Raw genomic sequence first — 57,671 nt, 5'->3', positions numbered from 1 at the left:
TTGCCGGTCTGCGCCAGCGTTTCGCCAACCCCGCCCTTCGTCATCGCGCCGCCCAGATCGCCTCTGACGCTTCACAGAAAGTGCCGCAGCGCATTCTCGCGCCGCTTGCGGAGCTACGTGCCGCAGGCGCGCCGAATACGGCCGCTCTTTTTGCTGTTGCCATGTGGATACGGTCCTGCGCAGCGCTGAACGAGCGGGGAGAGGCAATTGTCATGGCCGATCCGGCATTTTCCGAATGGAGTGCACCCACCGGCAACGGCGAAGAGCAGGACGCGGTCATCGACCGGTTTTTAACATTCCGTCGCGTCTTCGGGCCTGAATGGCAGGCGGATGAGGCATTCGTAACGGCGCTTCGGGCGGTCTATCGCGACATCGTCCAATACGGCGCACTCGGCGCCATCGAACGGCATTTTTCGGAGGAGTAGAATATGAAGGAAACCTGGCGCTGGTTCGGTGAATCGGACCCCATCACCTTGCAGCATGTGCGGCAGACCGGCGCCAGCGGCGTTGTAACGGCGCTGCACCAGATCCCCGACGGCACGGCGTGGCCGGCCGAAGAGATCGCCAAACGCAAGGCGATGATCGAGGCGGCCGGTCTGGAATGGAGTGTCTGCGAATCCATTCCGATGGAACAGTCCATCAAGCGCGGCGATGCCGATGCGCCGAAGGCGATTGCGCGCTGGAAAGATACACTCTCCCGTCTCGGTCGCGCGGGTGTTCCCGTCGTCTGCTACAATTTCATGCCGGTGGTGGACTGGACACGCACGAACCTGCGCTGGCAGGCACGCAATACCGGATTGGCGCTGCGCTTCGAAATGGCGGATTTCGTCGCCTATGACGTCTTCATCCTGAAGCGTATTCGTGCTGCTGAAAATTACGATCCTGCGCTCGTGGCGCGAGCCGAAAAGCGTTTTGCGCAAATGAGCGAAGATGACCAGTCGCTTCTCGAGCGTAACATCATCGCCGGCCTGCCGGGCGGCGCCCTGGTGCAGACGCGCGAATCCATCGCCGCTCTGATTGCTTCGTTCGATGGCGTCGACAGCGCGACCATGCAGGGCAATCTTCTGGCCTTTCTGAGAGAGGTCGTGCCGGTGGCGGAAGAGGTGGGCGTGCATCTCGGCATCCACCCTGATGATCCACCGTTCTCCCTGTTCGGCCTGCCGCGCGTTGTGTCGACACCTGCAGATATTCGCGCCATTCTCTCGGCCGTTGAAAGCCCGAACAATGGCATCACCCTTTGTACCGGCTCCTACGGCGCCCGCAGCGACAATGATCTTGTGGCGATGGCACGGGAGTTCGCGTCTCGCATCAATTTCGCCCATCTTCGGAATGTGACCGTTGAGCCGGATGGTTCCTTCTTTGAGGACGATCATCTGGATGGCGGAACGGACATGATTGGAGTCATCGAGGCATTGTTGCGCGAGGAGCGGGCCGCCGCCAAGGCTGGCCGCCGCACCAATATTCCAATGCGGCCTGACCACGGCCATCTGCTGGGTGATGACATCACCAAAAAGACCAATCCCGGATATTCCTACATTGGCCGCATGAAGGGGCTCGGCGAACTCCGCGGCGTCATCCGCACCATTGAGCGCCAGCTTCGCCGCGAGGAGGGTGCCGCATGAAAACCCGCAAACTTGGTCGCACGGCGCTGTCGCTGAGCGAACTTTCCTTCGGCGCGGCCGGTATCGGTAATCTCTATCGCAGCGTCAGCCGCGAAGATGCGATGGAGACGCTGCAAGCCGCCTGGGACGCCGGCATCCGCTATTTCGATACCGCACCCTATTACGGGCAGGGCCTTTCCGAACGCCGCCTCGGGGATTTTCTTCAGGGGAAACCACGCGACGAATTCGTGCTGTCCACCAAGGTCGGGCGGATTCTGAAACCGGCTGAAGCGGGCGTGACACCGGATTACGGTTTTGTCGATGCACTGCCTTTCGTGGTGGAATACGACTACAGCTATGATGGCATCATGCGCTCGCATGAGCAAAGCCTCGCCCGGCTTGGTCTCGGTTCAGTGGATATTCTCTATGTCCACGATCTGGAGGAGACCACGCTTGGGGAAGAGGCCTATCGCCATCATTTCAGGATATTCACCGAAAGCGGCATCGAGGCCCTGCACGAGTTGAAGGCGACAGGCCGGATCGGCGCGTTCGGTCTTGGCGTGAATGAGGTTCCGGCTTGTCTGAACCTCATGGAGATAGACGAGATCGACTGCATTCTTCTGGCGGGTCGTTACACGCTGCTCGACCGGTCGGCTGCAGCAAAGCTGCTGGGGCGTTGTGCGGAAACCGGCACCTCGCTCGTCATCGGCGGCGTCTTCAACTCTGGCATTCTTGCGACGGGTGCAAGGCCGGGTGCGACTTTCAACTATAGTGAAGCAGCAGCAGATGTCATGGAGCGGGTGCGCGCCATGGAGCTCCACGCTGCCGGGCACGGGGTTGCACTTGCGGCCGCTGCCCTGCATTTTCCGCTGCAAAATGCCGATGTCGCAAGTGTCCTGATCGGCACCGCAAAACCGGACAGCCTTTTGCGCAACCTGTCTATTTTCGAAACGGCCGTGCCGGACGCCGCCTGGGCGGGTTTCGACGCGCTCGCCCTCGAAAATTGACCGCAACGACAGGGAGGAGGACGCCATGGATCTGATCGATACTCACCAGCATCTGATCTTGCGAGGCAAGCTCGGTTATGCCTGGACACGAGGGGAGCCCAGCCTTGCGGGAAGCTTCACCCAGGCTGATTACGCAGCGCTTGTCGAGGGATGTGGCGTAGTGGGTACGATCTTCATGGAAAGCGGGGTGGATGACGGCGACTATCAGGCTGAGGCTCGCCTCATCGCCAGCATGATCGGCGAGGGTGGCTTGCCGATGTTCGGCCAGATCGCCAGTTGCCGACCGGAAACGGATAATGGTTTCGAAGCCTGGCTGGAGGAGTGCCGCCACCTCAACGTGGTCGGTTTCCGGCGCATTCTCCACGTTATGCCCGACGACCTCAGCCGCGAGGAAAATTACCGACGAAACGTGCGCACGATTGGAAAGGCCGGATGGCCGGTCGATCTGTGTTTTCATTCCCGCCAGCTTGCCATTGCCGCCGAACTTGTCGGGGCCTGCCCCGATGTGCGCTTCATGCTCGACCATTGCGGCACGCCGGACATTGCCGGAAACGATTTTCGGGAGTGGAGCGGGCGTATGGCCGACTTGGCGACGCTGCCCAATCTCTTCGTCAAACTCTCCGGCATCACCGCCTATTGTGCACCGGGATGCGCGACGCTGGAAAGCGTGACACCCTATTTGGAAAACGTGATCAACCTGTTCGGACCTGAGAGAATGGTCTGGGGCGGCGACTGGCCGGTGGTCGATCTCGGCTCGGGTCTACCGGAATGGATCGGTATGACGAGTGAGCTTCTTTCAACGCTCTCGCCCGACGAGCAGGCATCGATCGGCCACCGCAATGCCAGACTGTTTTATTTGGCGACATAGCTTGCAGCTTTTCATGCCGATTGTGCATTGCGTCGGCCGGATATGCCAAGAAGCGCGCCGGCGCGCGCTTCATACGCCTGTGCTTTACTCGGCTGGCTGCGCTGCGGTTGTCGTCGCAGAGCGGTTGGTCTCTCCAGAAAGGCTGCGCTGACCGAGGCTGATAATGGTGACTGTCGACAGGGTGGCGGCAATCGATACCCAGAAGCCGTTGCTCGGGCCGAAATTATCGATCACCCAGCCGGAAATGAAGGCGCCGAGCGCCATGCCGATACCGATGCCGGTCATCACCAAGGTCACGCCTTCCGTCAGCATCGATTCCGGGACGCGGCGCTCGATCAGGCCAAATGCCGTGATGAAGATGGGAGAGATTGCAACGCCGCTGAGGAATACGGCGAAGGCAAGCAGGGAAACTGTCGTGCTTGCAAAGAGGAGCGGCAGCGCGGTGAGCGCAAGGACGCTGACGGCGATCAGCAATTGCCGTTGCAGCGGCATTTTGGGGTTGATCGCGCCCAGAAGCAGGCCGACGACAAACGAACCGATGGCATAGACGCCGATGACGAGGCTGGCAGCTTCCGGTTGACCGAGTTCTTTGGTGATGGCAACGGCACTTACCTCGGCTGTGGCGAAAGTGGACCCTACGAAGATCAGGGCGACCGTGATGATCTGGACCGAACGCAGCCGGATAGCCGAATGTTGCCTGCTGCCACTTTCAAAACTGCGTACCTTGGGTTCGGTCGATCGTTGCAGCAGAAAGGCAAAGGTACCGAGTGCCAGCGAGGCGGTGCTGATCATCATACCTGCTTCCGGAAAGAGTGAGACCGCGAGACCGACGGAGAGCGAGGCGCCGGCGATGTAGACAAGTTCGTCGGCGGCGGATTCAAATGCAAAAGCAGTGTTCAGCTCAGGCCGGTCACGGAAGATTTCCGTCCAGCGGGCGCGCATCATCGCGGGAATACTCGGCATGGCCGCGGCGAGGAAGGCTGAAAGAAAGAGCGTCCAGGCAGGCCATCTCTGGTTGGTCGCGATAATCAGGATAGCAAAGGCGATGACCGATATGATGGTGGCCGGGACAAGGACGCTGCTCTGGCCCTTGCGGTCCACCAATCGGGAAATCTGCGGCGCAACCGCGGCATTGGTCAGCGCGAAGGTTGCCGAGACCGCACCGGCAAGCCAATATTCACCATAGGTCTGGGAAAGCATGGCGACGATGCCGATCGGTGCCATCGCAATCGGAAGACGGGCAAAGAAGCCTGCGGCGGAAAAGCCTTTGGCGCCCGGAGCCCGGAAAATTTCTCTATATGGATTAGACATCGGGATGCACCTTGTTTAGGGAGTACCCACCACAAACATACGTGGCGTATGCAAATGAAATAATTGCATACGTCGCGTATGTCAACTAGTATACGCGACGTATGTAGAATTCGGAGAAAAAATGCGCAAACCTCGCAGTGAAATGATTGCCGAGACGCGGGCGAAGCTTCTGGTCGCTGGCCGCAAGGCATTTGGCAGCATCGGCTATGCCGACGCTTCGATGGACGACTTCACTGCCGAAGCAGGGCTGACCCGCGGCGCGCTTTATCATCATTTTGGCGACAAGAAAGGCCTGCTGCTGGCGGTTGTGGGTGAGATCGACGCCGAGATGACGAAAAGGCTCTGTGACATTTCGTCTAGGGCCGCGACGCGTTGGGAGGGTTTCGTTGAGGAAAATGTCGGTTACATTCTCATGGCTCTGGAGCCGGAAATCCAGCGGATCATGTTCCGTGATGGGCCAGCCGTTCTCGGCGACCCTTCACGTTGGCCAAATGCCAATGGTTGTATCTCGGCCGTTGCGCGAAGTCTCGATGCGCTGAAGCAGGAAGGGACGATCGTCGACATTGATCCGGAGGCCTGTGCGCGTTTCATCAATGCGGCGAGCAGCAGTGCAGCCCAGTGGATCGCGAATTCCGACGACCCCGAAACGACCTCGAAACGCGCCGTCGACAGTTTCCGCACCTTTCTGGAAGGGCTGAGGATCACACGCTGATCCGCTTGTCGCCGGTTCTGCGTACACATCAGTGTCAATCTCGTTCCGGCTGAGTGGGTAACCCTGAGCCGGCGATATTCCCCGAAGCGCGCTGAGCGAATCGTGCTGTCTCTCTCCCCCGTAGACTCGTTGGCGCGCCAGGGATGATAAGAAATTGCGGGCTCATCGATACAGTTTTTCCTCCTTGAAGAAAAACCGGCCGATCCGGCTGATTTCTGTTTACTTTTGTCGAAATTGCATCGCATCACGCTGTTTGAATTCGCTCTAAGGCCTTTCGCAAACTACGGAGGATGAGATGAAAGCACTGGTGCTGGAAGAAAAAGGAAAGCTCTCGCTCAGGGAGTTCGACATTCCCGGCAAGCTCGGACCCAAGGATGTGCGCATCCGTACCCATACCGTCGGGATTTGCGGCTCGGACGTCCATTATTATACCCATGGCAAGATCGGCCATTTCGTTGTGCATGCGCCGATGGTGCTGGGCCATGAAGCTTCCGGAACGGTAATCGAGACCGGTGCCGAGGTTGCGCATCTGAAGCCGGGTGATCGCGTCTGCATGGAGCCGGGCATTCCCGATCCGACCTCGCGCGCCTCCAAACTTGGCATTTACAATGTTGATCCGGCGGTCAGCTTCTGGGCAACGCCACCCGTTCACGGTTGCCTGACACCGGAAGTCATTCATCCCGCCGCCTTTACATACAAGTTGCCCGACAACGTTTCCTTTGCCGAAGGCGCCATGGTGGAACCCTTCGCCATCGGGATGCAGGCAGCGCTCAGGGCGCGTATTCAGCCCGGCGATGTTGCCATCGTGACGGGCGCCGGTCCGATCGGCATGATGGTTGCGCTGGCGGCGCTAGCCGGCGGTTGCGCAAAGGTTATCGTTGCCGATCTTGCCCAGCCGAAGCTGGATATCATCGCAGCCTATGACGGCATCGAGACCGTCAACATCCGCGAACGTGACCTGTCGCAGGCCGTGGCTGATGCGACGGATGGCTGGGGTTGCGATGTCGTTTTCGAATGCTCTGGCGCTGCACCCGCCGTGCTCGGTATGGCGAAACTCGCACGTCCCGGCGGCGCCATCGTCCTCGTCGGTATGCCGGTCGATCCGGTGCCGGTCGATATCGTCGGCTTGCAGGCAAAAGAGCTGCGGGTGGAGACGGTTTTCCGCTACGCCAATGTGTATGACCGTGCGGTCGCTCTCATCGCGTCCGGCAAGGTCGATCTGAAGCCGCTGATCTCCGCGACCATTCCCTTCGAAGACAGCATTGCCGGTTTTGATCGTGCGGTGGAGGCAAGGGAAACGGACGTGAAGCTGCAAATTCTGATGCCGCAATAATCCCTTCCGGCAAGCCGCCTGCCGATGCAGGGGCGTCAAAAACCCTTCGGAAAAGTATAAGCTCGACCTGCTGGTGATCGGCGGGTCGAGCTTTAAAAAATCATCACATCGATCTTTAAGATGCGCATTTTCTGGGCGTATGGCGTGCAACTGCGCGAAAAAATGGGCGCAACCGCTGGCTTAGTTGTCGGCGGATGCACGGCACTCTTCAATTTCTGACAAAAAACAGTCAAAAAAGTATCGGTAATTTCCCCGGTATGATGTGGAAGTAAATGTGCCGCAGGCCATATGCTCCCCATCAACGCCTGGGACGAGCCATAAAGAGGAATGGCTTTGCTCCGCGAATACGGCGGACGTGACCGATGGGAGGAAACATCGATGCAGCCCGATCTGGAACTGGTACATATCCGCAAGGGCGAATCCTTCGCCGCCTGGCGGCATGGCTATCCGTTCCGCACCGTGCGCTGGCATTACCATCCCGAATATGAAATTCATCTGGTCGTGGCGACGTCAGGCACGTTCTACATTGGCGATTTCGTCGGTCGCTTCGGCCCGGGCCAGCTAATCATGACTGGCCCAAATCTCCCTCAAAACTGGATCAGCGAGATCGAGCCGGACGAGATCGTTCCCACGCGCTCTCTCGTCATCCAGTTTCCGGAAGCTTTTATCGAGGATGCCTGCGCTTCCATGTCCGAGATGGAGGTAGTTCGCGCCCTTCTGGACCGCAGCCGCCGCGGCATTCTGTTCGACGATGAGACCAGCGATCGCGTTCGCCCGCTGATACTGCGTTTGATCGAGGCGCAGGGGTTGAAGCGTCTTGCGATTTTTTGGGAAATTCTCGATCTGCTGGTCAATGCGCCGGCGCCCGAGGTGCTGGCGAGCCTGAGCTACGAGCTGGACCTGACGGGCATCGGCGATAGCGGCATCAACCGCGCCTTGTCGCATCTGCGCCAGCACCTGACCGAACAGGTCGAGGAAATCGATCTGGCCGACATGGTTGGCCAGAGCCAGAGTGCCTTTTCCCGTGCCTTCAAGCGACATACGGGAACGACTTTGGTGCGCTATCGCAATCAGCTGCGCATCGATCTGGCCTGCCAGATGCTTCTGGTGGATCAGGACGTGAAGGTGGCGGAAGTCTGCTACGACGTGGGCTTTTCAAACCTTTCGAATTTCAACAGGCATTTCCTGAAGCTGAAGGGAATGTCGCCATCGAGGTTTCGTACGGTATTCGCGGCCCAGAAGGCAGCGGTCATGGCGGATTAAACCAAGATACATCGCGGATTTTTCACCAATTCGGGCAGAGGACTGTCCGGAAACGGGCTCTTATTGCCCAGATTTTCCAAACGGGAGGAAGTTACTATGAGAATGAAATCCAAGTTCCTGATGGCATCGGCCGCACTTGCAATGATGGCCGCTCCGGCATTGGCACAGGACAAGCTGAAAATCGGCATGACGTTCCAGGAACTGAACAACCCCTATTTCGTGTCCATGCAGGAAGCGCTGAAGGAAGCCGCGGCAAGCATCGGCGCTGATGTTGTCGTCACCGACGCCGGCCACGATGTGGCAAAGCAGATTTCCGACGTGGAAGACATGCTGCAGCAGAAGATCGACATCCTGCTTCTGAACCCGACCGACAGCGCCGGCATCGAAGCCGCCGTGCACGCTGCCAAAGCTGCCGGCGTGATTGTCGTTGCTGTCGACGCCAACGCAAACGGCCCGGTCGACACCTTCGTCGGCTCGAAGAACCGTGACGCAGGCTACAAGTCTTGCAAGCATCTCGGTGATGCGCTCGGCGGCAAGGGTGAAGTTGCAATCCTCGACGGTATCCCGGTCGTGCCGATCCTGCAGCGCGTCGAAGGCTGCAAGGCAGCGCTTGCAGAATTTGCCGATATCAAGCTTGTCGACACGCAGAATGGTCGTCAGGACCGCTCCGTTGCGCTCGGCGTCGTTGAAAACATGATCCAGTCCCGTCCGAACCTCGCCGGTATCTTCTCGGTGAATGATGGCGGCGCAATGGGTGCACTCGCTGCGATCCAGGGCTCCGGCAAGGACATCAAGCTGACCTCGGTTGATGGTGCTCCCGAAGCTGTGAAGGCAATTGCCGACGGCGGCCCTTTCATCGAAACGACCGCGCAGTTCCCGCGTGACCAGGTGCGCGTTGGCCTTGCCATGGCGCTTGCCCAGAAGTGGGGCGCCCGCGTCGTTCCGAAGGAAGTACCGATCGACGTCATGGTCGTTGACAGCAAGAACGCCGGCGACTTCAGCTGGTAAGAATTCCTCCCCAGGTCCCGTCCCCGCCTCGTGTGGGGGCGGGACATGTCCCGACCATCGAGGAGGGTAAAATGCTGGAACTGAATGGAATAAGAAAAAGCTTCGGCAAGATCGAGGTCCTGCGCGGCGTTGACCTGCAGGCGCGCGCCGGCGAGGTGCATGCGCTTCTGGGAGAGAACGGCGCTGGCAAGTCGACATTGATGAAAATCCTGTGCGGCATTTTGCAGCCCTCGGAGGGCACGATCCGCATTGACGGAAAGGACCGCCGCTTCGCCAATTACGATGAGGCGATTGCCGCCGGTATCGGCATCGTGTTTCAGGAATTCAGCCTGATCCCCTATCTCGATGCGGTTGAAAACATGTTTCTGGCACGCGAAATCCGCGGACCGCTGCGCCTGCTGAACAAGCGCGCGATGCGTAAACGTGCCGCCGAAATCATGAGCCGTCTGGCCGTGGACGTTCCGCTCGATGTGCCGGTGCACCGCCTCTCCGTTGCCCAGCAGCAATTCGTGGAAATTGCCAAGGCGCTTTCGCTCGATGCGCGTATTCTGGTTCTCGATGAGCCGACTGCGACGCTTACCCCGTCCGAGACCGAGCATCTCTTCAAGGTCATGCGCGAGCTGCGGCGTCAGGGTGTCGCTATCATCTTCATTTCCCATCATCTCGAGGAAATATTCGAGATCTGCGACCGCATCACCGTCCTGCGTGATGGCGAACTCATCGGCTCCTGCCTCACCTCTGACGTCGATAATGACCGTCTGGTGGAGATGATGGTCGGCCGGCGCATCGAGGCCAATTTTCCGCCCAAACCGAAGATCGATACAGCTGCGCGCAACGTGATCGAGGTCGAAGAGCTTCAACTGAAAAAAGGCGGGCCGGTCTCGCGCTTTACCCTACGGCAGGGTGAGATACTCGGTTTTGCCGGGCTTGTCGGTTCCGGGCGTACGGAAACGGTGCTGGCCATGCTTGGCGCGCATTCCGCTTCGCGCCGCAAGATCAAGGTCGATGGCGTCGAGACCCGCTTTTCCGGCCCGGATGAGGCACTGATGCGCGGCATTGGCCTGCTGCCGGAAAGCCGCAAGGAAGAGGGTCTGATCACCAGTTTCTCCATCCTGCAGAACATCTCCCTCAACAACTATCGCAAGTACCAGAAGGCTCACTGGTTTATCGACCTGAAAAAAGAGCTGGAGCACACGAAAAAGGCGATGGCGCAGGTTCAGGTCAAGGCACAGGGACCCTATGCCCGCGTGGACACGCTGTCCGGTGGAAACCAGCAGAAGATCGTTATCGCCCGCTGGCTGAACCATGACATGCGCGTCCTGATCTTCGACGAACCGACGCGCGGCATCGATGTCGGCGCGAAGGCGGAAATCTATGCGCTGATGCGCGAATTCGCAGCCAAGGGCTATTCTATCATCATGATCTCTTCGGAGCTGCCGGAAGTGATCGGCATGTCGGACCGCGTCTGCGTGTTCCGCTCCGGGGGCATCGTCGCCACCGTCGAGGGCGCAGACATCAATTCAGAAACAATAATGACAAACGCCACCACCGGGAGGGTTGAACATGTCGCTTGATGCAAATACCGGCATTGCCGAAAAGACGAGCGGTTTCGGCCTTGGCAGCATGCTGCGCTCGCCACTCGCCCTGCCTCTGGCGGGCCTGATCGTCGTATCGATCCTGATGGGTCTTGCGAGCGACAATTTCTTCAGCGTGAACAACATCATGAACGTGCTGCGACAGGTTTCAGTCGTCGGCATTCTGGCCGTGGGCATGACATTCGTCATCCTCACGGGCGGCATCGACCTGTCGGTCGGCGCGGTCATGGCGCTGGTCGGCACGTTGTCTGCCGGCCTGATGGTGAATACCGGCCTGCCTGCGTCGCTCGCCTTGCCGGCCGGGCTGTTCATCGGACTTGGCATCGGTATCTTCAACGGAGCACTTGTCGCCTGGGGCAAGATGCCGGCCATCATCGTCACGCTTGCGACGATGGGAATGGCGCGCGGTCTCGGCCTCATCTATTCCGGCGGTTATCCCGTCAGCGGCATTCCGAGCTGGATTTCCTGGTTTGGCGTCGGTCGCGTTGGCGTCGTGCCGGTGCCTGTTATCATCATGGCGGTGATTTACGCCGTGGCCTGGGTGCTTTTGCAGCGTACGGCTTTCGGTCGTCACGTCTATGCACTTGGCGGCAACGAGTTGGCCGCGCGCCTCTCCGGCGTCAAGACCCGGCGCGTCAAGCTTGCCGTCTATGGTATCTCAGGCGTGACGGCAGCGCTTGCAGCTCTCATTCTGACCGGCCGGCTTATGAGCGGACAGCCCAATGCGGGTGTCGGTTTCGAGCTGGATGCCATTGCGGCCGTGGTTCTCGGCGGCACGGCGATTGCCGGCGGACGCGGGCTCATTCTTGGTACCCTCATCGGCGCGGTGCTGCTCGGCATCCTGAATAACGGCCTCAATCTCATGGGTATCAACCCTTATCTGCAGGATGTCATCAAGGGCGCGATCATTCTGCTCGCCATTTATATCGGGCGCGACTGGCGTTGAGCCCACACGTCATATCTTCAAAGAAGCAGGAGAATTAAATGTCTGAATTGCTGCAAGGCAAGATCGCGGTCATCACCGGCGCCGCGTCCGGTATTGGCCTCGCCACCACCGAGGCGCTACTGGAAAACGGTGCAACCGTCGTCATGGTCGACTGGAACGAGAAAGCCCTGAATGAACTTGTCGGTAAACTCGGCAAGCGCGCCATCGCGCAGGTCACGAACCTTCTGGATGCAGACAGCTGCAATGCCATGATCCCGGAAATCCTTGAGAAGGTCGATCACATCGACATTCTCTACTGCAACGCAGGCACTTATATCGGTGGCGATCTCACCGAAACCACGCCGGAAGCCATCGACAAGATGTTGAACCTCAACGTCAATGCCGTGATGAAGAATGTACAGGCCGTCGTGCCGCACATGTCGGAGCGCAAGACCGGCGACATCATCGTCACCTGCTCGATCGCCGGACATTTCCCGACCTATTGGGAACCGGTCTATTCTGGTTCGAAATGGGCGATCACCAGCTTCGTGCAGGGCATGCGTCGCCAGATGATCCCGCATGGTGTGCGCGTCGCGCAGGTCTCTCCCGGCCCGGTCGTCTCGGCCCTTCTGGCAGACTGGCCGGAAGAAAATCTTCGCAAGGCCAAGGAATCGGGTAGCCTCATCGACGCGAGTGAAGTGGCCGATGCGGTGGTTTACATGCTGACCCGCAAGCGCACCGTCACCATCCGCGACATGCTGGTGCTGCCCACCAACTTCGACCGCGTTTAAACTACACTCCCAAGGAGTATCGCAAATGGCTTCCTACCTGATTGGCGTCGATGTCGGTACCGGCTCTGCGCGTGCCGGTGTCTTTGATGTGGCGGGCAGGCTTCTGGCCACCGCCAAGCGCCCGATCACGATGCATCGCGAAGACGGCGGCATAGCCGAACAATCGAGCGGTGAGGTTTGGAAAGCCGTTTGCGACAGCGTGCGGGAAAGTGTCTCGCGCGCCGGCATAGATCCCGCAGCCGTGGTTGGCATCGGTTTCGATGCCACCTGCTCGCTCGTGGTGCGCGGGCCTGAGGATGAGACCCTTCCGGTCGGCGCGCCGGATCATCCAGAGCGCGATATCATCGTCTGGATGGATCACCGCGCCGTCGAACAGGCGGAGCGGATCAATGCGGGCGAACATGCCGTTCTGAAATATGTCGGCGGTCGGATTTCCCCGGAAATGCAGACGCCCAAGCTGCTCTGGCTTCGCGAAAACAGGCCGGATATCTATGCGCGCGCCGAGCACTTCTTCGACCTGACGGACTTCCTGACCTGGAAAGCCTCAGGCGCGCTCGATCGTTCCGCCTGCACGGTTACCTGCAAATGGACTTATCTCGCCCATGAGGAACGTTGGGATGCGGAATATTTCACCCGCATCGGGCTTGGCGATCTGGCGGAGCAGGGATTCCGCCGTATCGGTGAAAGCGTCGTTCATCCAGGCACGGCGCTGGGTAATGGTTTGACCGATGAGGCCGCAACAGCCATGGGGCTGGTTGCTGGAACCGCCGTTGCCGCCGGTCTGATCGATGCGCATGCCGGGGGTGTCGGCACGGTGGCTGCGGGCGGCGATGCTTCGCGGTGCCTCGGTTACGTCTTTGGTACCTCTTCCTGTACCATGACAACCACCTCGGAGCCGGCTTTCGTGCCGGGTGTTTGGGGTCCCTATTATTCCGCCATGGTTCCCGGCGCGTGGCTCAATGAAGGCGGCCAATCCGCCGCCGGTGCGGCCATTGATTATCTGGTGCAATTGCACCCGGCATTTTCAGAGGCAAAGGCGCTTTCCGAAAAAGAAGGCAAGTCATTACCTGCATGGCTTGCCGACCGTGCATTGGCTTTGGCCACGTCTGCTTCCGCTGCCGTAAAGATTGCCGAGAATTTTCACGTGGTGCCGGAGTTCCTCGGCAACCGCGCGCCTTTCGCCGATCCTCATGCCCGTGCCGTCATTGCCGGTTACGGCACCGAGACGGGGGTGGATTCGCTTGTCGCGCTTTACGTGGCGGGGCTTCTCGGCCTCGGTTACGGGCTTCGCCAGATCATCGAGACGCAGGCGCGTCATGGCGCTCCCGTGGAAACGATCAGTGTCAGCGGCGGCGCGGGCGCGCATCCGCTTGCCAGACAATTGCTGGCGGATGCGACGGGGCTCCCGGTTGAACTCACCGAATGCGAGGAGCCGGTGCTTCTGGGATCGGCAATGCTCGGTGCGGTTGCTGCCAAGGCCTATCCCGACCTGATTTCCGCAATGCCCGCCATGTCGCGTATTGCCAAATATTCGGCACCGGACGCTGCATTCAGCCAAGTGCACCAGTCACGCTACGACGCGTTTCTGGCACTGCAAAATGCGGCGCGCGCCATTCGTTCCGCAAACCATTCCTGAAGCGCCCCACGCTTCCATCGTCCGGCCGTCTTGGCCGCAAAATAAAGAGGATTCCATGCAGTTTTCCGGAAAATCCGTCATCATCACCGGCGCAGGCAAGGGCATCGGCCGTGCCTGCGCTATCCTGATGGCCGCGCGCGGTGCTGAGGTCGTGGCAATCAGCCGGACCCAGTCCGATCTCGACAGCCTGAAAAGCGAAATCGGCGGACGCTCGATCCGTGTCGATCTTGCCGATGTGGCTGCAACGCGGTCCGCAATGGCCGAAGCGGGTCCTTGTGATTTTCTCATCAACAGCGCCGGCATCAACGTGCTCGAAAGCGTGCTTGATATGAGCGACGAAGGTTATGAGGCTGTGCTCGGCATCAATCTGCGTGCCGCGCTCGTCACCTGCCAGGAATTCGCCCGTGCCCGCGTCGCAAAGGGTGGCGGCGGCGCAATCGTCAACATCACGTCAATTGCCGGTCATCGCGGTTTTCAGGATCATCTCTGCTACGCGGCCTCGAAAGCGGGGCTTGAAGGCGCGACCCGCGTTCTTGCCAAGGAGCTCGGGCCGCACGGCATCCGTGTCAACGCCGTGGCGCCGACCATCACGCTGACTGAACTGGCTGCCGAAGCATGGAACGATCCGGCCAAGAGCGCACCAATGATGGTTCGCCATCCGCTGCAGCGCTTTGCCGAGGCCGAAGACGTGGCACAGAGCATCGCACTGCTTCTGTCAGATGATAGCAGCATGATTTCCGGCGCGGTGTTGCCCATCGATGGCGGGTTCCTCGCCGTCTGACGTTTAAGGGATGCGCGGGGTGCAAATGCATCGCCGCGCATCCTATTCCAGGACTGGATATCCGCTCAGGTCAGATCCGGATGTCTGCCAACCAGCTGGTTGCGTTTTGCCTGAAGAATTTCCTTCTGTTCTTCAAGTTTGAGCAATTCGTCGTCTATCTCATCGACGCTTTTCTCGATGTGCAGATATTGCTCTGCAAGAAGCGACTTCGCTTCCTTTCGGCTAGATGCATTCGGCGTGTCGCCATAAAGCGGCCGGTTGGCGGTTTCCTTGAGGAAAAATGTCGTCACAATGCCGAAGATGGCCGCGACCATGAGATAGTAGGCCGGCATATAGATATTTTCCGTTACCTCCACCAACCATGCGGTGAGTGTCGGCGTGAGCCCGGCAACGATGATCGAGATATTAAACGCGATAGCCAGCGCGCTGTAGCGGATGCGGGCCGGGAAAAGGGCCGGGAGGGTGGATGCCATGATCCCGATCAGGCAGTTGAGTGCGACCGCCAGGATGAGCAGGCCGAAGAAAATCTGAACAACCTGTCCGCTGGCGATGAGATGAAATGCCGGCAGTGAAAGAAACAGGATCGCCGTGCTGCCAACCGCCAGAAACGGCCTGCGTCCGATCCGGTCGCTCAAAAGCCCGATGGCGGGCTGGACGAACAGCATGCCAACCATAACCGCGATGATGATGAGGACGCCATGGTCCTCGCTGTAATTCAGCGTCTTCGACAGATATGTCGGCATGTAGGTGAGCAGCATGTAATAGGTAACGTTGGTCACGAGGACCATGCCTATGCATATTGCCAGCGAGCGGGAATGTTGGCTCACGATCTCGGCGATGGGAACCATGGGGCGCTCTTTCAGCGACTGCCGGTCTTCTTCTTCGGAGCGCTGCAGGCGTTCGGTGAAGGCTGGTGTTTCTTCTGCCGCGTGGCGCAGATAAAGCCCGATCAGCCCGAGGGGTGCCGCCAGAAAGAACGGAATGCGCCAGCCCCAGTCGAGGAACTTGGCTTCACCCATCGCGGTGCTGAGCAGCACCACGAGCCCCGCGCCAAGCACAAAGCCGGCGATGGAGCCGAAGTCGAGCCAGCTTCCAAGGTAACCGCGCTTCCGGTCAGGCGCGTATTCCGCCACGAAAATGGCAGCACCGGTATATTCGCCGCCAACGGAAAACCCCTGGGCAAGCTTGCATAACAGCAACAGAATGGGTGCCCATATGCCGATGGTGGCATAACCGGGGATGAGGCCGATACAGAAGGTGCTCGCGGCCATGATGATGATTGTCAGGGAGAGGACTTTTTGACGCCCGAATTTGTCGCCCATGGCGCCAAAAAATACGCCCCCCAATGGGCGGATGAGGAAGGGGACGGAGAAGGTTGCGAGCGCCGCCACCGTTTGAACGGCGGGTGACGCGTCAGGGAAGAAGACCTTGCCGACGGCATAGGCGACGAAGCCGTATACGCCGAAGTCGAACCACTCCATCGCGTTACCGAGAGCGGCTGCCGTAACTGCTTTTTTGACCTTCTCGTCATCGATGACGGTGACGTCGTCGATGCTCAGCGGAGTGGCCTGCATCTGGTTGTTCAATCGCTGTCCCCCTGAACTGCATTGCGCCCGAATTTTTTGAGCGCCATGAAAATGCTCGATACGCTTAAGCGTTCCATCGGTCGGCAGAACAATCGGGCCTTAGCTCATCTTATGGGGAGTATGGGCGGGGTCGCCCGACAGGAGAAAAAAGAACGCCCGCCTGGTAGCCGGGCGTTCTTTAAAGATTAGTGGTGGTGCTCAGGCATTTCCTTGAGCTGATCCTTGGTCCACGAGGTAATCGCGTGGACATCGCCGTCTTCATCGCGCATGAAATCGAGATCGCTGAGCGGTACTGCGACGGGCTTTGCGCCGATGCCGAGAAAGCCGCCGACGTCGATGATCGCGGTGCTTGCCGCGCCGACGCCATGGACGTGATCGACCTTGCCGACCTTGTGGTCATCTGCGCCATAAACTGTTGCACCTTCCAGAACCGACGGTGTCAGTTCGGTTTCAACGAGGCGTACGTGATTGGCGTGATCCATTTTTCTTCCTCCTGCTTGGGTTGCGATATGGAAACTCCCGCAGTGCAAAACCGTTCCATCGCGTCTGGGGGATTTTGGGCTAAACCGGTTGTCTGAACGCTTAGGGGACTGGTATGAACTCCAGCGGACCGCCCGCCGCAAAATCACGCTTGAAAAGATTGAACACGTGTGCAATATGAACGCGTGTTCAATCTTTTGAGAGATGGTTATTTCGCATGGACCTGATGCCTTATCCGGATACGTTGGCAGCCCGTGCCGAACTGTGCCGCAGCGTTATTCTTTCCGCCGGGGAACTGGTGCTGAAAGGCTTTCAGGGCGAGGCGACACGCAGCTTCTCAATGAAGGGCCCGCAGGACTTTCTGACGGTGACGGATGCAGCCTCCGAAGCGCATATTCGCGGCGCGATCTCGGCCTGCTTTCCTAAGGACAGTTTTTTCGGCGAGGAGGGCGGCGGTGTGATCGGTGATCGCGTCTGGGTCGTTGATCCCGTGGACGGCACCGCAAATTTCGCCCGCGGCATTCCGCACTTCTGCATCTCCATCGCCTATGTCGAAAACGGGCAAACCGAAATCGGCGCTATCTATAATCCGGCTCTGAATGAACTTTATTTCGCCCGACGTGGTGAGGGGGCGACGCGTAACGGGCAGCCGATCCAGGTTGCGCAGACGGAACGTTTCGATGCGGCCTCAATCGAAATGGGCTGGTCGACCCGTATCGCGAATGCCACCTATCTTGATGTCGTCAAGAACCTGCTCGATATGGGCACCAATGTGCGCCGCGCCGGTTCCGGTGCGCTTGCGCTTGCCTATGTGGCCGATGGCCGCTCCGATGCCTATCTCGAATTGCACATGAATTCATGGGATTGTCTTGCGGGACTGCTACTCGTCAGCGAAGCTGGCGGCGACGTCTGCCCTTTCCTGGAGATCGGTAGTCTTGAAAATGGCGGGCCGGTGCTGGCCGCAGCCAGCGGTGTTGCAAGCGGCGTCAGCCGGGCATCGAAGATACCTTTGGCAGAGCGGCAGCCTTCGGATCGGCAGCGGGCCGTATCGGCCTGAGTTTAGACGAGCGCCCGTCCGTGAAGGGTGCTTGGTGCATGTGGAGGAATGAGATGGATGGACCCGTTTATGCCCGGCCTGCGATCAGCCTGATTGCGGAAGGGCTCGGCCCGCGTAACGTTGCGCTCTATATCGGCGGCAGCGATGGTGCGAGCGACCTTGGGCTCCTTCACCGGCACGGCATTACCACCGTCGTCAACTGCGCCGTCAATCTGGATATCAATCTCGTGCAGGCGTTGGCGGAAGATGGCGACAGGTGCGCGGTGGGGTATGGCGACATCCGTTATTATAAGCTCGGTCTTATCGACGGCGAAGGCAGTCCGGACACGATGATGCTGGGGGCCTATTATATTCTCGACGGCGCATTGCGGCAGACCATGCCGAAGCGCGAAACCTATCCGTTCCCCGATGGCGGCAATGTGCTCGTCAATTGCCGCAGCGGCCGCAGCCGCTCGGTATCGCTGGTCGCGCTTTTCCTGCACAAGCAGCAGCCGCATCTTTACCCTAACCTCGACGATGCACTGGCTGTGATCCGCACGAAGCGGGAATTGCGGCCGGACGAATGGTTCGAGACACCGAAACCGATGCTTTATGCTGCTGCCCGCCGCGCTTCCGACTGGATCGATATGGTCGAAGGCAGAAAGACTGTCCAACCATGCTGAAACGCACGCTTCCTTCCGTCGCCGTCATTGCCGACGCCCATTTCCATGACACGGCGGCCGATTTCGGTTTTCCCGGCATAGAGGTCGATGGAGAACGCATCACCATGCGTAGCTGGTCGGATACACGCGAATCCACCCGTGTTTTCAACGAAAGCGCCGATGCGCTGCATGCTGCACTCGAAGAAGTGCGGCAGCGGGGCATTCGCCATGTGGTGCTGCTTGGCGACTATACCGACGACGGCCAGCGCGCGACATCCGAAACGCTGAAGGGTATTCTGGAGCGTCATCGTGATACCCATGGCACTGCCTTTTATGCGCTGCCCGGCAACCACGATATTTTCGGTCCGCGTGGCCGACATCATACCAAGGAGTTTCTGACGGAGAACGGCAAATGCCTTTCCGTTTCAAGCGATGCGCGGCGGGCCGGTGATCGGGTGGTGATCAGCGACCGGATGTATTGCGAAGGCTACCCCGTTGGCCTTGGCCCGATGGCGGCTTTCGGATATTTCCGCCAGCCGAACTATCTGCATTGGGAAACACCGTTCGGGCTTTCCGATGCGACGGAAGATCGTCTCTACGAGGTGCTTTCCCCCGATGGCACCAATATCTACCGGCTGATGGACGCATCTTATCTGGTTGAGCCGGAGCCGGGCCTCTGGCTGCTCATGATCGACGCCAATATTTTCGAACCGCTTGACGGCACTTTCGAGACGGGTGAGGAAGCGGCTTTCACCGACAGTACCTCTGGCGGCTGGAATGCGCTTTTGCGCTGCAAGCCCTTCATCATCGACTGGATTGCCGATGTGCGCGAAAGAGCGCAGGCGCTCGGCAAGACTTTGCTCGGCTTTTCGCACTATCCGGCGCTCGATCCCTTCGATGGCGCAAGCGGTGCCGAAAGTGCGCTGTTCGGCGAAACCAACGTGGTGCGTCGCACGCCGCGCAAGGCGGTTGAGGATGCGCTGGTTGAGGCGGGGCTCCAAGTCCATTTCAGCGGACATCTGCATGTGGAAGGCGTAACCCGGCGTGGGGAAGGGGAAACCTCGCTCACCAATATCGCTGTGCCGTCTCTGGTTGCCTTTCCACCCGCCTTCAAGGTCGTTCATCCCCAGCAGCACGAGATTTCCGTCGAGACGGTGGAAATGGCCGCGCTGCCGATAAACCGCCGCATTTGCCGGGGGTATGCGCAGGAAATGGCACTTGCGGGCGAGGATGAGGACCGCGCATTTGCGGCCGGCAATTATGGTGATTTCCTGCTTGGCCACAAACGCGCGCTTATCAGGCATCGTTATTTCACCAAGGAGTGGCCAGCCGGGATCGTGTCGGCGATTGCGGATAAAACCACATCCGAGGTTATCGGCCTGCTTGGTGAAAAAAGCCTTGCCTTGCATGATGTCGGGCTTTCCTCCGATCTGCCGATGTTCGAGCTTATTGCTGACTGGTATTGCCTGCGTCAGGGCGCGGGTCTGGCGCTTGTCCATATCGCGCCTCAACGGCTTTCCCTTTACCGGATGCTGGCGGAGCGGTTCGGCCGTGAGCCCGATCACCACGACGGTTCGGTTAAGAGTTTTATCGAAATCTTCTTCGGTGCCCTTGGGCTGTTTCTCGACCGTGCCGAAGGCGGTTTGCGGAATCTGGAGCTCCGTCTCACACCGCAACTCCAATCCGTTGCGGTGTGATCCGTAGGTTTTTTCGACGCAATCCGCGATGTGAACGGGGTAGATCAACGCCCCCTCGGGAAAGAGTGGCGGCAAGCAGGACAGGCGAGGTGATCTATTGGAATCGGTCGTTGTCAGCATCAATCTGTTCGGCGCGGTGGCGCTGCTGCTTTTCGGCCTTGGGCAGATCAAGGACGGAATGTCGCGTGCCTTCGGTGCCAAGCTTCGCATCGGGCTTGCCGCCGGTACACGGGGTGGGTTTCGCTCCTTCATCGCCGGTCTCGTGGCGACGATCGCCCTGCAGAGTTCGACAGCCACGGCGCTGATGGTTGCCTCCTTCGTTGAAAAAGACTTGATCGCACCGGCGATGGCGCAAATCGTGCTGCTCGGCGCGAATGTGGGTACTGCGACGACCGCGTGGATTGTCGCACTCGGTCTGGGCTGGATGTCGCCGATGCTGATCCTTGCCGGTGTCATCCTGTTGCGTGGAAAGTCGGTGCAGCGGCAGGGTGCGGGTGCTGCCCTTGCCGGTGTCGGCCTGATGCTGCTTTCCCTGCATCTTCTTTCTGCGGCGACGGATCCGATCCGGCAGTCGCCGGCGCTTAACCTCTTCATTTCCATGCTCGGCAATGCCTGGCCGGTCGCGTTGATCTTTTCCGCGGTGCTGGCCGTGCTGGCATCATCGAGCCTTGCCATCGTCGTCCTCATCCTGTCACTTGCGGCAAGCGGCGGCATTGAAACAAGCCTCGCTATCGTGCTGGTACTCGGCGCCAATCTCGGCGGCGCGGTTCCTCCGGTGCTGGCGACGTTGAAGGCGCCGGTCGCGGCGCGCCGGGTGGCGCTTGGCAACCTCATCGTCCGGACCACCGGCTGTGTCGCAGCCCTGCCTCTTGCCGGGTACGGCGCGGCACTGCTCGACATGTCGCCTTTCTCGCACGCCAATCTAGCGGTAGATGCGCATCTCCTTTTCAATCTTGCTGTTGCTGCGATCGCATGGCCGCTATCGCCTTTGTTGCTGCGGATGACGACCGCGCTGCTGCCGGAAAAAGAGGGAGTCGAAAGCCGCCGCAGCTATCTCGACAGTCATGATCTGGGTCAACCGGTTGCGGCGCTTGCCGGTGCAAGCCGCGAGGTCATGCTGGTTGGTGACCTGATCGAGCGCATGCTGCGTCAGGCGAATGACGCCATGCGCGACAGCGATCTTTCCAAGCTCAATGATATCAGTACGCTGGAAGGCCGGGTCGATAGTATCCAGCATGCCATCAAGGTCTATGTCTCGAAGGTGGGCCAGGACGGTTTGTGCCAGAAGGATCAGCGACGTGCGATGGATATCGTTGAATATGCCATCAATCTCGAACATATCGGCGATATCATCGAGAAGGGCATCCGCCCGGAAATCGCAAAGAAGATCAATCTTGGCCTCAGGTTTTCCGATGATGGCAAAAGCGAGCTGGAACGTCTATTCTCCATCACGCTCGACAATATCCGCATGGCGCAATCCGTTTTCGCCACCCGCAATGCCGACCTTGCCCGTCGGCTGGTGGAGGTGAAGGAAGATGTGCGACGGCTGGAAAAACAGTCATCGGAGCGACATCTCCAGCGCCTGCGCGACGGCCTGACCGACAGCATCCAGACAAGCTCAGTGCATCTCGACATGCTGCGCGATCTAAAGCGCATCAACGCCCATATCGCCGCCGTCGCACATCCGATCCTCGATGAAAGCGGTCTCCTGATCGAAAGCCGGATCAAGCAGGCGGTTTGAAGCCATGCCAGTAAAACGGCGCTGTGGTTTTTGCCCGGGAGTGCTCTTCTAGCGCGCGGTGATCCTTTCGACCATCTCAACGGGCACGACCTGAAGCCGGGTCTCGGGCTCGTCGCTGTCGAGGGCGGTCAAGACCTTCTCGGTCAGCGCGTCAAAGGATTGGGCAACGGTCGTCAGCTGATAGCTTTTCCAGCCCGCCTGCGGAATATCGTCGAAACCGACAATCGACAGGTCTTCAGGAATTCGGCGGCCCATCTCTAGCCTTGCTGCATCCATGAAGCCGAGTGCCAGCAGATCGGTCACGCAGAAGGCGCCGTCTATTGTCTTGTCCGTCAGCAACTCGCAGCCTGCCTGATAGCCGCTGTCATAACTCGTCGGACCGCCCGACCATGGAACGACCTCGATACCCTCGATGCTCATGCGCTGGGTGAAAGCGCCGGCGCGGCGCAGCTGTGCCGGTGTCTGGCTGCCGCTGGAAACGACCGCGACCTTCCGGCATTTAGCCGCCACAAGCCGCATGGCGGCGAGATCGGCGCCGTGGGAATCGTCGCTCAGCACCATGTTCGTATCGGTCCGGTCGAGGCGCTGGTTGATGAGGATGAGGCGCACGCCATTGGCAATGCATTCGTCTACGATAGAGGCTGGCGGCTCGCCGGAGAGTACGACGATGGCCTGCGCGCGAAACTCGAAAAGCAGTTCGATCAGCGGCGCGATATCCTTGCGTGCATCGGCCGCATTCAGCAGCAGACATTGCAAGCCGCGACGCAGAAGGCCGATGCTGAGGAGGTCGAGCTGTTTTGAAATAAACGGCGAGCTGAGATTGGCACCGACCACCCCAATGAGATTGGATCGGTCATTATTGAGGCCCTGGGCCAGACGGTTGACGCGGTAGCCAAGCTCATGCGCGGCTTTCAACACCTTGCGCCGGACGGCCTTCGATACGCTGCCGCCGGGGGTGAATGTGCGCGAGACGGCGGAGCGCGAGACACCAGCCTTTTTCGCCACCTCTTCGGCCGTCACGAACCCTCTCGCCATTCAACTTCCCCGTTGCAAAACCTCATGTCTGATATCACAGGCCATAAGGGCCGACTATTCCAATCGAAATATTTCAGGTGCGAAGCGCTCTTGCTGATGGAAGGCGGTTCTCGCTTTCGCCGGCAAATATATCGTCCTTTCCATTTTCATTCTGCGGGAAAAATTGACTGCTTGTGCGTCGATAAGAAAATTTGCAAAACACGTTCAATAAAACCGTTTAAAAACAATGGCATATATCAATGATCACGTGTGCATTTTTTCGTTGACAAAAGGCCGTTTAGGATGGATCATGCATTCCAAGGTTAAGCGCTATATGGAATATTTATTCCACGTTTCGCTTGCCGGCGATGTTTCCGGGAGGAGCTGGATCATCGTTGCTCGCGGGCCTGATGTGCCCGCTGCTGAAGCATTGACGCATTGCTCATGTTCGACGCACGCGCCGCCTGCTCCGCAGGTTGCGCGCAGGCAGATGCTTGCCGGCGTGTCGGAGCAATGTTGCGGCCATATGGGGAGGAATAATGGCTCTTTTAAGCGAATCAACGAAGGCGGAGGCACTGGGGCGTCCCACAGCGACCGCGCCTTCGGCATGGCAGGCCTGGCGATATCGCCTCAAGGTCGCGCTCAGGGAGCCGACGACGCTCATCGGCGTGCTGACGGCGTTACTTTTCACCTATCTGATCGTCGTTCCGATCATCTCTATCGTTCTGGATGCCGTCCGTGTCCAGTTCGGCCACGAACGGCGTCTTGGCAAGGATGTCGGTGACCTCACGCTCTATTATCTCGACAGGGCGTTCTTCTCGCCCGTCGCAACGGATCTTTTCTGGCATCCGCTCTTCAACACGCTCACCGTCGCTTTGGGGGCGATTGCGCTTTCGCTTGTTATCGGCACGGTGCTTGCCTGGCTTATCAGCCGCACGGACATGTTCGGTCGCCGCTGGTTCGCTACCGCGCTGATCGTGCCCTACATGCTGCCCGCATGGACCTTCGCTCTCGCCTGGACGACGCTGTTCAAGAACCGCACCGTTGGCGGCCAACCCGGCTGGTTCGAGGCGATGGGCCTTACACCGCCGGACTGGGTGGCCTATGGGCGCTTCCCGATCACCATCATCCTTGCCCTGCATTATACACCTTTCGTTATCCTGCTGTTCGGCTCGGCGCTGCGCCGCTTCGACTCGCAGCTGGAGGATTCGGCACGCATTCTCGGCGCTCATCGCTATCAGGTGGCTTTGCAGGTCATCCTGCCCTTGATGCGCCCGGCGCTGCTCTCTTCCATGGTGCTGATCTTTGCAAAGTGCCTTGGCGAATTCGGCGTACCCTATGTTCTCGGGCTTCCCGTGAAGTTCGAAGTCCTCTCGACATCGCTGTTCCGCAGCATCGCCTCGCGCCAGACCGGCGTTGCCGGTGTCGTTGCTGCCTCGATCATGCTCATCGGCATCATCACGCTGATGATCGATGCCCGCCTGGTTCGCGAAGCCCGCCGTTTCGTGACGATCGGCTCGAAGGGGTCGATGAACCGGCAAAGCCGCCTCGGCAAAATGCGTCTTCCGGCAACGGGCTTTGCGGCCGCTGTTTTCATTCTCAGCGTCGGCCTGCCTTTGCTCACCCTCGCTCTCTCGACCGTCATGAAGATGCCGGCCAAATTCACGTTCGACAATTTCACGCTCGATTACTGGATCGGCAGCAATCTCAACACGGTGGCCTTGCAGACCGGCGTTCTTTTAAGCCCCGATCTATGGGCAGCCGCGAAGAACACGATGATGATCGTTGGTCTTGCCTCGCTCGCATCTGGCGTCCTCGGCCTTCTGGTCGGGTATGTCGTCATCCGCACGCCGGTGCGCGCCCTGTCGGTCTATCTGCGTCAGGTCACGTTCCTGCCCTATCTTGTGCCCGGCATCGCCTTTGCCGCCGCCTATCTCTCGCTCTTTGCGGTTCCGCGCGGGCCGATGCCGGCGCTCTACGGCACGGTGACGATCCTTATCCTCGCACTGATTGCCGACCAGATGCCCTATGCCTCGCGCGCCGGTATCTCGGCCATGACACAGCTTGGAAAGGACCCGGAAGAGGCAGCACAGATTGCCGGTGCCGGTTGGTTCCGCCGCATGGTCTCGATCGTCATCCCGATCCAGAAGGGATCGCTGGTGACGGGGGTTCTCCTGCCCTTCATCTCGGGCATCAAGGGCTTGAGCCTGTTCGTGATCCTCGCGGTGCCGAGCACGGATGTTCTGACCACCTATTCGCTGCGGCTGGTCGACTACCACTATACGCAGGCCGCAAACGCCGTGGTGCTGATCATCGCTGGCATTGCCTATTTCGGTACCCTGTTGGCCCAGAAGCTGACCCGCACAAATCTTGCAGAAGGACTTGGAAGCTGATGCCTACCATCAACCTGCGCGGGGCGCAGAAGAACTACGGCGTGAATTCCGCAAATGCGGTTTCCGATCTCGATCTCGAAATCCGCGACGGCGAATTCATGTGCCTGCTTGGCCCTTCCGGCTGCGGCAAGACCACGACGCTGCGCATGATCGCGGGTCTTGAAAACCTCTCCGGCGGTGAAATCCGTGTCGGCGACAGGGTAATAGATTCCGTCAATGACGGCATATTCGTGCCGCCGGAAAAGCGCGAAATGGGGCTCGTCTTCCAGAGCTACGCGCTCTGGCCACATCTGACCATCGAGCGCAACACCGATTTCGGCCTGCGCCTGCGCAAGCTGCCGAAAGCCGAGCGGGAGGCACGCGTCGAGCGCGTCATGCAGGCGCTCGACATTGCCAAGTACCGCGACCGTTATCCGTCACAGCTTTCCGGTGGGCAGCAGCAGCGTGTGGCGCTGGCCCGCATGCTTGCCGTCAATCCCGGTGTGCTGCTTCTGGATGAGCCGCTGTCCAACCTCGATGCCCGGCTGCGGCTGGAAATGCGCGCCGAGCTGAAGCGGCTGCACAAGGAGTTCAAGACCACCATCGTCTTCGTGACGCATGACCAGTGGGAGGCAATGACACTTGCAACGACAATCGCCGTCATGAACGAGGGCACGCTCCAGCAGATGGGTACGCCGAACGATATCTACGACCGTCCGGCCAACCGCTTCGTCGCCGAATTCGTCGGCAGTCCGCCGATCAATATTCTGACCTTCGGCCAGCCCGGCGTGTCTGATATCGCCGACAATGCGGAGGCTTATTTCGCAACACGTTATCCGCAGTTGCGCGGCATCGCCTCGGTCGGCATGCGGCCGGAGACGATGGGTTACACGGCAAGGTCTGAGGATGTGCCGCAGGGCAGCCTCTTCGGTGAAATGACGGTGACCGGCGTGCTTCCGACTGGCGGCAGCTGGATTCTCGAATTGAGGAGCGAGAACCACACGCTGTTCCTGACCACCCATGCCCTGCCGCGCGTCGATAGTGGCGACCGTGTGTTTTTCCACGTGCCTCCCGACGCCCTGCATGTGTTCGATGCCAAGGGGCAACGGATTACCGAAGCAGACGCCGTGCTGAGGAGCAGTAGCTACAACTGACAACGACGAAAAGACTGACAATCGCTTGCTGAAGGAGGAGCAGTATGAAGCGGAAAATGACGGGCGGCCTTAGCCGTCTCCTGTGTGCAACGGCAATTCTGGCAACGTTTGGCGGCGTGGCGAAGGCGGGGGAGCCTTTCGACCTCAACGCCCTGATCGAGGCTGCCAAAAAGGAAAAGCCGATCACCGTCTATGACAGCACAGGCAAGATCGTGGAAATGGCGAAGAATTTCGCCAAGAAGTATGGCGTGGGCGCGGAGGGTGCGAAGGTAAAGGCAACAGCGCAGCTGGAGATGGTCATCCGCGAGGCGCGGGCCAACAATATTCAGGGTGACGTCTCGATCATCAGCGATGCCCCGGCGGCGATGGCACAGCTTATTCCAATGGGCTTTGTCGAAAGCTGGTTGCCGCCGGATCTCGCTGGCAATATTCCGCCAGAATATCAGGATCCGCTGACCGTCGTCACCAGCGCCAATGTCTGGGCCTACAATACCGAGCTTTTCGACAAATGCCCGGTTTCCAATATCTGGGAACTGACCGACCCGAAGTGGAAGGGCAAGGTGGCGATGCAGGATCCGCTCGGCAAGGCATCCTATGTCGACTGGTTCAACCAGATGGCTAAGCATGGCGATGGGGAGGTGAAGGCGGCCTATAAGGCGCTTTACGGCAAGGACCTCGAGACCGCAGAGTCAAGCGCGACAGCGGCCTGGGTCAAGGCACTTGCCGCCAACGCGCCGCTGCTGACCGATGCCGATGCAGCGGCGGCGGAAGCCGTTGGCACGCCTGGCCAGAAGCAGCCCTTCATGGGCCTCATCAGCTCGGCGAAGTTTCGCGATAATGCCGACAAAGGCATGAAACTCGGCCTCTGCAAGGAGCTGAAGCCGTGGATCGGCTGGCTTTATCCAGGTGTCGGCCTGATCACCAAGGGTACGGATAGCCCCAATGCTGCAAAGCTCTTCATTCACTACGTCATGACTGCTGAAGGCATCGCGCCGCAGGCGATCGACGGGAAGATGTCCACCAACAAAGACGTGAAACTGCCCGCCGACGAACCTTCGGGTATCGGCGCCGTGCTCGACCGCGTTCTGCCCTACAGCATGGCCACCAGCCTGGAAGACTGGGATGCGCGCGAAACCTGGCAGGACTTCTGGCGTGTGAATTACAAGAAATAACGGGGGGACCGACACAGTGAATATCATGACCAAGAACCGATATGGTGGCGAGCGGCGGCGGATGGTGGCTTCAGCCCTTTCCCTCATCTTCTCGCTGGCGCTTGGCGGTGCTGCCCACGCGCAGGACGCCTTTAATCTCGATGCGCTTGTCGACGCCGCGAAGAAGGAAAAACCGATCACCGTTTATGCGGTGACCGGCAAGATCGTCGACACCGCACAGGCCTTCACCGCCAAATATGGCGTGCAGGCAAGCGGCAAGAAAGTGAACGAGGCAACTCAGGTCGAGTTGATGATCCGCGAACACCGCGCCGGCAATGTCGTCGGCGATGTCAGCGTCGCAACGGATGTCGCCTCCGCAATGGGGGAACTTCTGCCGGAAGGCATAGCCACCAGCTGGTCGCCACCGGATATGGAAAGCAATATTCCGCAAAAGCTGCGCGATCCGCTCGTGGTCGTTTCGGATCCGCATGTGTGGACCTACAATACCGAGAAATACGACAAATGCCCGGTCACCAACATCTGGCAGCTGACGGAGCCGCGTTGGAAGGGCAAGCTTGCCATGCTCGATCTCTTCGACAAGCCGCTTTATGCCGACTGGTTCAACCAGATCGAAACCCATCATGATGCCGATGTCGCCAAGGCCTATGAGGAGCTTTACGGCAAGAAGCTGGAAACGGGCGAAAAGAGCGCGACGGCTGCCTGGGTGAAGGCCTTTGCCGAGAACGCTCCCCTGCTGACGGACTCGAGCACGGTTGCCGATGCGGCGGGCGCTCCGGGACAGACCGATCCCTTTTTCGTCATCACCTCGGCGGCGAAATACCGCGATAATGAGGCCAAGGGGCTGAAGCTCGGTCTTTGCAGTGGCGTCAAACCGTTTTCCGGGTTCCTCTATCCCGGCTTCGGCCTGATTGCCGGGCAGACCAAAAGCCCGAATGCTGCAAAGCTCTTCCTTCACTATCTGATGACGGAAGAGGGCATCGCGCCGCAGACGGTCGATGGCAAAATCTCCGGCAACACGAAAATCGGTCTGCCGGCGGACGAACCATCGCGGGTAGCCGATCATCTCGACGAGTTGATGGCCTTTGATGCCGCAACAGCAGCCGACGACCTCGACAAGCGCGAAGGCTGGCAGGATTTCTGGCGTGTGAACTACAAAAAATAACGGCAGGGCAGACGCGAGCCTGCCTTGCCTTTTCCTTGGGAGGGGAACGATGAGAAGAAGCAGATTTTTACCGATGACGGCGATATCCATCGCCGTTGCAGGCATATCCGCAATGGGGGCTGCAGCCGAAGAAACCTTCGATCTCGATGCGATCTTGGCGGCGGCGAAGCAGGAGAAGCCGATCAATATCTACGACAGCACCGGCAAGATCGTGGAGATGGCCGACAAGTTCAGCGCCAAATACGGGTTAAAGGCGACAGGCGTGAAGGTTTCCGCCAACAGCCAGCTGGAAATGATCATCCGCGAAAGCCAGTCCGGCAATGTGCAGGGCGACGTGGTGCTGATCACCGATGCGCCATCGGCGCTCGCGCAGCTTCTGCCGGCGGGTTTTGTCGAGAATTACCTGCCGGGCGACATGGTTGCGAAAATCCCGGCGCAGTTCCAGAACCCGCTGGCAATCTCCACCAACGCCAATGTCTGGGCTTACAATACGGAAGCCTATGATAAATGCCCGGTGACCAACATCTGGGAACTGACCGAGCCGAAATGGAAAGGCAAGGTCGCCATGGTCGATCCCTTGAGCAAGAGCACCTATACGGACTGGTTCAACCAGCTCGAAGCCCACGGCAACGAGAAGGTGGCGGCCGCCTACAAGGCCCATTTTGGCAAGGATATCGAAAAGGATGCGGCCGCAGCCTGGATCAAGGCGCTGGCGCAGAACGGCCCGCTTGCCACTGATGGCGATGACCCGGTGGCAGAGGCCGTCGGCGCACCCGGCCAGAAGCAGCCCTTCTTCGGCCTGCTCAGCTCTGCCAAGTTCCGCGACAATGCCGACAAGGGCTACAAGCTCGGCCTCTGCACTGGTCTCGATCCCTGGGTCGGCTGGACCTACATCAAGCTTGGGCTCATCGCCTCCAAGACCAAAAGTCCGAACATGGCGAAACTCTTCGTCCACTACATACTGACGGAAGAGGGCATCGCACCGCAGATGAAGGACGGCAAGCTGCCGACCAATATCGACATCAAGATGCCGGCTGACGAGCCGTCGGGGCTGATGAAGGTTGCCGACAGGCTGATGGGTTACGAGTCCGCCACCGGCCTCAACGATTTCGATCGTCGCGAGGAATGGCAGGATGTCTGGCGCGTCAACTACAGGAAATAATCCAGGCTGGCGCGGTCCTGCCGCGCCGGTCCCTCCTTTGCGAAAAAAATAGACTGGATATGCCGATGCAAAGCCCTTCTTCGACTGAAAACAAATCTGGAAATGAGGAGGCGCTTTCCCGCTCGGTGCGGCTGATGAAAATCGCCGAAGCGGCGGCGCGTGCCGTGCGCGATCCGCTGCTGGTGGCATTCCGCTCTGATATGGCGGTGGATTACAAGGTCGATCTCCACGACATCGTCACCATTCACGACAAACGCGCCGAAGCCGCGATCCGCGCCGTCATTCTCGAACGGGAGCCGAATTCGGCGATCATGGGCGAAGAGGGTGGGCAGATCGGCAACGGCGAGGTGCAATGGTATGTCGATCCGATTGACGGCACGGCGAATTTTGCCCGTGGCCTTGCCTTCTGGTGCGTATCGATTGCCGCCGTCATCGGTGGGGAAGCCGTCGCCGGCGTGGTGTACGACCCCGTGACTGACCAGATGTTTTCCGCCGACCTCGAGGCTTCTTATCTCAATGGCGAAAGGCTACGCTCCCGCAGCGTTGCAGATGAAACCCGGGCGACGCTTATCACGGGCTATCCGGTCTCGCGCGATTTCCGGCTGGATGGGCGGGATGCGGCGCTTTCCAATTTCGGTGCGCTTGTCGAGACCTTCTCGACGCTGCGCCGGCCCGGTAGCGCTGCACTCAGCATCGCGCATGTGGCGGCTGGCTGGACAGATGCTGCTGCGGGCTTCGGCGTCAACGCCTGGGATGTGGCAGCAGCCATCCTCATTCTCAAGAATGCCGGGGGAACATACGAGCCGCTGACCTTGGGGAAGGTGGCGGAGGGGTCGGCCGATTTTCTCTGCCCCGGCTATATCGCTACGGGCGAGGGGGCTAATTACCAGACATTGCAGCGGGTGGCGCGATCCATATCCGCAAGCCGCATAGCCAGGGCAGCGATCCCGCCAAGCCAGACGGCTGCAAACGCCTGAACAAGCAAGGACATGACGGCCGCCACATCGGCGCCGATGGAGACAAGACATGCCGCAACCGGAAAAGACCCTATCTCGCGAACAGGAAACCGGCGAATTGCCGAAGCTCAGCCGCATCTATGAACGGCATCCTCTTTATGGCGTCGATCTCTTCATTTCAGGTAAGGAAGGCGCCAGCGATCTGAAGCTTCTGCGTGAAAACGGCATCACCACCGTCGTCAATTGCGCCGTCAATCTCGACTTCAACTTCGTGGAGCAGCCGCAGATCGTTTCCGATCATGAAGGCAGCGTCTATGGACCCGGCGAAATACGTTATTACAAGATCGGCCTGATCGACGGCGATGGAAATCCCGATACCCAGATGGTTGCGGCCCATTACATCCTGCGGGCGGCGCTCGAACAGATACTGCCCGACAAGCCGTCCTATCCCCGGCGCGAGCGCGGCAGCGTGCTGATCAATTGCCGCGGCGGCCGCTCGCGTTCCGTCGCCGTTGTTGCGCTCTTTCTGCATATGACGTTGCCGGTGGAATTCCCGACGCTCGACGATGCCATCAGCTTCGTACGCGTGAAGCGTGAGCTGCCTGAAAACGAATGGTACAAGGCGCCGAAACCGGTGCTTGCGGAAGCAGCCCGCCGCGCCGCCGGCTGGATTACCACGATCGATGCCGCCCACTAGAGCGGAGGACGGTTTTCACCGCTCGGCCGCTTCCTCGGTGATGCAAATGTGGAGACGTGCCGTGGCTTGCACGTCACGTCGCCATTTTGAAACGGGTTCGGGATTTTTCCAGCTCACGCCTCGGGAAGCGTGGTGTTCCAGACCCGGACCTTTTCGATGTTTCTGTCCGAGCAGGAAACGATCTCGAACTCGAACCCGTCGCCGGAAACACGTTCGCCGATCTCGGGAAGGCGATTGAGGCGCCAGAGGATGTAGCCGGCGACGGTGGAGTAACGATCGTCCTCGTCCACCAGATCGATATCCAGCAGATAGGATACCCGTCTCACGTCGACAGCGCCGTCCAGCAGCCAGGAACCGTCCTCTGCCCGTTCCGAAATCTGCGATTCCTCGCCTTCATCCGGAAATTCGCCGGCGATAGCCTCGAGAATGTCGGTAGGCGTCGTTATTCCCTGAAGCGTGCCGTATTCGTCGACGATGACGGCCATCTGGAGCGGGGATTTGCGCAGCTGCTCCATGACCTGCAACGCGGTGGCGCTTTCATGCACGACGAGGGGTTGGCGCAGCGAGCGCTCTAGGTTCAATTTGCCGTCATGCAGAAGATCGCGCAGCAAGTCCCTTGTTGCGGCGACACCGAGGAACGAATCCAGCTTGCCCTGCGCGAGCATCAGGCGGGAATGGTCGAGTTCCAGCAGGCGGTTCCTCAGCGTATCGTGGTCGGCGTCGACATCGAGCCAGTCGATTTCCGTCCGTGGCGTCATGATTGATACAACGGGGCGCTCGGCAAGCGTAAGGACACCGCGGATCATGTCCTTTTCCTCGGATTTGAACAGGTCGCTTCGTGCCGCCTGTGCCGCGATGACGTCGGCTGTCTCGCCAAGGGACTGTTCTTCGCCGACACGGCCGCCCAGAAGCCGCAGAATGGCATCGGACGTCCGCTCGCGCATATCACCGGCGGTGATGCGTTTTTCGCGATTGCGCCTGCCAATCTGGTTTGCCGCCTCGATGAGCACGGAAAAGCCGATTGCGGCATAGAGGTAACCCTTGGGAAGGTGGAAGCCGAAGCCTTCGACGATCAGGCTGAAACCGATCATCAACAAGAAGCCGAGGCAGAGAATGACCACGGTCGGGTGTTTCGACACGAAGCTCATCAGCGGCTTCGATGCTGCCATCATCACGGCCATGGCCACGCAGACGGCGGTAATCATCACCCAGAGATTGTTGACCATGCCGACGGCGGTGATGACGCTGTCGAGCGAGAACACGGCATCAAGCACGACGATCTGCACGATCACCTGCCAGAAGACGGCATGGACGACCTTGCCCTGTTTTGGCTTATGCGCGCCCTCCAGCCGTTCGTGCAGTTCCATCGTTCCCTTGGCGAGCAGGAACGCACCACCGAGAATGAGGATGAGGTCGCGCCCGGAGAAGGAGAAGTCCGCGACCTGAAATAGCGGCCGCGTCAACGTCACGATCCATGAAATCGAAAACAGCAGCAGGATGCGCATGACAAGCGCCAGCGACAGACCGACGATCCGCGCCTTATGGCGTTGATGCGGCGGCAGCTTGTCGGCGAGGATCGCGATGAAAACGAGGTTGTCGATGCCGAGGACGACTTCGAGGACGATAAGGGTAACGAGGCCGATCCAGATATTTGGATCTGCGAGGAATTCCATGGTCAGGGGCCTTTATGGGAACGGGCGCGATCGCAAAAAGCCCCGGACTGAACATCCGAGGTTGAAACCCGTTTCGTTGAAAAAAACAAGAAAGGACGAGGCTGGCTTCGCTTTACGCAAGCCAGCCTCGTTCGGTGTCGACTATCGTCGGTACTGTCGCCTTCGTCAGGCATATCGCGGAATTATCCCACTATCAGTCAATTCTTGTGCACGTGGCAGTAGCAGATTCCGGGCGGTCGGGGAAGCGTTTTGCGTGCATCATCCTTTGCGAGGCGGATTTGCAATCCTCCCTGCAAGGGCATTATCGCGTTTTTTCGCCGATATCCGAGGTGGTTCGCTTGTCGATGGCCTTGCCATTGAGGATGCCTCTCAGAACGTCGAGGCGCTCGTTGATAAGCCATCCATAGTAGTTTTCAACCGGCAGCAGGTTCTTTGCGCCTGCATCCACGGCCGTCCGCAGGCGTTCGGCGCGACGCCGGGGTTGGCCGACGTTGTAGAGGGTGGCGGTGATGCCGGGATTGCCGGAAATGTCGAAGCCTTTTTCCCTGTAGGCATCGATGGAATCTCGAAGGATAGCGGCGATGTAGATGATGCTCCGGTCAGGATCCATGACGTCGCGGTAGATCTCTTTCGGCCTGTCGGCGGAGAGTTTCGGCAGACCACTGGTTCTGTTTACGAGATCGGTAACCTGCAGCGCCGTCAACGGGCTGATCTGGCCAAGACCAAAGGTCTGTCCGGCATAGAAGGGCTGGAAGAAGGCCCGCTGGAACGAAATCGCTTCATAGCTCACGCCATCGACGACCTTGCCGCGGAAACTTGCATCCCAAACGATATCGCGGCAGCTCCATTGCTCGGATGTCGTGGCAAGCGCCGCGCAGGAGCGGAATTCCGGACGCTCGAGAAACGTCTTCAGGGCAACGCCCTGATAGCTGAATTTTATATCGAGTTCCGCATAGGAAATGGCCTTGACGTAATATGTCTGCAGGCGGTCCACGGCGGTGACGTTGAAAGTGTGTTCGCCAACGATAGCGCCGACGATATGGATCGGGTCGATGCCATAGGCCGCTCCCGCCTTCCTGATCTTGCCAAGTAGACCGGGTTCACTGTTTAGAAGATCGACCGTCTTGCGGAATTTTTCCTCATAGGTCGTGGAAAACGCCCTGGTCCTGATCGCCGAGGCCTGAGGTATTTCCGGCTGTTGGGCGGAGCGGTTTCCGGGAGGTACGACGACCATCTGCTGCGCTGCGGCATTTGAGGGCAGGCAGGCCAGTGCCAGAATGACAGCGGCCGCGCGGGTGGTCTTCGCAAACAGGCTCATGCAGCGTTCTCTAATATGTGGATTACTATTGCGTGACGGCCTCTTCATAGGCAGGCCGCCCCGGCGTGGCAAGTTCCCGCTGCTCACTTTACCGTTGCTGGCCGTTCAGATGCCGTGGCTACCCCGGCGTTATTCCAGTCAACGCCGCTCCTTGTCGGGACCATCGGAAGCGGAATTATCGGGTTCGTTAAAAGTCGAGCATTTTGTTTCATGTGAACTCAAATCGCCACCGGTAGGTCATGTCGTCAGGAGACGAACATGACCCATCTCATCAAATTGCTGCAAGCATGTTTCATTCTGGCCGTCGCGGGTTTCGCTGCGCCGGTGCAGGCGTCTCCTTCGATGCAGACTGGCAAGTTCACGTCGCAGCCCATCGGGCATTACGATTTCTGCAAGCGGCATACGGATGAATGTCAGCCGGTCAGGGAAATGCCGCCGCTCAGTCTTACGCCTGATGTCTGGGCTACCCTTGTTTCGATCAACAGCGCAGTCAATATCGAAATCGACCAGCGTTCCGACATGGAAGTGTGGGGTTACGAGGATTATTGGGAGTATCCCTATAACGGCGCGGGAGACTGCGAGGACCTCACGCTGGAGAAACGGAAACGGCTTGTGGATGCCGGTTTCCCGGTTTCCGATCTGCTGATCACCGTCGTCCGCGACGAAAAAGGCGATGGCCATGCCATCCTCACGGTAAGAACGGACCGCGGAGATTTCATTCTCGACAATATGAAATCGAAGATCTTTCGCTGGGACGAAACGCCCTATACCTATCTCAAGCGTCAATCCACGGAGCATGCCGGTCGGTGGGTGGATATTGAAGGCTCCGGTTCGCCCGCCATCGCCGCCCGCGAGGTTGGCCGGGCCACCGCCACCTCCGCAACCGCGCGCCGCAACATCCTCGACATCATCATGGGGCGTTGAAGCTTTCGCCTCGTTGCGGATCGGAAAGCCCCGGAGGGCCGTCCGGTCCGGATATGCCCCATGGTTCGTTTCACCGGCCTCCGAGGCCGGCTCCGGTTTCTTCATCAAACAAATGCAGGTCGGTCGGGTTGATGTCGAGGCCGACGACTTCGCCGCTCCTGACCTCACTGCGTCCCTGTATAGCGATGACCACTTCGGTCGATGTGCCAAGGGTGAGGAAGGTGGCCGAACCTGTGGTTTCCACGGCCGAAACAGGTAACGTCAGCGCCGCGCCGGTTGCGGTTCGCGGCCGGATGTGTTCCGGCCTGATACCAACGATGACACGCTTGCCGGGCGATAAGGGAGCCGGGTTTTTGATGGACTGCTGCGGCTCGCCTTCACTGAAACGCAGCTGAAGCGCCGCGCCGTCCGGGCTGACCGTTGCCGGAATGAAATTCATTGCCGGTGAACCGATGAAGCCGGCGACAAAACGATTGACCGGGCGGTCGTATAATTCCAGTGGCGTGCCCTGCTGTTCGATCACGCCGTCGCGCATGACGACGACGTGATCCGCCATCGTCATCGCCTCTATCTGGTCATGGGTGACATAGACCGAGGTGGCGTGCAGGCGGTCGTGCAACGCTCGGATTTCCTTGCGCATGTGCACACGCAGGGCCGCGTCTAGATTGGAGAGCGGTTCGTCGAACAGGAATGCCTGCGGGTTGCGGATGATCGCGCGGCTCATCGCCACACGCTGGCGCTGCCCGCCGGAAAGTTCGCGCGGATAGCGCTTCATCAGCTTTGACAGGCCTGTGGTGGCTGCAACCTCCTCTGCCGCCTTGCGGGCCTCTGATTTTGCCACGCCGCGCATGCGCAACGAATAGGTCAGGTTCTCCTCCACCGTCATGTGCGGGTAGAGCGCATAGGACTGGAACACCATCGCCACATCGCGCTTGCGCGGCGGCACACCGTTCATCAAAGTGCCTGCAATGCGCATGTCGCCGCTCGATATGGTTTCCAGCCCCGCCAGCGAACGCAGCAAGGTGGACTTTCCGCAACCGGACGGGCCGACGAGGGCGACGAAGGTGCCCTTCTTGATGGAAAGATGGATGTTCTTCAGCGCGTGAAAGGCACCGTAATATTTGTTTACGCCGGAAAGTTCGATCTGAAGGGTCATTTTAACGCTCCCGATGTCAGGCCGGAAACGATGCGGCGCTGCAAGAGAATGAACAGGGCAAGAATGGGCGTCACATACATGGTCGCATAGGCCATGATGTTGTTCCATTCGCTGGTGTTGGGGCCCATGAAGGAATTGAGGCCGACACTGGCAGGCTGCAATTCAGCCGCCTGGATCATCGATTTCGAATAGACGAATTCCCCGAATGCCTGCATGAAAATGAGAATGGCGCTGACGAGAATGCCGTTTCTGGCAAGCGGCAGCACGATGTTGAAGAAGGCGCCGACGCGGGAATTGCCGTCCACAAGCGCTGCCTCTTCCAGCTCCTGCGGCACCGCCATGAAGGTTGCGCGCACCAGCACCACGAAGAAGGGCATGCTTTTCGCCGCAATGGCGAGAATGACCGACAGGCGGGGATAATCCAGCAGACCCACTTGCGAGAAGCCGACGAAGATCGGCGTAATCATCAGGGACGCCGGCAGAACCTGCAGCATGAGGATGAGGAAGAGGCCGATATCAACCCAGACGTTGCGATAGCGCGCCAGCACATAGGCGCAGCCAACGCCAAGCACGGTGATGAGCGCCACGGCACTTGAAGCGATGAGAACCGAATTCCACAGATAACGGCCCATATTGCGGCTTTCCCAGACATAGGCATAGGTCTGCCATTGCGGATCGGCCGGCCAGAAGCCCGGCGGGTTCGCAAACATCTCCGAGCCGCTTTTCAGCGAGGTCAGATACATCCAGTAGAGCGGAAAGAGATAGATGACGGCAAGCACGATGGCGATTGCCAGCATCAACCGGTTGCGGGTCGTGATACTCATCCGCGCACCTCATGCCGTGTCGAGCGCACATAAACGACGGAAGCCAGCATGACGAAGACGATCATGATGACGGAGATCGTCGCGCCCTTGCCGAAATCATATTGCCGGAACGAAAGATCCCAGGCCCAATATTGCGCCACGTTGGAACTGTTGTTGGGCCCGCCATCGGTGATGGCGGCGAAAAGATCGAACTGCTGAAGCGTGAAGATCAGGCCGAGCGAGATGATCGCGCCGATGGTGGAACGCATCATCGGCAGGGTGATGGTGTAAAAACGCTGCCAGGCGTTCGCGCCATCCAGCTCCGCCGCTTCGTAGAGATCACCGGGGATGGAGGCGAGGCCGACAGAAAGAAGGATCATGTTGAACGAGGTGCCGAGCCAGATATTGGCGATGACCACGGCCCAGAGCGAAAAATTCGCGTCCGATCGCCAGAAGATATTGCCTGAGATCATGCCGCTTTCCCGCAGGAAGAAATTCAGCACGCCGAAATCGCCTGACAATATCCAGTTCCAGATCGCGCCGACGACGAGGCCGGGCATGACCCAGGAAACGAGGAACAGCCCGCGCAGCCAGGTGGCGCCGGGAAAGTTCACCCAGAAGAACAGCGCCAGACCGAAGCCGATGGCAAATTGCCCGGCAATCGAGGTGACGACAAAGGTGACGGTGTTGAAAAGGATCGGCAATGTTTCCGGTTGCCGGAACAGGTCGATATAATTCTTGAAGCCGACGAAGGGGCGCACGAAGGTGCCCAGGCTGAACATGTCGACTTCCTGAAAGCTCATGACGATGTTGTAGATGAGCGGCAGCCCCGCCATGACGAACAGGAAGCCCAAAGGAAAAGCGACAAGGATGAGGTCGAAACCACGACCGTCGCTGACGCTGGAAAACAGTTTTTTCATGAAACATCCTCACAAGCTCCGATCGGGGCCGCCGCTGCATTAAGCAGCAGGCAGCCCCACCGGGAGGAACCCCTTGGATGGGGCCGGATGAACCCGGCCGCCCGCCCAGACAGATCAGCCTTCGATCAGCTTTATCTTTTCAGCGGCCTGATCGAGCGCGGCCTTCGGCGTCATCTGACCCGACAGGGCGCCCTGGATAGCGTCCTGGATCGCCTTGGAAATCTTCGGCCATTCAGGCGAGGGACCACGCGGCTGCGCATATTTGAGTTGCTCGATAAAGGTCTTGAGCGCTTCGTCCTTCAGCGCGTTGCCGGTGGGCGGAACGGGAATATCGGAACGCGCCGGCAATTGCCCGAAGTTCTTGAACATGTCCTTGTCCTGCGAGGCGAAAAATTCGATGGCCTTGAAGGCTTCGGCGGGATGTTTGCTCTTGGAGAAGATCGCCCAGTTATAGTCGCCCATGGCCGAAGACCGCGGCGCGTCCGGCGTCGGAACCGGCAGTAGCGTCACGCCCCAGTCGAACTTGGCGTCCTTGAGCATGCGGTCGATTTCCCAAGGACCGGAGATCGCCATGGCCGCGTTGCCGGCGTTGAAGGTAGCGGTGGAATCCCACTGGCTGCGCGTCAGCGTATCCGGCGAGGCCAGCTTTTCACTGAGAAGGGTCTTCCATGTTTCAAGCGCTTTCACCGCGCCATCGGTATTGATGTTTTTGTAGGTGGCGCCGGCCATCTGCGCCCATGGCAGAAACTGGAAGGTGCCCTCCTCGTTGGCCTTGGCGCTGAAGCTGATGCCGTAAACATTCTTGGCGGGGTTGGTCAGCTTGCGGGCAGCTTCCACAAGCTCGTCCCAGGTCTGCGGCGGTTTTGCCGCATCGAGACCGGCTGCCTTGAACAGGTCCTTGTTGTAATAGAGTGCGATCGTATTCGTCGCCTTCGGAACGCCGAAATATTTGCCGTCCCATGTTACGGATTTCAGCGGGCCCGGAAAATAGTTTGCCGTCTTGATGACGTCCGACTTCGCAATCATATCCGTCACGTCAAGAAACGCGCCACGTGCGGCGAACATGGCGTGGTTTGGGTTGTCGATGGCGATGATATCGGGCGCGTTGCCGGTCGAGTAGGCGCGCATGGATTCGCTCACCACATCATCGAACTGCAATTGCCGGTATTCGATCTTGATGCCGTTATTGAGCTTGTTGAACTCGTTTACGAGGTTGGGTGCCGGCTGGATGTCCCTGTCCAGCGACCACAGGGTCAAGGTGACATCTTCCGCATGCGCCACCATCGCACTGGCGGATACGCCTGCCAGAACAAGCGCACCGGCGATCATGCATTTCGCGATACCCATAATAATCTCCTCCTCTTGGTTATCGTCTCTGCAATTACTGGAAGCCTTCTCCCAAGGCTTCCATTCCTTAGGTGGGATCGACGACAAAATCGCCGCCCCGGCAATGTTTCAGATAGTTCAGGCCGTGTACCTGTCCCGTCATTTCCAGCGCGTCGCGATAGACGGGGTCATGCCAGCCTTCGATATCGATCGAGCCGGACCAGCCGGCCAGGCGCAGTTCCGAAATAATGTCCGTCCAGTTGCTGTCGCCGAAGCCCGGCGTGCGCATGAAGACGAATTTTTCCTTGCCGAAAATCCCATGCTCACGAATGACATCCCAACGAATGGTCGCATCCTTGCCGTGCACGTGGAAAATCTTGTCCGCCCATTTGCGGATCTGCGGCAGCGGATCGATGAGATAAACCATCTGGTGGCAGGGTTCCCATTCGATGCCGATATTCTCGTCCGGCGTTTCGTTGAACATCAGTTCCCACGCATCCGGATTATGGGCGATGTTCCAGTCGCCGGTTTGCCAGTTGCCGTCCATGGCGCAATTTTCAAAGGCGATCTTCACGCCCTTGTCCGCTGCGCGTTTGGCAAGCTCGCTCCAGATTTCCTTGTAACGGGGCAAGCTCTCGGGCAGCGGCTTTCCGCGCAGGCGGCCGGTGAAACCGGCAACGCAGGTTGCACCGAAGTGATGGGCATTGTCGATGCAGTCTTTCCAGCCCTGCAAGGTCTGAAGGTCGATTTCCGTTTCCTCCAGCGGATTGCCGAACATGCCGAGCGTGCCGATGGTGATGTCGCGATCGCCGATCGCGTCAAGTGAACGCTTGCCAAGCTCGGCAAGGTCTTGGCCGTTGGTCGTCTGCCAGAAGAACGGTTCGAAGCTTTCGAAACCAAGATCGGCTATCTGCCCGATGCGTTCAGCTGCCTGTCCCTTGGTGGCGCTGACCATGGTGCCGATGCGGATGGATTTTGCCGGATTGCTCACGTCTGTCGGTCCTTATGCTGCGATGGAAACGCGCTGGCCGATGCGGGCGCTTTCAATCGCGCCGATCACCATTGCCAGGCTGTTGATGTTGTCGAAGGAGGCCGTTTCCGGCATCTGGCCAGTATGGATGGATTGAAGAAACGAGAGTATGACGCTGGCGTGGCCGTGCGTATCCTTCTCGGAAATACTATCGGAAACGTTTACGGTCTTGAATCCGCGTAGAAGACCCGGCTCTTCGCCGGCGACGGATGCGGAGAAATTGTCTTCGCCGTCCCAGAGGATCATGCCCTTGGAGCCAATCAGCCGCCAGCGGGCTTCCCAACTGGTTCTTTCGCCTTCCGCGCACCAGGAGCCGCGATAGGTAAAGACCACATCGTTGGAGAACTCGAATATGGCATTGGCGCTTGCCCCATGTGCATACCAGGAGCCAGCCGGATTTTTCTCCACGCAAAACACGGAGAGCGGCTTTTCATCGGCGACGAAACGCGCCGCATCGAAAGTGTGGATCGCCATGTCGAGAAGAAGAACGTTCTTCATCTCCTCGCGGAAACCGCCGAAATGGGGCCCGAGGAAAAAGTCGCAGTGAATGGCCGTCAAATCACCGATAATACCGTCTTCCACGGCCCGGCGCAGCCGTCGGATGCCGGAGATAAAGCGCCGGTTTTGCACTACAGCATGAATTTTTCCGGCCTTTTTCGCCAGTTCCACCAGCTTTTCGGCTTCTTCCATCGAGGCCGCAAGCGGCTTTTCGCTGAGCACATGACACCCGGCTGCAAGACCGGTTTCAACCACGGCATACCGTGCCTGCGGGATGACGACATCGAACAGGATGTCGGCTTTGGTCCGTGCGAGAACATCGCGGAGATCGACGCCGATGATGACGTCGGTGACGGAGAATTCTTCGGCAAGCGCGCGTGCCGTGTCTTCGTTCAGATCGACGAACCCGACGATCTTGATCGCGCCGAGAATGTCCGGCGTCGATTGAATGGCGCGCAGCCAGCCTTTGGCCATAGCTCCGCACCCGCATAAAACGGCATTGTATGTCATCTTCTCTCCCCGCTCTCTGGGCAAACTCCTCTTTGCGCAGAGCGTCGTAAACGTTTACGACACTAGGATGATCATGTTAGATATGTCAATACCGTTATTGGGGACGCATATTTCGTACCCGGCTCAGGAGGGGGAGTGCATGAAAGGAATTCGTCAGCTTGCCGATTATCTGGAGATATCGATAGGCACCGTTTCCCGTGCCTTGAACGGCAAGCCCGACGTTAACGAGGAGACGCGGCGGCGTGTTCTGGAGGCGGCGGAAAAACTTGGCTATGTCGCAAACCAGTCAGGCCGCAGCCTCAGGCAGGGGACGACTAACGTCATCGGCCTGATGACCGGCAGCGACGCGCAGACGGTGGAGAACTCCGACAACTTCTTCATGGGAGTGACGGATGGTTTGCAAAGCGTGTTTTCCGCTCACAATCTCGATCTTATCGTTCTGCCGTGTCCCGGTGAGGAAGACCCGGACGAATATCTCAAGCGCATGGTGGCGCGCCGCATGGTGGATGCGATGATCATTTCCTCGACCCGCCGTGTCGATAAGCGTGTCGATTTTTTAAAGCAGACCCGCTTGCCTTTCGTAACGCTCGGCCGCACCTCTTCCAGCGCCGATCATGCGTGGATCGATCTCGATTTCGAAGAGGTTGCGCGCAGTGCCGTCAACCGGCTCGCCGCTGCCGGCCATCGCACCATTGCGGTTGCTGCACCCGATAGCGACGTCAATCTCGGTTATGTTTTCATGGACGGGTACCGGCGTGGACTGGAGGAGAACGGCATTGCTTACGATCCTTCTCTGGTCATCCGGGCGAAATCGAGCGAGCAGGGCGGATATCACGCCGCCAGCGAGTGGCTACAGATGCGGCCGCGGCCAACCGCGCTTGTGCTGATCTATGATTTGATGGCCCTTGGCCTTTATCGCCGTCTGGCGGAAGTGGGTCTGAAACCGGGACGGGATCTTGCGGTCATCGGTTTTCGTGATGGTCCACGCGGCCAGTTTCTCGAACCGCGATTGACCAGTTTCCGCATGTCCCTGCACGATCTCGGTGTAATGGTCGCGCAGACGCTTCTGTCTACCATGCCGGCCTATGCGCCGTTTTACCCAAATCAGGCGCGTTACTGCGTCTGGCCGATGCAGCTTGTCGCCGGAGAGAGCGACCCAGGCCCCGCATCTTTATAAGCGTGGCGTCAAAGCTTGTGGTCTCGAATGGTCGCAACGCCGAACGGATTGAATTTATATTCGTCCTCCTCATACCGCGTGTCATCGGATAGGTCGGCACGACGATCCTTCAAGGCCGCTTCAACCCCGTCGCGTGTCATTTGATCGGCAATATCGTCAATCAGCGCGGCGATCTTCAGCTGCTCGCTATTTGTTGAGGGCTGCTGCTGGTCTTTTCGGGTGAAGTGTATCTCCACGTCAGGCAATCCGACCAGATGAAAGCCGACGCTCCCCATTCCGTCGGCATCGCCGCCGATGGGCCGGCGCGCGAAGGCTATACGGCAGGTTCTGGCGAATGCCAGGGCGTCGTTTGCGGTCGCGTTACGGCGCGACTGTTCGAAGAGTTCCTTCCACCGCTGCACGCCATGGGCAACGCCGGCGCTTTCACCCTTTACGGCAACTGCGCCACTATCGAGCATGTGGTGCACGAACATCAGGGCTTTACCGCAGGTCGCCACGGCTGTTTCCGCGGCCATTGATGGGCCAAGCACATAAAGAACCGAGCCGTGGCCTGCGACTGCCTCCTCGTCACTCTCCTGATAGGCGTCCGGCTCGACACGATCCCAGCAGACATTGAAGGAGCGTTCCATCCTGTCGTCCGGTTCATCCTGCGAATAATCCTCATCGAGACTGAAATCGCCGGCAAATTTATCGATAGCGGCGCGAGCGCTCTGCTGCAGCGCTGCCAGACCATTTTCCGGGCCGAGAAAACAAAGGACATGGCGGGGTTTGTATTCGGAGCGGGATTGGGCAACTGCCGGAACGTTGCTCGCGGCCTTGCCGACAGACGGTCTTCCCAGCACAAGGCCACCTAAAAGCGCGAGAACGCCACGACGCTCTGAATTCATCCCATACCCCCCACGGCTCCCCTAAACAGGATCGGGGACTTTTATACCGGTACGGGCAAGTCTGACCATATCAATTACGTTGATCTATTTTTTGCAGGGCCCGACTTTTGGCAGGTGAACAGCAAAGCCTCAAGGTTGCGGCAACAACACGCCGACGGCGAATTCTTCGTCCGTTGTCGTGTGGCCAATCTGCGTTTTGCGATATTCGCTGGGGCTGAAGCCGCGCTCGGCACGAAGTGTACGGGAAAGGTGTGGGGCATCGCAAAACCCGGTGGCGAGCGCAATCTGGGTGATCGGGTCACGCGTGGTGCGCAGGAGGGAAAGGGCGCGGTCGAGCCGCAGCTCAAGATAGACCTTGGAGGGCGTTGCTTTCAGGTCTCCAAGGAAACGCCGTTCGAGGCTGCGTCGGCCAAGGCCGAGGTCGCGCGCGAGTTCCAGCACGGTTCTCGGAACCTCGATGTTCTGCTGCATGCGCAGGATCGCCTTTCTGACCAGGGGATCGGTTGCCGTTCTGGTGCTCTGCTGGCCGGGCTGGGGTTTTTCGCCGCTGAGCGCGCTGTCGATCATCATGATATTGAGGCTCTTGATGGCGGCCGACTGGCCGACATGGCGCTCCACAAGGAACGCCGCCAGATGCGCAGCACCATGGCCGCCCGAACAGGTCAGGCGGTTGCGATCTATGACGAAGAGCTGGTCGGAAACCATCTGCTCGGCGTCGAAACGGTCGAGAAAATCCTGATGGTGGAACCAGCTGACGCAGCAGCGATAACCATCCAGCAGGCCGGCTTCATGTAGAATGAAAACGCCGGTGCAGAGCCCGATAAGGGGAGTGCCCGCTGCCGCACGGTCTTTCAGGAACCGCAATGCCTCCGGCGGCAGGGCGCTGTGGTCGCTGATCAATCCGCCGACAACAACGATATAGTCGTAATGCACGGCGTCGATGAGCCGCGTATCCGGTTGCACCTTCACACCACAGCTCGATTGCACATTGCCGAGGGTCGCCGACAGCACTGACCATTCGCACAGGATCGGCCGGGAACGGTCAGCCTCATCAGCAGCAAGACGCAGCACATCAACGAAATTGGCGAAGGCCGACAGCGTGAACCGGTCGGCGAGCAGGAAGGCGACGCTGAGGCGTTTCTTGGCGCGATGAGAGCTCATGGCGCAAATATTCACGCAAACAGACGCGATTGTCCAGCCCGGCCGCTGTAAATCTCCGTAGGCTTTTGAATACCGAGAGTTCCAACCAGCAGGCCCGCTCATGACGCGTTTTAATGCCTTCAATCTCCTGCGGAATGCCCTGACCGGCCACAAGAACTGGGACGAGCAATGGCCCGACAGCCAGCCAAAAGCCGAATATGACGTGGTCATCGTCGGCGCCGGCGGCCATGGTCTGGGTGCGGCCTATTATCTGGCCAGCCAGCACGGTATCACCAATGTCGCTGTCATCGACAAGGGCTGGCTCGGCGGCGGCAATACCGGCCGCAACACGACCATCATCCGCTCCAACTATCTCTACGACGAAAGCGCGCGTCTTTACGATCACGCCGTCGATCTGTGGGAGAACTTGAGCCAGGAACTGAACTACAACGTCATGTATTCGCGGCGCGGCGTTCTGATGCTCGCCCATAATGTCCACGACGTGCAGAGCTTCAAGCGCCACATCCATTCCAACCGTCTGAACGGTGTCGACAATCGCTGGCTTACCCCGGAAGAATGCAAGGAATATTGTCCGCCGCTGAGCATATCGCCAAACGCCCGCTACCCGGTGATGGGCGGTGCGCTTCAGGAACGTGCCGGCACGGCGCGCCACGATGCAGTTGCCTGGGGTTATGCGCGCGGTGCTGCCGCCCGTGGCGTCGATATCATCCAGAATTGCCCGGTCACCGCCATTCGCCGCAATGCCGACGGGTCCGTCGCGGGTGTCGAGACGGCGCGAGGTTTCATCAAGGCGAAAAAAGTTGCGGTTTCCGCTGCCGGCCACACTTCGGTGGTCATGGATACCGCAGGCGTGCGCCTGCCGCTCGAAAGCTATCCGCTGCAGGCTCTGGTATCCGAGCCGATCAAGCCGATCTTCCCCTGCGTGGTCATGTCGAATGCGGTTCACGCTTATATCAGCCAGTCCGACAAGGGTGAGCTGGTGATCGGTTCGGGTACGGATCAATATACCTCTTATTCGCAGCGCGGCGGCCTGCCGCTGATCGAACATACGATCGCCGCCATCGTCGAAATCTTCCCGATCTTCAACCGCATGCGGATGCTGCGCAAATGGGGCGGCATTGTTGATGTCACGCCGGATCGCTCGGCCATTCTCGGCAAGACGCCGGTCGACGGGCTTTATGTGAATTGCGGTTGGGGCACGGGTGGTTTCAAGGCCACGCCGGGCGCTGCCCACACCTTCGCCTGGACCATCGCGAAAAACGAACCGCACCCGATCAACGCGCCTTTCACGCTGGAGCGTTTCCGCTCCGGCCGCCTGATCGACGAGGCCGCCGCCGCTGCCGTGGCGCACTGAGGAGCTAACCCATGCTGCTGATCCGTTGCCCCTATTGCCATGAAACGCTACCCGAAGCCGAATTCACCTATGCCGGGCAGGCCCATGTCGTGCGCGCGGCCGACCCCTCATCTCAGAGTGATGAACAGTGGGAAGAATTCCTGTTCATCCGCGAAAACGCCAGGGGTCCGCATTTCGAGCGCTGGCGGCACCTGCATGGCTGCGGTCGCTTCTTCAATGCGGTGCGCGACACGGTGAGCGACCGTTTCCTGACGACCTATCGCGCAGGCGAGCCGCGTCCTGATCTCTCGTCCCTATCCAGCGCACCAGCCAGCTCCGAGGTGTCGAAATGAGTTCCTATCGCGTTCCCGGCCGTGGCCGGGTGGATGCCGCCCGCTCGGTAAGCTTCACCTTCGATGGGAAGACCTATCGCGGCGTAAAGGGGGATACGGTCGCCTCCGCGCTTCTCGCCAATGGCGTACATCTCATGGGCCGCTCGTTCAAATACCACCGCCCGCGCGGCCCTGTAGCGGCGGGTTCCGAGGAGCCGAATGCGCTGATCGGCACCCGCCGCGGCTCCGGCCGGTTCGAGCCAAATACCCGCGCCACGGTGCAGGAAATCTGGAGCGGGCTGGAAACCACCTCTCAGAACAAATATCCGAGCCTGAAATTCGATATCGGCGCAGTCAACGACATGGCCTATATGCTGTTTTCGGCGGGCTTTTACTACAAGACCTTCATGTGGCCGAAGAGCTTCTGGAACAAGGTCTATGAGCCCTTCATCCGCGCGGCGGCCGGTCTCGGCGTCTCGCCCACGGAAGAAGACCCCGATACCTATGCCTCGCGCAACCTGCATTGCGACGTGCTGATCGTCGGCGCCGGTCCTGCGGGTCTGGCTGCGGCGCGCGCAGCGGCGGTCGATGGTCTCAAGGTCGTGCTGGTGGACGAAAATGCCGAAGCCGGCGGGACGCTGCTGTCCGAGCCGCAGGCGCAGATCGACGGCCAGCCAGCATGGAACTGGCTGGCGGACGAGTTGAAGGCGCTGAAGGAGCGCGGCGTCAGGGTCATGACCCGCACGACGGCGATTGCCTACTACCACCAGAACATGATCGGCCTTTGCGAAAAGCTGACCGACCATCTCGAAACCGTGACCAAGGACATGCCGCGTGAACGCCTGTGGCGGGTGCGGGCGCGCCATGTGGTGCTGGCGCAGGGGGCTCTCGAGAAACCGCTGGTCTTCCATGGCAATGATCGGCCGGGCGTGATGCTGGCGGGCTCCGCCCAGACCTATGTGAACCGCTATGGCGTCAAGGTCGGCAACAGGCCGGTGGTGGTGACGAGCCATGACAGCGCCTGGTATGCCGCCTTCGATCTTCATGACGCAGGCGCGCGGGTGCAGGCCATCGTCGATACCCGTGCGAAGGTGCGCGAGGAACTGGTGAACGAGGCGCGCGCGCTCGGCATTCCGGTGCGGCTGTCGCATACCGTGACGGCGACTTCGGGCCGGTTGCGTGTGAAATCAGTCCGCGTCAATCCGGTGAATGGCTCCACGGTCGGCGCGGGGCAGGAAATCGCCTGTGATGCGTTGCTGATGTCTGGCGGCTGGACGCCGTCGCTGCATCTGTTTTCCCATACGCAGGGCAAGATTGCCTGGGACGATCAGCGGACCACCTTCCTGCCGGCCATGACCAATGAGGATTGTGCAATTGCCGGCGCCGGGCGCGGGCTTTGGGGCATTGAAGCGGTGCTTAAGGATGGCGCCGAGCAGGGCCGGAAGATCGCTGCAGCCCTGGGCAAGACGGGCGATACCCGCGACTATGCGGTGGAGCACGACCGCACCGGCAGCGGCGTATCGCTGACGGAATTGCCGAGCGATCGCGATGCCGGCAAGGCCAAGGCCTTCGTCGATTACCAGAACGACGTGACCGCAAAGGATCTGCGGCTGGCCGTGCGCGAGGGCATGCGCTCCATCGAGCACGTCAAGCGCTACACCACCAACGGCATGGCGACCGATCAGGGCAAGATGTCCAATATCAACGGCCTCAACATCGCGGCAGAAGCGCTCGGCAAACGCCAGCCGGAAGTAGGCCTCACGACCTTCCGCCCACCCTATACGCCGACGACCTTCGGCGCTTTCGCCGGTTATCATCGCGGCCAGCATTTCGAGGTGACGCGCAAGACGCAGATCGACAGCTGGGCTGAGGAGCATGGCGCGGTTTACGAACCGGTCGGCCAATGGCGGCGCGCCTGGTACTTCCCCAAACCAGGTGAAGACATGGATGCGGCAGTCGGCCGCGAATGCCGGGCGGTGCGGCAAAGCCTCGGCATGTTCGACGCCTCGACGCTCGGCAAGATCGAGGTCGTCGGGCCGGATGCGGTCGAGTTCATGAACCGCATGTACACCAACCCGTGGTCGAAGCTCGCGCCGGGCCGCTGCCGTTACGGCCTGCTTCTGGGTGATGACGGCTTCATTCGCGACGACGGCGTCATCGGCCGCATGACCGAGGATCGCTTCCACGTCACCACCACCACCGGCGGTGCGGCAAGGGTGATGAACATGATGGAGGATTACCTCCAGACCGAATGGCCGGATCTCAACGTCTGGCTGACTTCCACCACCGAGCAATGGTCTACCATTGCGCTGAACGGCCCGAATGCGGCAAAGCTGCTCGCTCCGCTGGTCGAGGGCGTCGAGCTGACGGAAGAGGCTTTCCCGCATATGTCCTGCGCGGAATGCACGGTGGCCGGCATGCCGGCGCGGCTGTTCCGGGTGTCGTTCACCGGCGAGATCGGCTTCGAAGTCAACGTGCCCGCGCCGCTCGGCCGCAAACTCTGGGAAATCCTGTGGGAGGCCGGCCAGCAATACGGCGTCACCGCCTATGGCACGGAAACCATGCATGTGCTGCGTGCCGAAAAGGGTTACATCATCGTCGGCCAGGATACCGATGGCACGGTCACGCCCTATGATGCCGCGATGGGCTGGGCCGTGGGCAAGACCAAACCGGATTTCGTCGGCAAGCGTGGCCTCGCGCGCCCCGATCTCGTCGCCAAGGGCCGTCGTCACCTCGTCGGTCTTCTGACCGAAGACCGCTCGAAGCTGGAAGAGGGCGCGCAGATTGTCTTCGATCCGAAGCAGCCTATCCCGATGAAAATGGTCGGTCATGTCACCTCATCCTATCATTCGGATGCGGTTGGCCAGCCGATTGCGCTGGCGCTGGTCGAGGGCGGCCATGAGCGGATGGGAGAGACCGTCTATATTCCGATGCCCGAACGCACGATTGCCGCAAAAATCACCGGGATGGTCTTTGTCGATCCCGAAAACACCCGTCTGAAGATCTGACCCGGAGATGACAATGAATATGCGCGTTTCCTCCCCCGTTCCCGGCACGCTGGCCGAGAGCAAAGCAGCCCGGGTCAGCATATTGGCCGCGCAAGGGCGGCTGTCGCTGCGTGCGCGCGGCGATCTGGTACCGCTCAATACAGCCCTTGGCCTGACCTTGCCCGACCGGATCGGCGCTCGCACTGCTGCAGGCGAAATCGAGGCCGTGCGCCTTGGTCCCGACGAATGGACGATCCTTGCTCCCGCTGGCGCGGTCGACGGGGTGATTGCAGCCTGCGCTGGCGTTTATGCGGGCCATCCCCATAGTCTCGTCGACATTTCCGGAAGGGAAGTGACGCTCGCGATCAAGGGGCCGCTCGCCGCCGAGCTTTTGACACTCGGCTGCGCCCGCGACATCGACACCATTCCGGTTGGCGAGGCCCGCAGAACGATTTTCGATGGCGTGACCGTGGTGCTGTGGCGCGATGCGCCGGATGGTTTCCGTATGGATATCTGGAACAGTTTCGCGCCGCATCTCGGCCATTTGCTTGAAACCGGCTGCAAGGAACTTGCCGCCGAAATCGCCTGATCCTTGAGGAGGAAACAATGCTCAACCGTCTGTCCCATAATGCCGTTTCGGATACGGTGATTGCCGACGCCATCGCCGAGGAACTCGATCGCCAGAAAACCCAGATTGAACTGATCGCTTCGGAGAATATCGTGTCCGCCGACGTTCTGGCGGCGCAAGGCTCGGTGCTGACCAACAAATATGCCGAAGGTTATCCCGGCAAACGCTATTATGGCGGCTGCGAATTCGTCGACAAGGTCGAGCAGGTCGCCATCGACCGGCTGAAGCAACTTTTCGGCGCGGAGTTCGCGAACGTTCAGCCGCATTCCGGCGCGCAGGCCAATCAGGCGGTGTTTCTGGCACTTCTTCAGCCGGGCGACCGGATCATGGGGCTTTCGCTGGCCCATGGCGGCCACCTGACCCACGGTTCGCCGGTCACCATGTCGGGCAAGTGGTTCGATGTCGTCTCCTATGAGGTGGATGCAGAGACGCATCTGATCGATATGGAAAAGGTGCGGGCAAAGGCGCTGGAAACCAGGCCGAAGCTGATCGTCGCAGGCGCCTCGGCCTATCCGCGCCAGATCGATTTCGAAGGCTTCCGCAAGATCGCCGACGAGGTTGGCGCATGGCTGATGGTCGACATGGCCCATTATGCCGGCCTGATCGCCGGCGGCAAATATCCAAATCCGGTGCCGCACGCCCATGTCGTCACCTCCACCACCCACAAGACCCTGCGCGGCCCTCGCGGCGGCGTGATTTTGACCAACGATGCCGATCTGGCAAAGAAGCTGAATTCGGCCGTCTTCCCCGGCAATCAGGGCGGCCCGCTGATGCATGTCATCGCTGCCAAGGCCGTTGCCTTCGGCGAGGCGCTGCGGCCGGACTTTGCCGACTACGCCGGTCAGGTCATAGCCAATGCTCAGGCTCTGGCGCGAGTGCTGACGGATGGCGGTCTGGGGATCGTGTCTGGTGGAACCGACAGCCACATGGTTCTGGTCGATCTGCGTCCGAAGGGCGTTACCGGCAAGGTTGCCGAAATCGCTCTTGAGCGGGCAGGTCTCACCTGCAACAAGAACTCCATTCCCAACGACCCGGAAAAGCCCTTCGTCACCTCGGGCATCCGGCTCGGCAGCTCGGCCGGTACCACGCGCGGCTTCGGCGTGGCCGAATTCGAGCGGATCGGCGTGCTGATCCTGCGCGTCATCGACGCGCTGGCTGTCAGTGCCGAAGGCAATGCTGAGATTGAGGCGAACGTGCGGGCCGAGGTTGCAGCGCTGTGTGAGGACTTCCCGATCTACGGCGCGTAACACGCTATTATCGGTCTCGTTAGCCATGATCGGGCAGGGCGGCATCACCGCCAATGTGCCCGATCGCTGATCCATCAAGGGGAGCAGGATTTGACCAGCTATGTCATGAAAGTCTCGTGCCCGGCACGCAGCGGCATCGTTGCCGCCGTGTCCGGATACCTCGCGCGGTCCGGCTGCAACATCAACGACAGTTCGCAATTCACCGACCTGGAAACGGGCCGCTTTTTCATGCGGCTGAGCTTCGTTTCGGAGGAAGGTATGGAACCCGCTGCTCTCGTCGCAGGGTTCGCTTCCGTCGCCGCCGATTTCGACATGGAATACGATATCCATGATCTCTCGCGGAAAACGAAAGTCGTGATCATGGTTTCACGCTTCGGCCATTGCCTGAACGATCTGCTCTATCGTTCCCACATTGGTGCATTGCCTGTGGAGATTGTCGCTGTCATCTCCAATCACCTCGAATACCAGAAGCAGGTGGTGAACGAGGATATTCCCTTTCACCACATTCGCGTCACGCCGGAGACGAAACCGGAAGCCGAGGCGGCCATACTGCAGGTGGTGCGCGATGCAGGCGCCGAACTCGTCGTGCTGGCGCGCTACATGCAGGTTCTGTCGGAACGGCTGTGCCAGGAAATGTCTGGCCGCATCATCAACATCCACCACTCCTTCCTGCCGTCCTTCAAGGGCGCAAACCCTTACAAGCAGGCCTATGAGCGCGGCGTGCGACTGATCGGCGCGACGGCCCATTACGTCACCGCTGATCTCGATGAAGGCCCGATCATCGAACAGGACACGATCCGCGTCACCCATGCCCAGAGCGGCATGGATTATGTGAGCCTCGGGAGGGACGTGGAAAGCCAGGTTCTGGCGCGCGCCATTCATGCCCATATCCATCACCGTGTCTTCCTCAACGGCAATAAGACCGTGGTGTTTCCCGCTTCGCCGGGCGAATATATGTCCGAACGAATGGGCTAAGGTTGGGGCGCGGTTGCCGGAGGCCTATTCTTCCACCGGCCCCGTCCCGTCGCTTGCTTCGGGCTCCTGTGGCCGCGCGCTTCGTGTAGATGCGGGATAGGCGCCCGCCATGCTGGCGAACTGGATGTCGTTTTGCGCAAAGGCATCCTTCAACATCGAATAGGCCTTGCGGCGCACCATGGAGGATTGCCCGCCGGCGCGCAGCATCATGCCGAAACCAAGCGTCATGCCATATTCGCCGAATTGCTCGACACCCTTCAGCTTGACGGTTTCGATCAGGAACGGTCCGAATTCCGGGTCTTCCTTCAGCGCCTTACCGATCTCCTTGGTAATGGCCCGGACCTTGGCAATGTCAGTATCGAAGGCGACCGTGACGAGGAATTTGTCGATCGACCAGTCGCGGCTCATATTTTCGACGGCGCCGAGCGATCCGAACGGGACGGTGAAAATCGGGCCGCGATGGTGCCGCAGTTTGACCGAGCGGATGCTGAAGGATTCAACCGTGCCGCGGTAGGAACCGCTCTGGATGTATTCGCCGACGCGGAAGGCGTCGTCGATCATGTAGAACACGCCGCTGATGATGTCCTTGACCAGCGTCTGCGAACCGAAACCGATGGCGATGCCGAAGATGCCGGCGCTCGCCAGCAGCGGCCCGATATTGACGCCGAGTTCCGAAAGCGCCGTCATAACCGCAACCGCGGCGATGATGATGCCGAGCATGTTGCGAAGGATCGGCAGAATGGTCAAAAGCCGGTCATCTTGCGGCTGGCCCCCACCCGGTTGGCCGCTCATCGGGTTGCCGGCGGGTGTACTCAACTCCAGCCGCCGTGCGATCATCGACTTGATCGCGATCCAGACGAGATCGGCAAGAAGCAGGATCAGCGCCCCGTGCAGGACGCCGACGACGATCGACGTCAGCAATGCGCCATCGGGCAGGGAATTCGGATGCGCGCGCACGAGGAAGATCAGCCACAGGATGGCAGTCCCGACGATTGCAAGCCGCACGCCTCGCTCGACCAGTACCGGGCGAAGATCGCTTTCCCCATAGGTGCCGATGTCGGTTGCCAGCTTTCGCGCCGCGATGCCAAGCGTCGAGGCAAGGCCGGGCAGAACCAGCGCATAAAGCCCGATCCAGAACAGGACCCCGGCGCCGGCGAGCCGCAACCCGAAGAGGATGATGAGGCCGAAGATCAGCGCGACATCGATTGACCTAGCCCGCTCCGAGCCGGGATCGCCGACCGGACGACGCCAGATCCAGATGCATGCGAGCAGGAACAGCAGGCCGACCATGGCGGAGGACAGAAGCCCAAGCGTGTCACGCGGGACATCGAGATTCTCGAGCGTCCTGAGTAATGCCCAGAAGACGCTGGCAAGGGTCAGGAGCCATGTCCAGCGGACGATCCAGAAATCGCGCCGGGCATTGGCCTCGCGGCCAACGACCCGCCGCAGCAGACCCGTGAAGGCAAAAAGCAGCGGCAACACGATGCTGGTTGCAAGCCAGGGCAGGAGAACGGCGCTCAGCAAAGGTGACCACTGGATGGCAAGGAACATGGCGGTGGCAGCAATGCCGTAACCGAAGACGGGCAAAAGCCTCCGCGATACGACAGACGAGGCCTCCTTGCCGATATCCGCGCTGTTCCTGCGGGAGGCCTGCATCGCTATGATCCGGTTCGTGGCAATGCCGCCGGCAAGGCCCGCACCGAACAGGATGGATACGTGCAGCAAAAAGACGGCTGCACCGTAGTTTCTGATCTCGTCGCAAAGCCTTCCCAGCGCCGCGATGATCTGCGTGGACATGCCGGGCAGGTCCCTTGCGAGGCGGCCTAGGTGTTCGCGCCGCTTGCTTGCCCATTGGTCGAGATCGCTCAACTGGCTCTGCGGCGTCAGTTCTGGCGGCTGCTCTGTGCCGGCTACCGCAAGCTTCTGTGTGAGAAGGGCACGAACATCGTCCTGTCCCAGAAGCTGTATCAACTGGTCGACTTTCTGCTCTGTTGTCTGTTCCGTAGGGGCCGGTCTCGCTGGCGGCGGTAGTTCTTGCGCAGGCAGGCTCGCCGCGCCCAGGACGAAAACTGCGATGGCAGCCGCCATCAATCGGAAAAGGGAGGGAAGGGTGGTCATCGGTCCGCTCCACACCATCCAGGCAGATGCCGCGCATCGCGCGAGCGTGCCAGTTGCATCGCTTCCTCCACAGCGTCCTCGAAGGAATGTCGCAGCTTCTTGCCACCCACACGGCGGCGCAGGAAATCCGCCCAGAGGAATTCACTGAAGGGAGCGTCTATTTTGGCAAAACCGCCAGCGTCGCGAACCGCGCCGGCCAGCGCGCGGAAGGGATCGTCCTTGAGATCGACGATCCGTTTGGGAAGGTTTTCGATGGGATGGCGCACGCCATCCACGTCGAAAGGATAGACGAAGTTGCGATGGTCCATCACCGACCAGAATTCCTGCCGGTCGAGATGGGAAAGATCGGCAACGATACTGGTCAGGACATGTTTCACGCCTTCCTCATGCAAAGCCAAAGCGAGGTGGTGGTGGTCCACCAGATAAAGACGTTGTTTGTGACCAAGGACGACGGGCACCATGTGGTGTCCGAGGAAGTCGGCTCCCTTTTCCTCACGGATGGCGGCCCATTGCCGCCGCTTGTCCTCCACCTCGCGCAGACCGACTGTCATCTGCGTTGGTTTGAGTGAGGTGATTTCAACCGGGGTCAGATGCGGTTCAAGATTGTGTGGCAAGGCTGTCCTCCCGATGCATGGCCGCCGTCACGGCATCATCGACACTGAAATTGCTGCGCGCCACCATGTCGGATCCGCCGCCAGCAAGCAGCAGATCCTTCACATGGTCGTGCATGCGCGCATAATAGACCACGATGCTGCTGCGCTGCATCGCTGCATCGAACTCCAGCAACGCATCAAGCGCGGTGGAATCCAGTTCGAATGTTTCCTCAAGGCTGACAATTGCGATGTCCAGTTCCGGCCGCGCAACGATGTATTTGGTAACGGCGGCAAGGATCGGTTCCGCATTGCCGAAGAAAAGCGGCTGTGCGGGCCGGAGAATAATCATGCCTGACACATCCTTCGCATCCGGGTGGCGTTCCATGTCGACAAAGTCATGGCTATCGCCCAGCCGGCCAAGATGCATGACATGCGGTAGGGAAAGCCGGCGAACGAATACGGCGAAGGAAAGGGCGACGGCGACAAGCATGCCGTTCAGCACACCGAACGCAAGTACGCCGGCTGCAGCGGCAAGTGCCAGATAGGCGTCGTTGCCGAGCCGCCATAAACGGATGATCGGCGCGGGGTCGAGCGCATGCAGCAGCGCCACGGCGATCACGGCGGCAAGGACTGCTTCCGGGATGAAAGCGAACCCTCTGGCGGCGAGCAGGCTGAAGACCGCAAGGCCGATTGCGGCGATGGCAGAGGCAAGCCGGCTTTGCGGCCCAACCGCCTCGCTTGCTGCGCCTGCGGAAAAACCCGCACCAACCGGCATGCCCTGCATGGCGGCGCTGGCGATATTGGCAAGCCCGAATGCTCTGAGTTCGCGATTGGAATCGACAATCTCGCCATGGCGAAGCGAAAAGCTTCGGATGGTGCCCCATGATTCCGCAAAGAGGATGAGGACGAGTGGCGGCGCGAAGCGGGCAACATGCGCGACATCATCGAGCGACACCGAAAACGGGCCGGCCCATATGCCGGCAAGATCGATCTGGCCGACGACGGCGACGCCCCGACTTTGAAGGTTGAGCAGGATCGAGATGGCAATTCCTGCCACGATGACGACGAGGCTGCCGGGAATGGCGGGGCGCCTGCGCAGGAGAAGCAGCACGGCGAGTGCCACAACGCCGACGGCGATGCTTTCAAGGCTCCAGTCCTGTGGGCGGGAGAGGATTTGCAGGAGAATGGAAAGCGGCTCGCCCGACTGCGCCTTTATCCCGAAGAGGCTCGGCAATTGCTTTAAGGTGATCAGAATGGCGAGGCCGAAGGCAAAACCGCGCAGCACCGGGCGCGAGATCACACTCGACAGGGCGCCGAGCCGCGTGGCAGCCGCAAGCAGAAACAGCAGGCCGACCAGAGCGACCGTAATGGCAACGAGCAGCATCTTTTGCGCTGGTGTGACCGAGAGCGTCGCAAGCATTGCCGCCAGGATTGCGGCGGAGGACGATGTGGGCGAGACGACCGCAAAACGGCTCTGGCCAAAAATGGCATAGACGATGCAGCCCATGATGGCGGCAAGGATGGCGTGCTGGGCTGGAACGCCGGCAATCCCCGAATAGGCGATCGCTTCCGGTAACATCAGGCCGGCAATCGACAACCCCGCCACCACATCGCGCCGGTTGAGTGTCATGGGCATGGAATTGCAACCGCATTGGCGGCAATAAGGGCAAGGACAATTCCACCGGTTAAGATCACGATTCTCCACCATGTTCCCGCGACGCAATGAAGGTTCACCCAATGCGCATACGAGTCAAAGTTTAAATCGCGCCCCCGAAATATTTCGGCTCTTCCGGATGTTGCTTAACGCTGGAGATCGTCCGGCAGGCAAGACGAGCGCCATTTCGGCCAGGCCGCTTCAGCCACCATACTGATCGTCCGTGACGTGCTCCATCCAGTCCACGACCTTGCCGTCTTTCACTTCCTGAAGCGCGATATGCGTCATGGCGACATCGGGTGCCGCCCCGTGCCAGTGCCTTTCGCCCGGCGCGAACCACACGGTATCGCCGGGGCGGATTTCTTCCACGGGGCCACCCTCGCGCTGCACCCTTCCAAACCCTGAAACCACGATCAGGGTCTGTCCGAGCGGGTGCGTGTGCCATGCGGTTCGCGCGCCTGGTTCGAAGGTGACCTGAGCGCCCTGCACCCGCTCTGCATCGAACGGGTTGAACAGAGGATCGATACGGACCGTGCCGGTAAACCATGCCTCGGGGCCTTTGGTTGAGGCCCGTGTTCCCGCGCGCAATATTTCCATGGTCATTCTCCAATGAAAGAACTCAAGGGGCAAAATGCTTATTCTGCGTCGCATTCCCTGGGCTCTGTTATGTTGAGACCGGCATTTTCGCCGATCGGCTAA

The 57,671-nt window shown here is 59.7% G+C and carries 50 protein-coding genes (1 of these 50 running past the window's edge); 32 read left to right on the top strand and 18 right to left on the bottom strand.

Annotated features, from left to right (window positions below; genetic code table 11):
* The 4 genes in view from FB593_RS22390 to FB593_RS22375 are tightly spaced (at most 25 nt apart) and all read left to right on the top strand, a layout consistent with a single transcriptional unit that may run on beyond the window.
* Nucleotides 1-425 carry the final stretch of a mannitol dehydrogenase family protein gene (locus FB593_RS22390; protein ID WP_065705832.1) on the top strand. 1,048 nt of this gene lie to the left of the window's left edge, so only the last 425 of its 1,473 coding nucleotides appear in the window; its start codon lies beyond the left edge, outside the window; it ends in the stop codon at nucleotides 423-425.
* A gap of 3 nt (nucleotides 426-428) precedes the next feature.
* On the top strand, nucleotides 429-1,622 hold the full coding sequence (gene uxuA, locus FB593_RS22385) for a mannonate dehydratase (protein ID WP_065705756.1): 1,194 nt from the start codon (nucleotides 429-431) through the stop codon (nucleotides 1,620-1,622).
* Entirely contained in the window at nucleotides 1,619-2,608 is a 990-nt protein-coding gene (locus FB593_RS22380) for an aldo/keto reductase (RefSeq protein WP_065705758.1), read from the top strand. Before uxuA ends, FB593_RS22380 begins: the two co-directional genes overlap by 4 nt.
* A 25-nt stretch (nucleotides 2,609-2,633) precedes the next feature.
* A complete protein-coding gene (locus FB593_RS22375) occupies nucleotides 2,634-3,476 on the top strand; it encodes an amidohydrolase family protein (RefSeq protein WP_145167000.1) in 843 nt (280 codons plus the stop codon).
* Nucleotides 3,477-3,560: 84 nt separating this feature from the next.
* On the opposite strand, the gene FB593_RS22370 is transcribed toward FB593_RS22375, so the two are convergent.
* Entirely contained in the window at nucleotides 3,561-4,787 is a 1,227-nt protein-coding gene (locus FB593_RS22370; RefSeq protein WP_145166999.1) for an MFS transporter, read from the bottom strand.
* A 121-nt stretch (nucleotides 4,788-4,908) separates the two neighbouring features.
* Here FB593_RS22370 and FB593_RS22365 point away from each other — a divergent pair, with 121 nt between their 5' ends.
* From FB593_RS22365 to FB593_RS22325, 9 genes are all read left to right on the top strand, one after another.
* Nucleotides 4,909-5,499 (top strand): TetR/AcrR family transcriptional regulator, encoded by a 591-nt coding sequence (locus FB593_RS22365; RefSeq protein WP_065705762.1) that lies wholly within the window; start codon nucleotides 4,909-4,911, stop codon nucleotides 5,497-5,499.
* A gap of 295 nt (nucleotides 5,500-5,794) precedes the next feature.
* Entirely contained in the window at nucleotides 5,795-6,832 is a 1,038-nt protein-coding gene (locus FB593_RS22360; protein ID WP_019566879.1) for an NAD(P)-dependent alcohol dehydrogenase, read from the top strand.
* Nucleotides 6,833-7,210: 378 nt separating this feature from the next.
* Entirely contained in the window at nucleotides 7,211-8,095 is an 885-nt protein-coding gene (locus FB593_RS22355; protein ID WP_003518205.1) for an AraC family transcriptional regulator, read from the top strand.
* A gap of 96 nt (nucleotides 8,096-8,191) precedes the next feature.
* Complete coding sequence (locus tag FB593_RS22350; protein ID WP_013762239.1) at nucleotides 8,192-9,103, top strand: ABC transporter substrate-binding protein; 912 nt, start codon at nucleotides 8,192-8,194, stop codon at nucleotides 9,101-9,103.
* A 71-nt stretch (nucleotides 9,104-9,174) separates the two neighbouring features.
* Nucleotides 9,175-10,677 (top strand): sugar ABC transporter ATP-binding protein, encoded by a 1,503-nt coding sequence (locus tag FB593_RS22345; RefSeq protein WP_013762240.1) that lies wholly within the window; start codon nucleotides 9,175-9,177, stop codon nucleotides 10,675-10,677.
* Nucleotides 10,667-11,644 carry an ABC transporter permease gene (locus tag FB593_RS22340; RefSeq protein WP_145166998.1) on the top strand — a complete coding sequence of 326 codons (978 nt, stop codon included), beginning with the start codon at nucleotides 10,667-10,669 and terminating at the stop codon, nucleotides 11,642-11,644. The genes FB593_RS22345 and FB593_RS22340 overlap by 11 nt, the downstream gene beginning before the upstream one ends.
* A gap of 38 nt (nucleotides 11,645-11,682) precedes the next feature.
* Nucleotides 11,683-12,414, top strand: a complete 732-nt coding sequence (locus FB593_RS22335) for an SDR family oxidoreductase (RefSeq protein WP_013762241.1) — start codon at nucleotides 11,683-11,685, stop codon at nucleotides 12,412-12,414.
* A gap of 25 nt (nucleotides 12,415-12,439) precedes the next feature.
* On the top strand, nucleotides 12,440-14,050 hold the full coding sequence (locus FB593_RS22330) for an FGGY-family carbohydrate kinase (protein WP_060642856.1): 1,611 nt from the start codon (nucleotides 12,440-12,442) through the stop codon (nucleotides 14,048-14,050).
* A 55-nt stretch (nucleotides 14,051-14,105) separates the two neighbouring features.
* Nucleotides 14,106-14,831, top strand: a complete 726-nt coding sequence (locus FB593_RS22325) for an SDR family oxidoreductase (RefSeq protein ID WP_025595115.1) — start codon at nucleotides 14,106-14,108, stop codon at nucleotides 14,829-14,831.
* Nucleotides 14,832-14,896: 65 nt separating this feature from the next.
* Here FB593_RS22325 and proP read toward each other — a convergent pair whose 3' ends face one another.
* Both proP and FB593_RS22315 read right to left on the bottom strand, forming a co-directional pair.
* A complete protein-coding gene (gene proP / locus FB593_RS22320; RefSeq protein WP_186447957.1) occupies nucleotides 14,897-16,417 on the bottom strand; it encodes a glycine betaine/L-proline transporter ProP in 1,521 nt (506 codons plus the stop codon).
* Nucleotides 16,418-16,602: 185 nt separating this feature from the next.
* Entirely contained in the window at nucleotides 16,603-16,899 is a 297-nt protein-coding gene (locus FB593_RS22315; protein WP_003518197.1) for a PRC-barrel domain-containing protein, read from the bottom strand.
* 215 nt (nucleotides 16,900-17,114) lie between these two features.
* Between FB593_RS22315 and FB593_RS22310 the strand changes: the two genes are divergently transcribed.
* The 4 genes from FB593_RS22310 to FB593_RS22295 all read left to right on the top strand — a co-directional run bounded on the left by FB593_RS22310 (nucleotide 17,115) and on the right by FB593_RS22295 (nucleotide 22,033).
* A complete protein-coding gene (locus tag FB593_RS22310; RefSeq protein WP_112751653.1) occupies nucleotides 17,115-17,954 on the top strand; it encodes an inositol monophosphatase family protein in 840 nt (279 codons plus the stop codon).
* Between the two features lie 53 nt (nucleotides 17,955-18,007).
* A complete protein-coding gene (locus FB593_RS22305) occupies nucleotides 18,008-18,616 on the top strand; it encodes a dual specificity protein phosphatase family protein (RefSeq protein ID WP_038494860.1) in 609 nt (202 codons plus the stop codon).
* Nucleotides 18,610-20,292 carry a metallophosphoesterase family protein gene (locus tag FB593_RS22300; protein WP_038494863.1) on the top strand — a complete coding sequence of 561 codons (1,683 nt, stop codon included), beginning with the start codon at nucleotides 18,610-18,612 and terminating at the stop codon, nucleotides 20,290-20,292. Before FB593_RS22305 ends, FB593_RS22300 begins: the two co-directional genes overlap by 7 nt.
* Nucleotides 20,293-20,389: 97 nt before the next feature.
* A complete protein-coding gene (locus FB593_RS22295; protein WP_145166997.1) occupies nucleotides 20,390-22,033 on the top strand; it encodes a Na/Pi cotransporter family protein in 1,644 nt (547 codons plus the stop codon).
* Nucleotides 22,034-22,081: 48 nt separating this feature from the next.
* Here FB593_RS22295 and FB593_RS22290 read toward each other — a convergent pair whose 3' ends face one another.
* Entirely contained in the window at nucleotides 22,082-23,068 is a 987-nt protein-coding gene (locus FB593_RS22290; protein ID WP_003518188.1) for a LacI family DNA-binding transcriptional regulator, read from the bottom strand.
* Nucleotides 23,069-23,586: 518 nt separating this feature from the next.
* Between FB593_RS22290 and FB593_RS22285 the strand changes: the two genes are divergently transcribed.
* From FB593_RS22285 to FB593_RS22255, 7 genes are all read left to right on the top strand, one after another.
* Nucleotides 23,587-25,440, top strand: coding sequence for an ABC transporter permease (locus FB593_RS22285; RefSeq protein WP_112296036.1), 1,854 nt, complete (start codon nucleotides 23,587-23,589; stop codon nucleotides 25,438-25,440).
* Nucleotides 25,440-26,573, top strand: coding sequence for an ABC transporter ATP-binding protein (locus FB593_RS22280; protein ID WP_112355402.1), 1,134 nt, complete (start codon nucleotides 25,440-25,442; stop codon nucleotides 26,571-26,573). Before FB593_RS22285 ends, FB593_RS22280 begins: the two co-directional genes overlap by 1 nt.
* Before the next feature lie 44 nt (nucleotides 26,574-26,617).
* Nucleotides 26,618-27,745 carry an ABC transporter substrate-binding protein gene (locus tag FB593_RS22275; protein ID WP_019566893.1) on the top strand — a complete coding sequence of 376 codons (1,128 nt, stop codon included), beginning with the start codon at nucleotides 26,618-26,620 and terminating at the stop codon, nucleotides 27,743-27,745.
* 61 nt (nucleotides 27,746-27,806) lie between these two features.
* Nucleotides 27,807-28,907: an ABC transporter substrate-binding protein gene (locus tag FB593_RS22270; protein WP_112296046.1), complete on the top strand. Its 1,101-nt coding sequence runs from the start codon at nucleotides 27,807-27,809 to the stop codon at nucleotides 28,905-28,907.
* Nucleotides 28,908-28,980: 73 nt separating this feature from the next.
* Nucleotides 28,981-30,069 (top strand): ABC transporter substrate-binding protein, encoded by a 1,089-nt coding sequence (locus FB593_RS22265; protein ID WP_112296035.1) that lies wholly within the window; start codon nucleotides 28,981-28,983, stop codon nucleotides 30,067-30,069.
* A 59-nt stretch (nucleotides 30,070-30,128) separates the two neighbouring features.
* Complete coding sequence (locus tag FB593_RS22260) at nucleotides 30,129-31,046, top strand: inositol monophosphatase family protein (protein ID WP_035252692.1); 918 nt, start codon at nucleotides 30,129-30,131, stop codon at nucleotides 31,044-31,046.
* Between the two features lie 49 nt (nucleotides 31,047-31,095).
* A complete protein-coding gene (locus FB593_RS22255) occupies nucleotides 31,096-31,722 on the top strand; it encodes a dual specificity protein phosphatase family protein (protein ID WP_013762253.1) in 627 nt (208 codons plus the stop codon).
* Nucleotides 31,723-31,835: 113 nt separating this feature from the next.
* On the opposite strand, the gene FB593_RS22250 is transcribed toward FB593_RS22255, so the two are convergent.
* Nucleotides 31,836-33,395 (bottom strand): TerC family protein, encoded by a 1,560-nt coding sequence (locus tag FB593_RS22250; RefSeq protein ID WP_003518172.1) that lies wholly within the window; start codon nucleotides 33,393-33,395, stop codon nucleotides 31,836-31,838.
* 301 nt (nucleotides 33,396-33,696) lie between these two features.
* Nucleotides 33,697-34,713, bottom strand: a complete 1,017-nt coding sequence (locus tag FB593_RS22245) for a DUF1402 family protein (RefSeq protein WP_145166996.1) — start codon at nucleotides 34,711-34,713, stop codon at nucleotides 33,697-33,699.
* A gap of 258 nt (nucleotides 34,714-34,971) precedes the next feature.
* Here FB593_RS22245 and FB593_RS22240 point away from each other — a divergent pair, with 258 nt between their 5' ends.
* Nucleotides 34,972-35,637, top strand: a complete 666-nt coding sequence (locus tag FB593_RS22240) for a transglutaminase-like cysteine peptidase (RefSeq protein WP_013762255.1) — start codon at nucleotides 34,972-34,974, stop codon at nucleotides 35,635-35,637.
* Between the two features lie 70 nt (nucleotides 35,638-35,707).
* Here the strand turns inward: FB593_RS22240 and FB593_RS22235 are convergent, their stop codons facing one another.
* The 6 genes from FB593_RS22235 to FB593_RS22210 all read right to left on the bottom strand — a co-directional run bounded on the left by FB593_RS22235 (nucleotide 35,708) and on the right by FB593_RS22210 (nucleotide 41,880).
* A complete protein-coding gene (locus FB593_RS22235) occupies nucleotides 35,708-36,793 on the bottom strand; it encodes an ABC transporter ATP-binding protein (RefSeq protein WP_025595105.1) in 1,086 nt (361 codons plus the stop codon).
* Nucleotides 36,790-37,617, bottom strand: coding sequence for a carbohydrate ABC transporter permease (locus FB593_RS22230; protein ID WP_003518166.1), 828 nt, complete (start codon nucleotides 37,615-37,617; stop codon nucleotides 36,790-36,792). The genes FB593_RS22235 and FB593_RS22230 overlap by 4 nt, the downstream gene beginning before the upstream one ends.
* A complete protein-coding gene (locus FB593_RS22225; RefSeq protein ID WP_003518164.1) occupies nucleotides 37,614-38,516 on the bottom strand; it encodes a carbohydrate ABC transporter permease in 903 nt (300 codons plus the stop codon). The genes FB593_RS22230 and FB593_RS22225 overlap by 4 nt, the downstream gene beginning before the upstream one ends.
* Nucleotides 38,517-38,630: 114 nt before the next feature.
* Complete coding sequence (locus FB593_RS22220; RefSeq protein WP_111828692.1) at nucleotides 38,631-39,863, bottom strand: ABC transporter substrate-binding protein; 1,233 nt, start codon at nucleotides 39,861-39,863, stop codon at nucleotides 38,631-38,633.
* A gap of 67 nt (nucleotides 39,864-39,930) precedes the next feature.
* Nucleotides 39,931-40,833: a sugar phosphate isomerase/epimerase family protein gene (locus FB593_RS22215; RefSeq protein WP_013762259.1), complete on the bottom strand. Its 903-nt coding sequence runs from the start codon at nucleotides 40,831-40,833 to the stop codon at nucleotides 39,931-39,933.
* Nucleotides 40,834-40,845: 12 nt separating this feature from the next.
* The gene (locus FB593_RS22210; protein WP_111828693.1) at nucleotides 40,846-41,880 is read right to left on the bottom strand and encodes a Gfo/Idh/MocA family protein; all 1,035 of its coding nucleotides are present in this window, start codon (nucleotides 41,878-41,880) and stop codon (nucleotides 40,846-40,848) included.
* A gap of 139 nt (nucleotides 41,881-42,019) precedes the next feature.
* Between FB593_RS22210 and FB593_RS22205 the strand changes: the two genes are divergently transcribed.
* On the top strand, nucleotides 42,020-43,057 hold the full coding sequence (locus tag FB593_RS22205; protein ID WP_145166995.1) for a LacI family DNA-binding transcriptional regulator: 1,038 nt from the start codon (nucleotides 42,020-42,022) through the stop codon (nucleotides 43,055-43,057).
* Between the two features lie 8 nt (nucleotides 43,058-43,065).
* On the opposite strand, the gene FB593_RS22200 is transcribed toward FB593_RS22205, so the two are convergent.
* Together FB593_RS22200 and FB593_RS22195 are read right to left on the bottom strand one after the other, a co-directional pair.
* Nucleotides 43,066-43,944, bottom strand: coding sequence for a hypothetical protein (locus tag FB593_RS22200; RefSeq protein ID WP_111828694.1), 879 nt, complete (start codon nucleotides 43,942-43,944; stop codon nucleotides 43,066-43,068).
* A gap of 129 nt (nucleotides 43,945-44,073) precedes the next feature.
* Nucleotides 44,074-45,105 carry a GlxA family transcriptional regulator gene (locus FB593_RS22195; RefSeq protein WP_019566906.1) on the bottom strand — a complete coding sequence of 344 codons (1,032 nt, stop codon included), beginning with the start codon at nucleotides 45,103-45,105 and terminating at the stop codon, nucleotides 44,074-44,076.
* A 100-nt stretch (nucleotides 45,106-45,205) separates the two neighbouring features.
* Here FB593_RS22195 and FB593_RS22190 point away from each other — a divergent pair, with 100 nt between their 5' ends.
* From FB593_RS22190 to purU, 6 genes are all read left to right on the top strand, one after another.
* Nucleotides 45,206-46,459: a sarcosine oxidase subunit beta family protein gene (locus tag FB593_RS22190; protein WP_003518155.1), complete on the top strand. Its 1,254-nt coding sequence runs from the start codon at nucleotides 45,206-45,208 to the stop codon at nucleotides 46,457-46,459.
* 11 nt (nucleotides 46,460-46,470) lie between these two features.
* Nucleotides 46,471-46,791: a sarcosine oxidase subunit delta gene (locus FB593_RS22185; protein WP_019566908.1), complete on the top strand. Its 321-nt coding sequence runs from the start codon at nucleotides 46,471-46,473 to the stop codon at nucleotides 46,789-46,791.
* Nucleotides 46,788-49,778, top strand: coding sequence for a sarcosine oxidase subunit alpha (locus tag FB593_RS22180; RefSeq protein WP_145166994.1), 2,991 nt, complete (start codon nucleotides 46,788-46,790; stop codon nucleotides 49,776-49,778). Before FB593_RS22185 ends, FB593_RS22180 begins: the two co-directional genes overlap by 4 nt.
* 13 nt (nucleotides 49,779-49,791) lie before the next feature.
* Nucleotides 49,792-50,346 (top strand): sarcosine oxidase subunit gamma family protein, encoded by a 555-nt coding sequence (gene soxG, locus FB593_RS22175; protein WP_060642873.1) that lies wholly within the window; start codon nucleotides 49,792-49,794, stop codon nucleotides 50,344-50,346.
* Nucleotides 50,347-50,363: 17 nt separating this feature from the next.
* A complete protein-coding gene (gene glyA, locus FB593_RS22170) occupies nucleotides 50,364-51,632 on the top strand; it encodes a serine hydroxymethyltransferase (protein WP_019566911.1) in 1,269 nt (422 codons plus the stop codon).
* A 90-nt stretch (nucleotides 51,633-51,722) separates the two neighbouring features.
* Nucleotides 51,723-52,607 (top strand): formyltetrahydrofolate deformylase, encoded by an 885-nt coding sequence (gene purU, locus FB593_RS22165; RefSeq protein ID WP_013762268.1) that lies wholly within the window; start codon nucleotides 51,723-51,725, stop codon nucleotides 52,605-52,607.
* 24 nt (nucleotides 52,608-52,631) lie between these two features.
* Here purU and FB593_RS22160 read toward each other — a convergent pair whose 3' ends face one another.
* The 4 genes from FB593_RS22160 to FB593_RS22145 all read right to left on the bottom strand — a co-directional run bounded on the left by FB593_RS22160 (nucleotide 52,632) and on the right by FB593_RS22145 (nucleotide 57,569).
* Entirely contained in the window at nucleotides 52,632-54,725 is a 2,094-nt protein-coding gene (locus FB593_RS22160) for a mechanosensitive ion channel domain-containing protein (protein ID WP_111828697.1), read from the bottom strand.
* Nucleotides 54,722-55,339 (bottom strand): ParB-like protein, encoded by a 618-nt coding sequence (locus FB593_RS22155; RefSeq protein WP_019566914.1) that lies wholly within the window; start codon nucleotides 55,337-55,339, stop codon nucleotides 54,722-54,724. The genes FB593_RS22160 and FB593_RS22155 overlap by 4 nt, the downstream gene beginning before the upstream one ends.
* Complete coding sequence (locus FB593_RS22150; protein WP_410171202.1) at nucleotides 55,323-56,954, bottom strand: SulP family inorganic anion transporter; 1,632 nt, start codon at nucleotides 56,952-56,954, stop codon at nucleotides 55,323-55,325. Before FB593_RS22150 ends, FB593_RS22155 begins: the two co-directional genes overlap by 17 nt.
* Nucleotides 56,955-57,173: 219 nt before the next feature.
* Complete coding sequence (locus tag FB593_RS22145; RefSeq protein WP_003518141.1) at nucleotides 57,174-57,569, bottom strand: cupin domain-containing protein; 396 nt, start codon at nucleotides 57,567-57,569, stop codon at nucleotides 57,174-57,176.
* Between the last annotated feature and the right edge of the window lie 102 nt (nucleotides 57,570-57,671).

The organism is Rhizobium sp. SJZ105 (genome assembly GCF_007828365.1).
Taxonomy (GTDB): Bacteria; Pseudomonadota; Alphaproteobacteria; order Rhizobiales; family Rhizobiaceae; genus Agrobacterium; species Agrobacterium tumefaciens.
The sequence above is the reverse complement of the archived record's forward strand: the minus strand, read 5'-3'. Positions and strand labels throughout refer to the sequence as shown.

Bases quoted from the DNA above. Each gene is read 5' to 3' on its own strand.
- FB593_RS22200 (WP_111828694.1), bottom strand. From the start codon at position 43,944: ATGAATTCAGAGCGTCGTGGCGTTCTCGCGCTTTTAGGTGGCCTTGTG.
- FB593_RS22235 (WP_025595105.1), bottom strand. From the start codon at position 36,793: ATGACCCTTCAGATCGAACTTTCCGGCGTAAACAAATATTACGGTGCC.
- FB593_RS22220 (WP_111828692.1), bottom strand. From the start codon at position 39,863: ATGGGTATCGCGAAATGCATGATCGCCGGTGCGCTTGTTCTGGCAGGC.
- FB593_RS22275 (WP_019566893.1), top strand. From the start codon at position 26,618: ATGAAGCGGAAAATGACGGGCGGCCTTAGCCGTCTCCTGTGTGCAACG.
- FB593_RS22350 (WP_013762239.1), top strand. From the start codon at position 8,192: ATGAGAATGAAATCCAAGTTCCTGATGGCATCGGCCGCACTTGCAATG.
- FB593_RS22345 (WP_013762240.1), top strand. From the start codon at position 9,175: ATGCTGGAACTGAATGGAATAAGAAAAAGCTTCGGCAAGATCGAGGTC.
- FB593_RS22195 (WP_019566906.1), bottom strand. From the start codon at position 45,105: ATGAGCTCTCATCGCGCCAAGAAACGCCTCAGCGTCGCCTTCCTGCTC.
- FB593_RS22260 (WP_035252692.1), top strand. From the start codon at position 30,129: ATGCCGATGCAAAGCCCTTCTTCGACTGAAAACAAATCTGGAAATGAG.
- FB593_RS22310 (WP_112751653.1), top strand. From the start codon at position 17,115: ATGGACCTGATGCCTTATCCGGATACGTTGGCAGCCCGTGCCGAACTG.
- FB593_RS22375 (WP_145167000.1), top strand. From the start codon at position 2,634: ATGGATCTGATCGATACTCACCAGCATCTGATCTTGCGAGGCAAGCTC.
- FB593_RS22280 (WP_112355402.1), top strand. From the start codon at position 25,440: ATGCCTACCATCAACCTGCGCGGGGCGCAGAAGAACTACGGCGTGAAT.
- FB593_RS22230 (WP_003518166.1), bottom strand. From the start codon at position 37,617: ATGAGTATCACGACCCGCAACCGGTTGATGCTGGCAATCGCCATCGTG.
- FB593_RS22185 (WP_019566908.1), top strand. From the start codon at position 46,471: ATGCTGCTGATCCGTTGCCCCTATTGCCATGAAACGCTACCCGAAGCC.
- FB593_RS22380 (WP_065705758.1), top strand. From the start codon at position 1,619: ATGAAAACCCGCAAACTTGGTCGCACGGCGCTGTCGCTGAGCGAACTT.
- FB593_RS22250 (WP_003518172.1), bottom strand. From the start codon at position 33,395: ATGGAATTCCTCGCAGATCCAAATATCTGGATCGGCCTCGTTACCCTT.
- FB593_RS22330 (WP_060642856.1), top strand. From the start codon at position 12,440: ATGGCTTCCTACCTGATTGGCGTCGATGTCGGTACCGGCTCTGCGCGT.
- uxuA (WP_065705756.1), top strand. From the start codon at position 429: ATGAAGGAAACCTGGCGCTGGTTCGGTGAATCGGACCCCATCACCTTG.
- FB593_RS22300 (WP_038494863.1), top strand. From the start codon at position 18,610: ATGCTGAAACGCACGCTTCCTTCCGTCGCCGTCATTGCCGACGCCCAT.
- FB593_RS22335 (WP_013762241.1), top strand. From the start codon at position 11,683: ATGTCTGAATTGCTGCAAGGCAAGATCGCGGTCATCACCGGCGCCGCG.
- FB593_RS22255 (WP_013762253.1), top strand. From the start codon at position 31,096: ATGCCGCAACCGGAAAAGACCCTATCTCGCGAACAGGAAACCGGCGAA.
- FB593_RS22305 (WP_038494860.1), top strand. From the start codon at position 18,008: ATGGATGGACCCGTTTATGCCCGGCCTGCGATCAGCCTGATTGCGGAA.
- glyA (WP_019566911.1), top strand. From the start codon at position 50,364: ATGCTCAACCGTCTGTCCCATAATGCCGTTTCGGATACGGTGATTGCC.
- FB593_RS22265 (WP_112296035.1), top strand. From the start codon at position 28,981: ATGACGGCGATATCCATCGCCGTTGCAGGCATATCCGCAATGGGGGCT.
- FB593_RS22160 (WP_111828697.1), bottom strand. From the start codon at position 54,725: ATGACCACCCTTCCCTCCCTTTTCCGATTGATGGCGGCTGCCATCGCA.
- FB593_RS22370 (WP_145166999.1), bottom strand. From the start codon at position 4,787: ATGTCTAATCCATATAGAGAAATTTTCCGGGCTCCGGGCGCCAAAGGC.
- FB593_RS22180 (WP_145166994.1), top strand. From the start codon at position 46,788: ATGAGTTCCTATCGCGTTCCCGGCCGTGGCCGGGTGGATGCCGCCCGC.
- FB593_RS22355 (WP_003518205.1), top strand. From the start codon at position 7,211: ATGCAGCCCGATCTGGAACTGGTACATATCCGCAAGGGCGAATCCTTC.
- FB593_RS22290 (WP_003518188.1), bottom strand. From the start codon at position 23,068: ATGGCGAGAGGGTTCGTGACGGCCGAAGAGGTGGCGAAAAAGGCTGGT.
- FB593_RS22360 (WP_019566879.1), top strand. From the start codon at position 5,795: ATGAAAGCACTGGTGCTGGAAGAAAAAGGAAAGCTCTCGCTCAGGGAG.
- FB593_RS22205 (WP_145166995.1), top strand. From the start codon at position 42,020: ATGAAAGGAATTCGTCAGCTTGCCGATTATCTGGAGATATCGATAGGC.
- FB593_RS22225 (WP_003518164.1), bottom strand. From the start codon at position 38,516: ATGAAAAAACTGTTTTCCAGCGTCAGCGACGGTCGTGGTTTCGACCTC.
- FB593_RS22340 (WP_145166998.1), top strand. From the start codon at position 10,667: ATGTCGCTTGATGCAAATACCGGCATTGCCGAAAAGACGAGCGGTTTC.
- FB593_RS22270 (WP_112296046.1), top strand. From the start codon at position 27,807: ATGGTGGCTTCAGCCCTTTCCCTCATCTTCTCGCTGGCGCTTGGCGGT.
- FB593_RS22365 (WP_065705762.1), top strand. From the start codon at position 4,909: ATGCGCAAACCTCGCAGTGAAATGATTGCCGAGACGCGGGCGAAGCTT.
- FB593_RS22285 (WP_112296036.1), top strand. From the start codon at position 23,587: ATGGCTCTTTTAAGCGAATCAACGAAGGCGGAGGCACTGGGGCGTCCC.
- FB593_RS22150 (WP_410171202.1), bottom strand. From the start codon at position 56,954: ATGCCCATGACACTCAACCGGCGCGATGTGGTGGCGGGGTTGTCGATT.
- FB593_RS22190 (WP_003518155.1), top strand. From the start codon at position 45,206: ATGACGCGTTTTAATGCCTTCAATCTCCTGCGGAATGCCCTGACCGGC.
- FB593_RS22240 (WP_013762255.1), top strand. From the start codon at position 34,972: ATGACCCATCTCATCAAATTGCTGCAAGCATGTTTCATTCTGGCCGTC.
- FB593_RS22245 (WP_145166996.1), bottom strand. From the start codon at position 34,713: ATGAGCCTGTTTGCGAAGACCACCCGCGCGGCCGCTGTCATTCTGGCA.
- FB593_RS22210 (WP_111828693.1), bottom strand. From the start codon at position 41,880: ATGACATACAATGCCGTTTTATGCGGGTGCGGAGCTATGGCCAAAGGC.
- FB593_RS22315 (WP_003518197.1), bottom strand. From the start codon at position 16,899: ATGGATCACGCCAATCACGTACGCCTCGTTGAAACCGAACTGACACCG.
- FB593_RS22145 (WP_003518141.1), bottom strand. From the start codon at position 57,569: ATGGAAATATTGCGCGCGGGAACACGGGCCTCAACCAAAGGCCCCGAG.
- soxG (WP_060642873.1), top strand. From the start codon at position 49,792: ATGAATATGCGCGTTTCCTCCCCCGTTCCCGGCACGCTGGCCGAGAGC.
- FB593_RS22325 (WP_025595115.1), top strand. From the start codon at position 14,106: ATGCAGTTTTCCGGAAAATCCGTCATCATCACCGGCGCAGGCAAGGGC.